We start from the raw sequence: 57,671 nt of genomic DNA on the forward strand, positions 1-57,671 counted from the left end.
GGCAATGGTTCCGTGATGAAAGTTTGGTCGAATTTAACCGTATCTATGAAAAACTAGATGTCCACTTCGACAGCTTCAACGGTGAAGCTTTCTATAACGATAAGATGGACGAGGGTATCCAAATCTTAGAAGAAAAAGGTCTTCTTCAAGAATCTAAAGGTGCTCAAATTGTTGACCTTGAAAGCTACAACCTTCCACCTGCTCTTATCAGAAAAACAGACGGTGCAACCCTCTACATCACGCGCGATATGGCAACAGCAATGTACCGCAAACGCACCTATGACTTTGTGAAAAGTATCTACGTCGTTGGTCAAGAGCAAATCAACCATTTCAAACAGTTGAAAGCTGTTCTAAAGGAAATGGGATTTGACTGGAGCGACGATATGACCCATATCACTTTCGGTCTTGTTACCAAGGACAAGAAAAAGCTCTCTACTCGTAAAGGGAACATCATCCTGCTCGAACCAACTTTGGACGAAGCAATTTCACGCGCCCTTTCACAAATTGAAGCCAAAAATCCTAATCTTGAGAACAAGGAAGAGGTGGCTCATGCAGTCGGTGTCGGTGCTGTTAAGTTCTTCGATCTAAAAACTGACCGTGACAACGGCTACGACTTCGATTTAGAGGCTATGGTTTCCTTTGAAGGTGAGACAGGTCCTTATGTACAATACGCATACGCCCGTATCCAGTCTATCTTGCGCAAAGCAAACTTTGTTCCAAGCGCAGAAAATGACTACAAACTAGCTGACGCAGAAAGCTGGGAAATTATCAAACATATCCAAAACTTCTCAACTGTTGTAGAACGTGCTGGTGATAAATTTGACCCATCTCTCATTGCTAAATATGCTATTAATCTAGCCCAAGCCTTCAATAAGTATTACGCACATACTCGTATCTTGGATGAAAGCCCAGAGCGTGATAGCCGTCTAGCACTGGCCTATGCAACTGGTGTAGTTCTTAAAGAAGCGCTTCGCCTCCTCGGTGTAAAAGCTCCAGAAAAAATGTAATCAAAGCCTTCGGCCACCAGCCGAGGCTTTTTTCTACCCCTCCGATACCAGCTTCAGTCCGAATTATTGGTTGGAGTTTAACCTGATTTCTATAAGTAAATACCTTTCGGCGTTACGAATAAATAGATATAGTCGTTTAGTTTTCTTTAAGTACAAAGCAACGAGCTGCAGGCTGAACTGAAGTAGGGCAATCAAAGATAAACTAAATGACTACAAGAGGGATCATTCGTACCTCAACATCTATTAGAAGGAGGGTTCATGAACAATCTTTTTAAAAAGAAAGGGACCATTTGTCGACTTGCGATAACGGCTTGTATCATCTATTTCAGTATACATTCGTCGTTTTTTGCTTCCGCCACTACTCTTGGGGATAATTATCCCTATACTGCCATCAACGCCGTAGACCCTTGGAGACTTTATACCAGACAGTGCACATCTTTCTCTGCCTTTCGACTCAGTACGGTCAACGGATTTACACTACCACCTGCCTATGGTGACGCCAATGTCTGGGGTCATCGCGCTAGACAAGAGGGATATAAGGTGGATATGATACCTGCTGTAGGAGCTATCGCTTGGTGGGAATCGCCCATGCATGTTGCTTGGGTGTCGGCAGTATATGGAGACATTGTAGAAATAGAAGAGTATAACTACGGTTATCAGTACAAGTACAATCGCAGAACCATTAATAGAAACTCCGTCAGTGGCTACATCCACTTCAAGGATTTGTCTTCTTCTGCCTTGCCAAAACTTCCATCCACTGGAGTCTATACATTTTCCAGTCGTCTTCCTATAAAATCTCAAGCTACCCAGACTAGTACGACCGTTGGGTACTATGAGAACGGTGAGAAAGTATATTATGATAAGGTTGTAGAAGCTGAAGGGCAATTTTGGATTAGTTATATCAGCTATTCAGGGGTTCGGCGCTATATCCCAGTTTATTCCTTGAGCCAATCTCACCAAACAAGTTCCTTGCCCCAACTCCCATCATCGGGTACCTATAGAGTAAAAATACGCTCCAGCGTTCGAAATGCCCCGAAATTGTCCAGTCCTGAAATCACCTACTACGATGCCGGCGCCACGGTGCACTACGACAAGCTTATAACTGCTGATGGTCGGCTGTGGATTAGCTATATTAGTTATTCAGGCATACGACGCTACATAGCTATTTCCTAACTCAAAAGCGCAATCTTTCGACTGCGCTTTTTTGAATTATATATCTGTTGAATTAACGGCTGTGCTTGGTTTTTCTTTTGGTTTACGCAAATGGAAGAAAATTGTTATCCCAAAATAGATAGCAAACAGCACTACTTGAAAAATATATCCAAGCATAGCTTGAGATTCTACCCCTTGACGCATGACTGCATCGGTATAAACCTGTGCCACCCCTTTCGAACCAATAAATGCATAGGTTGAAAATACCAGAGTTCCAAAAAGATAGCCCAAGTAAGTATAAGAAGCTTGTTCATTTCGTTTCAGAAACAGTAACACAATCGTTGCAATAACTGCGAGCAGAAGAACAACTACTAACGCCTTATTGATGATATTGGTTTGGAAAAGAAATGACTCTTTCATGTAATCAAAAATTGTCTCATCTAGTCCTGTCACGTTCAAATTTTGAAACATTTGTCGTGTCGATTCTTCATCATATTTTGCAAAAAAAGCTGAGTATCCTCTTAACAAACTTTGGATAACTGATAGAGTAACAAGAATATATAAATGAATTGGTTTTTTCATATGAACCTCCTTGTATTATTTTACTCTTATATCTTTGTTTTGTCAATCATATATTTCATTTGGCTACAAATATAAATTTGTCGTACTAAATTCAAAGGAGGAAAACTCATGAAGAAATTACCCACCTATATCGGAGTGATTATTTTTGTAGTTACTCTACTGATTAACTGGTTATTGCCAAGTCTTGCTAAAGTGCTGAATACATTTTTCATTTGGACTATCGTAGCCTGCCTACTCTACACCATCTACTACTGGATTCGCTACTGGCTCTATGCCCGACAACAGAGTTAACAAAGACTCCTCTAAGTTAGCTGCTTAGAGGAGTTCATTTTATTCTGATTTTTCATTAACTATGCGCACATTGACACGACGATAAGTCTCGGTCAAATCAAGCAGCTCTGCTTCTATTGCTGGGGTGAGTTGCTCTTCTGCCATTCTCCATGTCCAGTTGCCACCAAGTGTATTTGGCAAGTTCATGCGTGCAGAACCGTCTAAGCCAAGTAGGTCTTGCATGGTTACAACAGCCATGAAGGCTGGGGACCCAAAGAGAAGGCGGAAGAGGGCGTGATGGACCGTTTCATCATCGCGTCGATTGCTATACTTATCTAAGAATGCACGTGAAGCAGGAGTCGTTTCATTTTCGTACCAGCCAAGAATCGTATCATTGTCATGGGTTCCCGTATATGCCACCACATTATTCGGATGGTTATGGGGCATTTCAATGCTGTCTCCCTCAGGGTCAAAGGCAAACTGCAAAACTTTCATACCAGGGAAACCTGTCGTATCACGCAATTGGATAACCTTGTCCGTCACAGAACCGAGATCCTCAGCAATAATATTTAGATCACCAAGTTCACGTTTGATCGTATCAAATAATTCAAAACCTGGCGCTTCAACACGGTAACCGTTTACAGCAGTTTCTTCACCTGCTGGAATTTCCCAGAAAGAGGCAAAGCCGATAAAGTGGTCGATTCGAACCATATCGTAAATCTTGAAAGATTCTCGTAAACGTGCAACCCACCATGTGAAGCCGTCTTGTTTCATCGCTTCCCAGTCATAAATTGGATTGCCCCAAAGCTGACCAATTTCTGAAAATGCATCCGGTGGACAACCTGCAACCACACTCGGCTTGCCTTCTTCATCCGTTTTAAAGAAATGAGGGTTGGCCCACATATCAGCAGAATCTGCAGCAATGTAGATTGGCATATCCCCAACAAACTCAATACCTTTGGCATTGGCGTAAGCCTTTAAAGCCTTCCATTGTGAAAAGAATAAATATTGTGTAATGCGGTGATAATCAATTCGATCTGCCAACAAGTGACGATAGTGTTCCAAAGTGTCATGATGACGCAAACGAGCCCCTTGGTCTTCCCAATCAGTCCAGGGTTTGAGATCGAAATGCTCTTTAATGGCCATATATTCAGCAAATGTATGGATCCAAAAATCATTTTCCGTCAAGAAAATTCCGTACTCAGCTGGCAAACCTTGCGCTTTGATATTCGCAACTACTTTTTCTAATAATGGTCGACGAGCTTGAAAAATTGCTGCGTAATCTACTTCTACAGGATTCTGACCAAAATCAATACCTTGTAAATCTTCTGATTGTAGCCAACCTTTTTCGACTAATATATCGAAATCAATAAAATGCGTATTACCAGCAAATGCCGAAAATGACTGATATGGAGAATCTCCATAACTAGTCGTTCCCAACGGTAAAATTTGCCAATAGCGTTGCTTTGTGCGAACTAAAAAATCAACAAAATCATAAGCTGCTTGGCCCATTGAACCAATTCCATATTTTCCTGGTAATGATGAGACGTGCATGAGCACTCCACTTTGGCGTTGTTTCATTTATATCCCCTATTCTCGCACTATAATTGATAGTGCAAACGTTTTCTCGTTATATTATATACCCAAGGTCTAAACAAATCAAGCAATATTCATTATAATTCTTTAAAAGTTGGAGAAATATTTCACTTTCTTTCATTAAAATAATTAAAAAAATAATTGCTCGAAATTGCACTAAAAATTTTTTTGAAAAAATTTTTTAAAAACGCTTGCAAACGTGTGCGCGATGGTGTATAATAAAGGCACATTAGGAAAACGTTTGCACCTTGCAAGCGTATCATCACTATTTTTATTCTTGGAGGAAGAATATGAAACACACACTTCTTAAGAGCGTTGCTCTTCTAGCTGCATCAACTGCTGTTTTGGCTGCTTGCTCAAACTCAGATTCATCAACATCTTCATCTAGCGCTGCTAGCGAAAGCAAAGAGTTGACAATTTACATTGACCAAGGTTATGAAACTTACATCAATGATGTCAAAGCTGCTTTTGAAAAAGAAAACGATGTAACTGTTACAGTTAAAACTGGTGATGCATTGACTGGTTTGGATAACTTGTCATTGGATAACCAATCAGGTTCAGCTCCAGACGTTATGATGGCACCATACGACCGCGTAGGTAGCCTTGGTTCTGAAGGTCAATTGTCAGAATTGACACTTGCTGACAGCAGCAAAACTGATGATACAACAACTGCTCTTGTAACAAACGACGGTAAAGTTTATGGTTCACCTGCAGTTATCGAAACACTTGTTCTTTACTACAACAAAGATTTAGTTTCAGCGGCACCTAAAACATTTGCTGAATTAGAAGAATTGGCTAAAGATAGCAAATATGCTTTTGAAGGTGAAACTGGTAAAACAACTGCCTTCCTTGCTGACTGGACAAACTTCTACTACACTTACGGTCTTTTAGCAGGTTACGGTGGTTACGTATTCGGTGATAACGGTACTAACCCAGAAGACATCGGTCTTGCAAACGATGGTGCTGTTAAAGCGATTGAATACGCTAAAACTTGGTATGAAAAATGGCCTCAAGGTCTTCAGGATAGCACAGCTGCTAACAACTTGATCAACACTCAATTCACTGAAGGTAAAGCTGTTGCAGTCATCGAAGGTCCTTGGAAAGCAGCTTCATATAAAGAAGCTGGTGTGAACTACGGTGTAGCTACTATCCCAACTCTTCCAAATGGCGAAAACTACGCAGCATTTGGTGGTGGTAAAGCTTGGGTTGTTCCTACAGGTTCTAAAAACCCAGAATTGGCTCAAAAATTTGTTGACTACTTGACTTCTACAGATCAACAAAAAGCACTTTACGATGCTACAAACGAAATTCCTGCTAACACTGAAGCTCGTGAATACGCAGTAAGCAAAAACGATGAGTTGACAACTGCTGTTATCAACCAATTCGCTTCAGCTCAACCAATGCCAAACATCTCTGAAATGGGTTCAGTTTGGACACCAGCTGGTAACATGCTCTTCGAAGCAGCAAGTGGTGCTAAAGACGCTAAAACTGCTGCAACAGATGCTGTAAAAGCTATTGCAGATGAGATTGCTCAAAAACACAGCAACTAGTCAAGTTTAAAGTTGGACTGGGAATTCTTCCCAGTCTACTTTATTACTTAAATTTACTCAAGGGTGTTAGTAATAAAAATTAGGATAATATACTAACTCCTATTCTCAAAGGAGACTATGACTATGAAACAAAATCCAGGCAAGGCCCTCCTTTTGTCCCTGATTCCAGGTCTTGGGCAAATCTATAATAAACAAAAAGCAAAAGGATATATTTTTCTAGGGGTGTCGGTTGCTTTTCTAATCTACTTTATTACAATTGCTGCTGGTGAACTCGGAAATCTCGTCACTTTAGGTAGTCAACGTGGCCAAGATAACTCTCTTTTCATGTTGATTCGTGGTTCTTTCCATTTGATTATCACAGTTGTTTATTTGGCGTTTTATGCACTGAACCTAAAAGATGCTCACAGTACTGCTAAGCGATGGAATGCTGGTCATCCAGTTACTACTTCTTTGCAAGATATGATTAAAGGAGTCTATGAAAATGGCTTCCCTTACTTGTTGATTATTCCATCTTATATTGCGATGACGTTTGCTATCATCTTCCCTGTTGTAGTAACACTATTTATCGCTTTTACAAACTATGACTTTAAGCATTTACCTCCTGGTGCATTGCTAGACTGGGTTGGGTTTAGTAACTTTACAAATATTTGGAAATTGAGTACTTTCCGTACAGCATTTGGTTCTGTACTTGGCTGGACCATTATCTGGGCTCTTTGTGCTTCAACTGCCCAAATTGTTATCGGTATCTTGACAGCTATCATTGCAAACCAACCATTTATCAAAGGAAAACGTATTTTTGGTGTTATCTTCTTGCTTCCATGGGCGGTTCCAGCCTTCGTAACTATCTTGACATTCAGTAACATGTTTAACGATAGTGTAGGTGCCATTAATACACAAGTATTACCTTTCTTGAGTAAATTCTTACCATTTATTGATAATTTCTTAATCCCTTGGAAAACTGATCCATTTTGGACTAAAGTCGCCTTGATTATGATGCAGGCATGGCTCGGTTTCCCATATATCTACGTATTGACACTTGGTATTCTACAATCAATTCCAAATGACTTGTACGAAGCTGCTTATATTGATGGTGCTAATGCTATTCAAAAATTCAACAACATTACTTTCCCAATGATCTTGGCTGTGGCAGCACCAACTCTGATCAGTCAATATACATTCAACTTCAACAACTTCTCTATCATCTACCTCTTCAATAATGGTGGTCCTGGTAGTGTCGGTGGTGGCGCAGGGGCAACAGATATCCTGATTTCTTGGATTTACAAACTGACAACTGGTACATCACCTCAATACTCAATGGCCGCTGCCGTTACCTTGATTATTTCATTGATTGTTATCAGTATTTCAATGATTGCATTCAAGAAATTAAATGCATTTGAAATGGAGGACGTTTAAGATGAAACTATCTGTAAAATTTAGACGCAGGGTTAATCATATTTTAACTTATCTCTATTTGATTGCACTGTCTATCATTATTATCTATCCTCTTTTGATCACAATCATGTCTGCCTTCAAATCTGGTAACGTGGTTGCCTTCAAATTGGATGGTTCTACTAATTTTACGTTTGATAACTTCCTAGGTTTGTTTAATGAAACGCTGTATGGAACTTGGTACTTGAATACACTGATTATTGCTACCGTTACAATGATTGTTCAAACAAGTATCGTTGTCCTTGCAGGTTATGCATATAGTCGTTACAACTTTATGGCTCGTAAACAAAGTTTGGTGTTCTTCTTGATTATTCAAATGGTACCAACAATGGCTGCCTTGACCGCCTTCTTCGTTATGGCCCTCATGCTAAATGCATTAAACAAGAGCTGGTTCCTTATCTTCCTTTATATTGGCGGTGGTATTCCAATGAATGCTTGGCTCATGAAAGGATACTTTGATACAGTTCCAATTTCATTAGACGAATCTGCTAAGCTAGATGGTGCTGGTCACTTCAGACGTTTCTGGCAAATCGTTTTGCCTTTGGTTCGTCCAATGATTGCGGTACAAGCACTTTGGGCTTTCATGGGACCTTTCGGGGACTATATTTTATCAAAATTCTTGCTTCGTGAAAAAGAATTCTATACCGTTGCCGTTGGTCTACAAACCTTCATCAGCGATCCTAAGAATCTTAAGATATCATACTTTGCGGCAGGTGCGATTCTCATTGCCCTACCTATCAGTATTCTATTCTTCTTCCTACAAAAGAACTTTGTATCTGGTCTTACAAGTGGTGGCGACAAGGGTTAATCTTGTCCCACCCTTTTCCCTTTTTATGGGTGGGCTATGATATCTATGAAAGGACAAATTTATGCTACCATATCCATTTTCATATTTTTCCAGCATTGCCACACCTAGAAAAATGTTTGCCAATCGGAAACGAATGAACCTTTGGCAACGTCTATTTACAACAATCTTTTTAGTTGCTCTCCTTGTGATTCCTCCAACCTTACAAACCTTTTCATTGGAGACTTATCCACTTGATAATTTTGTTGAGGGAATTTACCAACCCTTATCTGATGACGTAGTAACCGACCTTCACGCCAATAGTCAATTAACTGGAGGAAAATTCGTTTACACTGGTACCAAACAATGGGAGCAAGTTACTTTCGGAGACACTGTTAGCACTAGTAAAGACTTCTCATTCCAATTCAAAGAGAGTAACCTGATTATTCGAAAGGGTCAAGATGTATTAGCAGAAATCACTTATGATGGAATGTCTACAGATGACTTTGCTAACAAAGAGCAGCTTCGTGCTGCGATCTCAAAAAACTGGTATCAAGCCAATAAAGCAGTTGTTGGGCTCGGTGTGACATTGGTATCTTCATTTATTCTGGCAGTCAACCTACTATTTATCCTATTAGGTGCTAGTTTCTTCCTTTACTTAACAAAAAAATCACGCCTTTTCCATTTTAGAACCTTCGCTGAATGTTACAATTTTTCTCTAAATTGTTTAGGTTTTCCGACGATTATTGCCTGCCTAATTGGTTTGTTTGGCCAGCCAATTACTACTATTTTGACTCTACAAAATATCCTTTTTGTGCTATGCTTATTATGGGTATTTTTCAAAACAAAATTCAGAGATGAGAACTAGGAGATTATTATGCGTGCAACAATCAAAGACGTCGCAAAATTAGCAGGGGTGTCTCCCTCTACTGTGACGCGTGTTATTCAAAATAGCTCTGCTATTAGCCAAAAAACTAAAGACCTCGTCCGCAAAGCGATGACTGAGCTCAACTATCATCCAAACTTAAATGCACGTAGTTTAGTAAGTAGCTACACCCAGGTAATTGGTCTAATTTTACCTGATGATTCAGATGTTTTCTATCAAAACCCCTTTTTCCCAACTGCATTGCGAGGGATTTCTCAAGTAGCTGCTGATCACAACTACGCCATCCAGATTTCTACTGGAAAGAATGAGGCGCAACGTTTAGAAGCGATTTCGCAGATGGTCTACGGTCAACGTGTTGATGGATTAATTTTCTTGTATTCTAAACCTGATGATCCTTTAGTGCAACTTGCCATCCAGCATAATTTTCCCTTCTTAATTTTGGGTAAAGCTGACTCTCCTTTTATTTCTCTCGTCGATAATGATAATATTCAGGCTGGTTTTGAGGCAACAAACTACTTTATCAATAAAGGTTACAAGAATATCGCGTTTGTGGCTGGTAACAAGGAGCTGGTCGTATCACAGGACCGATACTCAGGTTACAAAAATGCATTGAAATCACACAATATTCCACTGGATGAAAACAAAGTAAGATTCGTGTCTGGTTTCTTGCTTGAAGATAGTTCTTATAAAATCTCAAAAAAATTGCTCAAACAAGACTTGGATGCAATCGTCACAACCGATACTTCCGTGGCTGAAGGGGTTGTTAAATACCTCAACGAGGCAAATATTAAGTTGCCAATCATTTCCTTTGACTCTGTCAAACCAAAACTAGATATTGATGCCTACGTAGATGTCCATGCGATTAAGTTGGGACGTGTTGCTTTCAATACGCTACATCAAATCATCAATGACAACAAACAAGGTAAGCAAGTTTGCTACCGTCGTGTCATTCCACATACAATTACTGAACTTTAACTTAGAAAGGAGCCTTTTGGCTCATGGCTTTACGACAATTCCAAGCATTTCTTGATGATGAAGCTACTATTCGCTTGGTCATGGAGAAACGATTTGACTCTGAACATATGAGTTTCTCACTTGAATCAAATGATGCTACATCTCAACTCTTTATACACTCTTGTTTAGAAGTAGACAATCAAATCATCTACTATTTAACTAGCTTGCACGCTTTAACGTTGGATAAAGACTACACCGTCTATGATCAAGACCGCAATAACATTGAACTAGGTTACGGTCATATTGTCCGCTCTGCTATTTTTGAACAAACTTACACCTATAACGGGAACGATTTGGGTGCAAACTATCGTTCAGATGCGACTACATTCAAGCTGTGGGCTCCTATTTCTAAACAGGTATTTCTCGTTCTCGAGGATAATCCGTATGCGATGACTAGGGGATCAAAAGGTGTTTGGGAAGTCACAGTAGAGGGAGATTTGGAAACTAAAAGTTACCACTATCTCCACAAGGTAAATGGAGAATGGATCTCCGTTCATGATCCGTATGCCTTATCTTCTCAGGCAAATTCTGGCAATAGCTACGTGATTAATCCTGATAAACTTCATCGTATTCGACGCGCAAATACTCAGCTTCCAATTTCTCAAGCAGTTATCTACGAAATGAGCGTCCGTGACTTCTCATGGCAAAAAGAGGCTGGTTTTAACCATCGCAGTCAATACCTCGGCCTAACAGAATCTCCTATCATGGATGGAATGAAGCTGGGAATGGACTATGTCAAAGATTTAGGTGTTACCCATATCCAATTATTGCCTGTCTATGATTTTGGTAGTGTGGATGAAAACAAACCACAAGCTGTTTACAACTGGGGCTACGACCCTATGCAATACAATTTGCCTGAAGGTTCCTATTCTAGCCAACCGAACGATCCTTATGCTCGCATTTTAGAATTACAGGAAGCGATCCAAGCCTATCATGATACAGACATTTCCGTTATCATGGATGTTGTATACAACCACGTCTATCACGCGGAAAAGTATGCCTTCGAACTCATCGTTCCTGGTTATTTCTATCGTTATGATGAGCATGGTATGCGTACAGACGGAACATTCTGTGGCAATGATGTTGCCAGCGAACGAAGCATGGTCCGAAACTACATCAAACAGTCACTTCGTCAGTGGCTAGAAATCTATGGCTTTGATGGTTTCCGTTTCGATTTAATGGGTATTTTAGATAGTGAAACAATCAACCAGATTCAAACTGAATTAGTTGCTCTGCATCCGAATGTCTATCTCTATGGTGAAGGTTGGAAGATGGCTACTGGTCTAGAATATGACAAACTTGCTCACCAATACAATGCGGCACAATTACCAACTATCAGTTTCTTCAATGACGACTATCGTGATACTTTCAAGAAGCTCTTACTTAATCCGAACCGTTTGATTGACAAACAATTACATGAAAAGGTTCAGCATCTTTTGACAGGTAGCCGTCTCACTCATTTCTTAACACCGCAACAATCTCTCAACTATATTGAATGCCACGATAATGCTACTGCATTTGACTATTTCCATATTGAAAATCCAAACTGGACACCTCAGCAACAAAAACGTGCTGCTAGCTTTGGACTTCAACTGATTTTGATTTCTCAGGGTATGGCCTTTATTCATAGCGGACAAGAATTTTTCCGTACAAAAGATGAGATTGACAATACATACAATGTCTCTGATACAATTAACCGTTTAGATTGGACAAGAGCTGTTCATTACAAGGAACATATCGAGTTCATTCAGGAATTAATTGCTTTCCGTAAAAACAATCCAATTCTTAGCCAAGACAACTACGAAAGTATTCAACAAACATGTGATTTCTACTGGTTAACTGAGTTTGTCCTCCGATACCAGGTCATTAGCGAAGAAAAAACTATTCAGTTTATCATTAATTTTGCAGATAGTGACTTTACTTTTGAACGTGATCAAAACAAGACGGTTCTCTACAACTATCCTCCAGTTGAAGAACATGATCAACAAAAAATCACCATCGCAGGTCAAAGTATTTGTATTTTGGAAGATAAATAGGGCTTTAGACTGATGAAAGAACTCCTCACCTAGGGTATACTATAGTCAATCCTAAATATTTTTCATAATCTCCTTAAAACTCACTGGTCGCGCTAGTGAGTTTTTTTTTTGACAAAAAAACAGTCCCGTAATCTGTGATTGTTTTCATTTCATCAATTCAATGATTTTTCGACCGATTCGCTCTATATCATTTTGCATTCCACGGAGTTCAAAGGTATCTATGACAGGAAAATTAAATCGCTCAGAATACTGCTTGGCAGTCAGACAATATTGGTTGTTAAAATTGCGGTTGCCTGAGCCGACGACACCCAAACAGAGCTCTGCATTGGTCCCCAAGGCGATAAAATCTCCAAGAGGATTGGTCAGAATTTCCACATCTCCATTGTCTACTCCATTTCCACCTTCTAAGTAGGTTGGTAAAAAGGCGACAAAGGGTGCATCTAGCGGGTAGAAGGGAATATCTTGTTTGACCAAATCTTTGACATGGACCAATTCAATCTCCCAGTCTGTCTGAAATTGGAAAAAAGACTTTAGGCGTTTCACAAAACTTTCTGTATTGCCACTTAAGCTAATGTAAACTAAATAAATTTTTTTCTTCATACATTTCCTCTTTACACTAAAAAACACTACATATGGGATATAAATAATATTTTACTCCTATATGTAGTGTTTGTCAATTAGTCGCTTTCCACGAAGCGACCGATGATATTTACATTGTCTGCTACTGAAACGAAGGCAGATTTATCAGCTTTTTTCATGATATGTTTAAATTCATTAAATTCTGCACGTGTAATAATCGCAATTAGCACTGTCTTTTGCTCATGATTATACGCCCCTTCAGCACCATTGATAATGGTTACCCCTCGATGAAGCTTCTTGTGTATCATCTTAATCACGCGATCAGGATAACTGGTAATAATCATGGCCTGCATCCGTTTTTGTTTCACAAAAATCGCATCTGTCATTCGACTGGAGATAAACAATGCAACCATTGAATACAAGGCATATTGCCAACCAAAGGTCATTCCTGCTATCAACATAATCATAATGTTGACAATCAAGGAAATGGAACCAACTTGTCGTCCCGTCTTCTTGCGAATAATAATGGAAACAATATCAGTACCACCACTGGATACATTGTTCCTAAGCGCAAATCCAATCCCAGTTCCCAGCATGAGACCACCAAAAATAGCATTTACTAAAGGATCTGTCGTCAGAGTAACTGGTGGCATAAATTGGATAAAGAAAGAACTAAACGATACCGTAATAAAGGTAAAGATAGTAAATTTATAACCAATTTTATACCAAGCCAAGATAAGCAAGGGAATGTTAAGAGCGTAATAGACTACAGAAATAGGAATATTCCATCCTGCATAAGAGGCTGATAACGCAGAAACAATTTGTGCTAGACCGGTGACTCCAGACGAATAGACATTCCCGGGTCTAAAGAAAAAATTCACCGCGATACTAGATAGGAGTCCATAAATAATGGACCCCGATATCCGTTCTGCGTATTTTTCCCGAGAAATCCCCGAAATGACCGACCAAAATTTATTTTTTCTGGCCTTTCTTAAGAAGAGTACACGCTGTTTTCTGAAAAATTTATTCATTTTCAAGTTTAATATCTAAAGCCAATTCCTCTAATTGTGCTGAGGCAACCGTACTTGGTGCCTGGGTCATTGGATCAGAGGCCTTGTTGTTCTTCGGAAAGGCGATAACTTCACGAATGTTATCCTCACCAGCCAATAACATGACAAAGCGGTCCAAACCAATAGCCAAGCCCCCGTGTGGTGGGAAGCCGTAGTCCATAGCTTCAAGCAAGAAACCAAACTGCTCATGCGCATCTTCAGCAGAGAAACCAAGAGCCTTGAACATCCGTTCTTGCATGTCTTTTTGGTTGATACGAAGGCTACCGCCACCCAATTCATAACCATTCAAAACAATATCGTAGGCAACTGCACGCACCTGCGCCAAATCACCATCCAAGTGGTGAGCCGTATCTGCTGTTGGTAGAGTGAATGGGTGGTGGGCACTCATGTAGCGTCCTTCCTCTTCAGACCACTCAAACATTGGCCAGTCTACAATCCAGAGGAAGTTGAACTTGCTTTCGTCAATCAAGCCTTGTTCTTTTGCTAAGCGGTTACGCAAAGCCCCCAGGGTATTATTAGCTACTTCCAATTCATCAGCTACAAAGAGAACCAAGTCTTTGTCTTCAAGTTGTAAACTTGCTGTCAACTTATCTGTAATACCTGTCAAGAACTTAGCAACTGGGCCCGCTAATTCTCCCTTGTCTACTTTAACCCAAGCAAGTCCCTTGGCACCAAATTGTTTGGCGTATTCTGTTAATTTATCAATATCTTTACGAGAGTAGCTATCCGCCGCACCTTTCACCACTATGGCTTTGACAACTGGTGCTTCTGAGAAGACCTTGAAGTCAACTTCCTTGACAGCAGCTGTCAAGTCTTGCAAAAGCATTTCAAAACGAGTATCTGGTTTATCTGAACCGTAGAAGTTCATAGCATGGTCATAGGCCATACGAGGGAATGGCAAGGTCAACTCGATCCCTTTGGTATCTTTCAAGACCTTAGCAATCAATCCTTCTACGATGTCTTGGATTTCAACTTCATTCAAGAATGAGGTTTCCAAGTCCACCTGTGTAAACTCAGGTTGACGATCCCCACGCAAGTCCTCATCACGGAAACACTTAACGATTTGGTAGTAACGGTCGAAACCGGCATTCATCAAAAGCTGCTTTGTAATCTGTGGACTTTGTGGCAAAGCATAGAAATGACCTTTGGACACACGAGATGGCACCAAGTAGTCACGCGCACCTTCTGGTGTTGACTTAGTCAACATTGGCGTCTCCACATCAATAAATTCCAAGTCATCCAAGTAGTTGCGAATACTGTGGGTTACAGCTGCACGTAATTTGAAGTTGTTGAGCATTTCTGGACGGCGAAGATCCAAATAACGGTAACGAAGACGGGTATCATCACTAGCTTCAATGCCATCCTTGATTTCAAACGGAGTTGTCTTAGCCGTGTTCAACACTGTCAAGCTGGTTACTTGCAGTTCAACAGCTCCTGTCGGGATATTGTCATTAGCTTGCTCACGCTCCACAACCGTTCCTGTTACTTCGATAACAAACTCGGAACGAAGACTCTCCGCTTTTGCCATCACTTCAGCTTCAACTGACTCAGGGTTAATCACCAATTGCATAATGCCTTCACGGTCACGCAAGTCAATGAAAATCAGGCCACCTAAGTCACGACGGCGACCAACCCAACCTTTCAAAGTAATTTCCTGTCCGACATGTTCCTTACGAACACGTCCAGCGTACATAGAACGTTTCATTTTCTTCCTCTTTTACTGATTTTATACCTATTCATTCTACCATAAAATGGCTGATTTTTGGGGGAAATTGCCGAGAAAAATCCAAGAACCTGCATTCACCGTCCAGCACACCTATCTTAGGCTTTTTATTCAGCTACTCAGCCTTAGTTTTTCAAGATCTAGTCAGTATTCCTTCAAAAACTATCTCTTATATAACTTTACTCGTGGGTACAGGCTAAAAAAACCAGCCTTAAACGACTGGTTTAGTATAAAACATATCTAAATGAGGAATTTCGTCCTCTAGATAGACTTCTGAAACTGGCTCAAAACCTAGCGAACTATAGAACTTTTCTAAATGGGCTTGGGCACCGATTTTAATCTGACTTTCTTTCCATTCGTTTGTAATAAATTGAATTGCCTGCTCCATCATTGGTCGACCTAAACCTTTGCCACGATGACTTGACTTGATGACCACACGACCGATGGAAACTTCATCATAATTTAGACCAGCTGGCAAGATTCTCAAGTAAGCCACTAACTCTCCTTCATCAGTTCCCAAAAGATGAAGACAGTTTGGATCCTTACCGTCAACTTCAGGATAGGGACAGGCTTGTTCAACAACAAAGACATTGGTTCTCAGTATCAAGATAGCGTAAAGCTCCTGTAAACTTAATTGGTCAAATGCTTTTATTTCCCACTGCATAGTTGCCTCCTAGGGCAAGATGTTGCCTGCACTTTTATATATTTCGTACCATTCTGGTCGAGTCAAGGTAATCTGACTAGCTTGTGCAATCTTGGTCAGACGATCTGGATTCATGGACCCAACAATGGTTTGAATCTTTGCTGGATGACGCAAAATCCAAGCCACGACAATTGTTTCATGTGAAACATTGTATCGCTCTGCTATTTCCCCAATGGTCTGGTTTAAAAGAGCATAGTCAGGATGGTTGGCAAAAATACCTCGTTGCAAATCAATCAAGAAAGGAGACCAGGCTTGGATAGTGATTTTTTTAAGCTGGCAATAATCAATCAGCCCACCATCACGCATAGTCGCAGCATCATCTTTCATATTGACATGTAATCCAGCATCAATCAAAGGCGTGTGAGCAGGAGATAGCTGTAATTGATTAACTGCAAGCGGTTGATCGAGATAGGATTGCAATAACTCCATTTGGTAAATATTTTGGTTGCTGACGCCGAAATAATGAACCTTCCCTGCTTTTTTCAAGAGATAAAAGGCTTCTGCCACTTCCTCTGCTTCCATCAGAGCATCCGGACGGTGCAAGGCAAGAACATCCAAATATTCTGTATCCAAGCGCTTCAAAATCCCATCTACAGATTCTAAAATATAGTCTTTTGAGAAATCAAAATAGCCTTTACGAATGCCACATTTTGATTGGAGGAGCATGTCTTCACGTTTCAATCCTGCCAATTTTGCTCCCTGAGCAAAGCGAATTTCTGACTCACCACCACCATAAATATCCGCATGATCGAAAAAGTTGATTCCCTGTCCAACGACTGTATCTAACACTTTAGCAGTTTCCTGCTCTGTCAAACTAGCCATCCGCATACAGCCTAAAGCAATTCGAGAAACCTGTAAACCTGTCTGTCCTAATTCTTGCATGTATCTTCTCCTTGTAAGCGTTTTTCTTCTATTCATTATAACAGAAAAACTCAGCCGAAACTGAGTTTTAGTTAAAACCATAAATTCTTTTCGCGATTTTATAGACGGCATTGGAAATTTTTCGGCCTGGATAACCGTAAAGGTTAGTTAATTGACCAAGTAACCCTTTTCGAACGATCTTAAATAGAGATGGATTGTTATCCCGAATATAGTGCCATAATTCTTGCTTTTTCATCATATGCTCAGCTGTTCCCGCACGATTGAGAAGTGCACAGGAGATAATGGTAGTAATCTCTACGTGATTGAGTAAATAACTCCGTAAATCAGGATTATCAATTGCCTCTAAATCTAAATCATCCACTAAAATCCGATTGACTTTTAACTGCTGGTCAATTCGTTTAATCATGACGGACTCATTGACAGACTGGTCATTTCGCCCAATAAAGTAACGATAAAAATCTACTGGTAGATAGTACATGGTTTTCACAGCCTGCAAAGGGGTAAATACGAAAATATTATCCACATAGAAAGTATGCTCTGGTAGAACGAGACCGACCTCTCTTAACAACTCAGTCCTGTAAATCAAGGAATGCATCATCATGTACTGTCCCTTTGGAAAGGCACCAACATCTTCCCAGCCGAATATACGGTTCTCAGGTAGAGTGGATTGATAAGACATGGATTTTTTACGAGATTGTCCCTCTTTTTCATAAACAAAGTTGGAGATAAAGGCATCAACTGGCGTATTTTCATCTTCCAATGCCTGCAAACTCTCTAGGATCTTCAAATAGGCCCTGGTATCAACCCAGTCATCTGAATCCACGACTTTAAAGTACTTACCCTTGGCCTCACGTATCCCTGTATTTACAGCTCCGCCATGGCCCTTATTGTCCTGATAGATGGCACGTACGTTTGAAAATTGATTCTCTAGTCCCTCTGCGATTTCCTGAGTCCGATCGGTCGACCCATCGTTAATAATCAGAATTTCAACCTTGTCACCACCCATTACAAGGGAATGAACACAGTAATGAAGGTAAGCCTCCGAATTATAACTCGGAATGGCAATACTTAGTAAGGTCATCTTTCTCTCCATTTGACACAATTTGTTACTATTTTATCACATTTTCAGGAAAGTTGCTTTTGATATTTTCTTTTTGCTTGATAGGCTCTCCATAGTTGGCCTAAACCCTTGAAAAAATGGCCATTGACAATAGTTAGAATCCCTTCTACCATTGGTAAATCGAGCATGTCTCCTGTCATCTTTGCCATTGCCCTAAATGGCATATTATAAAGGAACAGCAGGTTCAAGTCAGGAGTCCCTTTTTGCTCTGCTTTTTTCAGTAAGCTAGCCAATAGTTTATGCACGCCACGTGCCAACCCACTCTTCGCAAATTGGAGTTTCAAAACTGGATCGTTTAGGCTCAATTCTTGACCAATTTTCCAGGTTTCTTCTGGAACTGGACGTCCAAGCAATTGTGCAAAATCCTGTGATGAGACAGCCTGCACTTGGGCTGTCAAATAAGTCGGAATCTGTTCTGTAGCAGGAAATTGGTCCACAGTGCCTTCTCGGGTAATCTCACCAACTAAGCGAATATCTTGACTATTTGCACCTACATACAAGAGATAATTTCCAGCCTCTACTTCAAATTGGCCTGTCTCTTTATTAAAATAACGGAACGTATAGCCCTCAAAAGGAATAAAAATCTGTTTGGACTCGCCTGCTTTTATAAATACTTTTTTGAAGCCTTTTAATTCCTTTACAGATCGGTATATCTGACTGTCTTCTTTGCCTACGTACAATTGGATAATCTCAGCCCCGTCTACCATTCCTGTATTAGTAATCGTGACGGAAATCCCTGATTCAGACACTTCTAATTGACTGTAAGAAAAATCTGTGTAAGACAATCCATAGCCAAAGGGATACTTGACAGCCTTGTCAACACTTGTAAAGTAACGGTAGCCTACATAGAGAGCTTCCTTATAGAGGGCGAAATCTCCCTCAGCAGGATAGCCCTCAGAAGACGGAACATCTGCCAACTCAACAGGATAGGTTTCGCTTAGTTTCCCTGACGGGTTGACACGACCTGTCAAGGTATCTAACATGGCTCTAGCGCCAGCTTCTCCTGATAGATAGCCGTGAAGAACTGCATCTACATCCACATCCCAATTCATATCCACAACCGAACCAGCTGATAGGACAACAACAATTTTTTTACCTGTCCCTACCAAGGCATTCAGTAAGGATAACTGGTTTTTGGGGAGACTTAGATGTTGACGATCCAAGCCCTCACTTTCACTCATTTCATCCAGCCCCATATAGTAAAGAATAAGTTCTGCTTGATTTGCAAGATTGACAGCCTTGTCGATTAGCCGCCCAAGGAAAAAAGAATTTATGACAGCTCTAACCAACTTCATCGGAGATAGCCTACTATGATCAATTTCCCTGATATTCCACGTTTCTATACTGCTCTAACAGAAAGCTTGGCCTGCCTACTGGTCTGTTCCTCACTTTTTTTGTCTGAAAAATGGTCACGCAAACAGTTCCGTATCCTCCTGATTTTCCTCATACAAATCTTACTTCAACTTGTGGCTGGCAAACTCCCTTTGCTTTTTTGGACTGTGGGAATGGGCATCAATATCGCTTGGATGTTTGTTTCCATTCGATTGCTTGGAGTTATCCACAAGAGGACTAGTCTCTATTTGACAGCAAAAGCCTTTATTATTGCCGAATTAGTAGCCTCCATTACTTGGCATCTCTACTGTTTGACGATTTATCAACAACCTGTGGATAACTTGTGGACACAAGGGTTATTTCTGTTGATAACTTCTCTACTTTCTTACTGGCTCATCTATCTACAAGATAAAAAGGTTCACTTAGAAGAATTGGATAAATTCATTGAGCAACGAGATGTGACGGTAGCTGTCTTTACAACCTTATCTATTTTTGTTCTTAGTAATATTGGTTTCATCCTCTCAGGCACGCGCCAATTTCAAGACTCGACCAGCATTTTCATCCTCCGGACAACCGTCAATCTCTCTGGTCTTCTGCTCCTATTCACCCAAGAATCTCAACAATACGATCGCTATTTACGGCAGGAGTTGACTTCTATCAATAATATGTTTCAACTTCAATACAAGCAATACCAAGCCTATCGTGAAAACAGTGAGATTCTTGACCGTAAGGTCCATGATTTAAAGCATCAACTGGCCATCATCAAGCAAGAATCGGATAAAACCAAAAAGGAACAATACCTAGAGGAAATGAGCGAGGTGATCCAGACACTTGATGCCAAGATTGAAACAGGAAATCCTGTTCTTGACACCATTTTGAGCCAAAAAAATTATTACTGTTTGCAAAATGGTATTAACTTTACCTGTATTGTTCAGGGAGAGCCCCTCCATTTTATGGATGTAATGGATATTTCAGCTCTATTTGGAAATGCCATTGACAATGCCATCGAGGCTGTGGAAAAAATAGATAACCCTGAACAACGCTTGATTACTTTAAAGGTTGCTAGCCATCAGCAATTTCTCATCATTCGATTAGATAACTACGATACTTCTTCCCTAGACCTATCCACAGGACAGCTCCCTGAAACCTCAAAAACAAATAAGGACTACCATGGATTCGGTCTTAAGAGTATGGAGTATGTTGCCAATAAATACGGTGGCAGTCTCACACTTAGCAAGGAAGATAATTGGGTGCAACTAAAAATCATTCTCCCTTTACAAGCATAGAAAAATCCCGTTTAAAGGCGGGATTTTCTTATATTCGTCATTTAGAAACCGTCACTTGCTCTACATCTCGATTTTGACTCCGTTTTATAATCACATCAAGATAGTCAGCTAAGAAACTTCTCGGTGACACTGCTTGCAAGCTCTGATAAGCCTGGCTTGGAAATACTGTCTCATCAAGCCAAGTCTGATCTAGTTTTTCACCTGAAAAATAAGCACGATTGGCTGGCACGATAAATTGTGAAATAGTCTCAGCTGTTTCTCCATCATACCATCGTTCATCGTTCAAAGCATTGTGCACCATAATATCACTGGTACTGTCAAAGACGGTTTGTAAGTAGCTTACGTGATCCTGCAAATTTGGATCACTAGGCTGGTGCTTTTCTGCCCACGAAGTCAAATCAAGTTGAGTTTTTTGATAGCGAATGCTTGTATCATCAAGGCTCAATTGGCCGATAACAGCTGGGTAAATAGAAAATGCACCATTGACCACTTCAGTATAGCTGACTTGCCCCAAGTCTTCTTTAACAATATTCTGAGAATGCGTGTGTCCAGAAAAACCAAATTGAATGCCATATTGATTGAACAAAGCCTTCAAATCGGCAGCATTATCCAAAGTATAGCCTTTTGAGAGCATGGCATGCTGCTGCAAGACATTGTGATGGACAATAGGTATCAGGCTCACTCCAGCTTCCTTGGCTGCCTGAAGTTGTACATCTATCCAATCCAAGGTCTCTTTTTTGATACGTCCATTAGTAGTCGGTGCGCCATCTCCTTGCCCACTAGCGTAGATGTTGCTATCTATCATCAGAAACCACGCATTGGAAAATGGCTTGGCCAGATAGCTCAATGAGGCTTGGTCACTACTGCTAGCTTGTTGGTAGCCGTTATCAGCAAAGAGATCTTCAAATTGCTGAGCGGTAACTTGATCCGTCACTTCCTGCTGATTTCCTTTAAAGCCTCTAGCCCATCCACTGGCAATATCATGGTTGCCAGGAATGACCAAAACCTCCGTTCCTTTTTCTTCAATCTGTGTAAAGTACTGGGCCAACTCAACCATGCTCTGTTTTTCACCGTTGAGAGACAAATCACCACTAACTAGTAGCAAAGAAGGATGCTCACGCTCTACTTGTTCAACCAGGGCCTCCATCCGCTCTTTTCCATAGCGCAAATCCTTGCCAGCAGCAGTTTTTTTAATATAGGAAAAAGCCTCTCCATTATCAAATAAATCTTGTGATAAATAATGCAAATCTGTGATAATCCAAATTTTATCTTGGTCTCTTAATTCAGCCTCGACATAGGATTGCTGACGCTGACCGGTCATAACTGACCAGACTACCATCAAACAAATTAAGGTCCCTGCCAGTAGTATTATTTTCTTCTTCATACCCTAAAAGTATACCATCTTAAAGAAAGAGCGACAAGAAAAAGGAGTTTGACAATTAATCTGTCTAACTCCTTTAGTCATTTATTATTTTTTTGCAAATCCTGCTGCTTGTTCACCAGCCTGACGACCAAATACGATGATGTCTGCTACAGCATTACCACCAATACGGTTTTGACCATGAACACCACCAGTTACTTCGCCAGCAGCATAAAGACCAGAGATTGCTGAACCATCTGTCTTCAATACTTGAGTATTGGTATTGATTTTCACACCACCCATCGTATGGTGGATACCTGGAGCAACCTTAATCGCATGATAAGAACCTGTATCCAAAGCATGATCCATACCAGATGTACGACCAAATGCCGCATCATTTTTATCCGCCACAGCCTTGTTCCAAGTATCAAGTGTTGTTTGAAGTGTTTCCGCAGGTACACCAATTTCTTTAGCCAAATCTGTAAGAGTAGCACCTGTTTTTACAAGTCCTTTTTCTTCGTATTGAGCAATCGCCTTCACACGATCTTTCAAGGCATCATCAAAGATAACATAAGCGTAGTTAGGATCTAAAGCATTAATCGCTGCTGAAACTTTATCACGAGTTTCCAACTCATTAACAAAGCGCTCCCCTTTAGAATTGACAAGGATAGCACCTTCACCACGAACTGCTTCTGTAATCAAGTAAGAGGTTTCTTGCTCTACGGTTGGGTGAATTTGGATTTGTTCCATATCAACAGTTGCTGCACCTTCTGATTCAGCAAGCGCAATACCGTCACCTGTTGAACCAGGTTGGTTAGTTGTTACATAGCCTTCAAGGGCAGGATTGAATTTTGCAACCATTTCCAAGTCTGCTCCAAAACCACCCGTAGCCAACACAACAGCTTTTGCTGAAATTTTCTTCGTTTCTCCAGCAATTTCTACCTCAACACCTGTTACGGCACCATCTTTGTCTTGCAGTTTTGTCACATCTGCATTTACAAAAATTGGTACTTCACGTTCAACAAGATTATGGTAAAGACCATTTACTAAGTAGCCACCAACAGCTGAACCATCTGCTGGGCGGTGGGTACGTTTCTCACTCATACCACCAGTTGTAGTAAGGTTGCTAAGAGTAATTCCCATTCCGTCCAACCAGTCAATTGCACTAGCAGAATGATCTACAAGGTAACGTAGTAATTCAGGATCGTTTGTACCCTTACCACCTTTAAGGGTTTCTTCATAGAATTTATCATTGGTATCAGCAATACCTTCCGCTTCTTGGAATTTAGTTTGTGAAGCGTTCATACCAGCTGATGATTTAGCTGTATTCCCACCAATTACAGGCATTTTTTCCAATAAAACAACACTAGCGCCAGCATCTTTAGCTGATATAGCAGCAGACATCCCTGCACCACCTGAACCAACGACTATAACATCATAGCTATCTTTCAACTCAGATGGATCAGTATAAACTTTCTCAGATGCACCTGATACAGCTTCTTCTGATGAAGAAGAGCTTGTTGACGATGATGATGTGGTAGTATTTTCAGTTTTACCTCCACATGCAACCAAAAATACTACAGCAAGTAGACTCATAAACAAGCCTAACAACGTTTTCTTTTTCATGATAAACCTCCAATTTTATCTGATACAACTATTATACTAGATTGTGAAATATTTTTCAATCTTATTTGAAATAATTTTCACAATGTTTATAGTTGTAAACAAAAAAATGTATGAAAAAATTGCATAATTTACTCGAAAAATTGTGCAATTTTATTTAGTTTATTCAGTTAGCAACTGCAGGAATTGCTTTATCTCATCTTGGGAAGCCTGACTTCCTTTTCTTAACAAGCCATTCAATTTTCCTGATTTAAAATGGGTTAGACTGGGTACTGTCTTCAAACCGCTTGCCTGACGAAATAAATCAATCTTCCCATCTGGATCGTTCTCACTATCAAGGTAGAAAACTGTCTTCCCCGTCTCTTCAACAGCTTGGGTCAGTTTAGGCACAAATGCTCTACAATAAGGACACGTTTCCCTCCCAATATACAGAATAAAATCATCTTGCCGATCCAATTTTTCTTCCAGTTCACTAATGGAAATAGTCTGATACGTTTTCACTGCCTGACGGTATTCCGATTCTGTTGAACTAGTGGATTGTCGGACAAGAAATACGGATGCCCCAATTCCAACAATACTAAGTAAAAGCAAAACAATATATTTACGCACGATAAATCTCCTAATCAATTGATTGTACATCCTATTTTTTAGCCACACGGTGGTAATAGGAAATACAATTCGAAAACCCTACTAATAAGTTAATTATATCAAAATTAAGTAAAAATCCTCTATCGTAGACTTGTAGTAAGGTAATGCAAAAAAATCTCATCCAATGAGCTAAAAGATTGGCTATTTTCCCTACAAACATCAATTTATACTCTGAGAAAATCAAACGTTGTTGACTTGATTTGATGAGTGTCAAGCTCCAGTGGAGCTTGACAGCCTGTTCCCTTGAAATATAAAAGGAACAGAGTTCTATCTGCATCTGAGCGAAATGAACTACGTTCGCCTTTTCCTAGCCTCCAAAGGTTCCCCGAACCTTTTTGTAGCGAACTTTGTTCGCCTTATTTCCAACCTCCAAAGGTTCCCCGAACCTTTGGAGCAAGTCAGATTTTGGTTTTCATTGAGTATTAACTCTTTTATCCAACACACACTTTTCTATCATATTCGTTGCTTTTGAAACGCTCCCTGCTTTTCGCTATGATATAATAGCTTTATAGCTACCAACAACTACTTATTGAGTAGAAATCGACTCAATTCCTTCAGCCTATACTGTGGAGAAGTTCTCCAACGTATTCGTATAGATTGTAAGGAGCATTTTCAATCAAGAGAGGAAATAAAGTGCTGCGTAGAAATGTAAAAGCCAGGATGGTCAAGTCGATTGGGTGGGAAAATGAAATAATGGAAGTAGAATATGTGTCTGGTCTGATTCATCAATACAAAGATGTATCTGAGGCGGACTACATTCGCTCTCTAATTGGTGCCATTGACAAAAAAGTGAGGCGGATAGGGAAAACCCATGCATTCATCCGAGTGAGTGAATAAACTCTTAGCTTTGGGACATTATGTGGACCTGGATACCAAAGACCTACAATATAGACTTGGCTATGTCAGTCCGGCCAGGATATTTAATACGAACAATTAATCTATTGGAGAAGGGAAAACTCCGTCTCGTTTTACGAAACAGCACTCCCCCCTCTCTAGGGAGAGCAAAAAGGTAAGCAAACCCAGAAATCAACGTTTTAAGAGAAAGCAAAAAGCCCACTGTTGTAGGCTTTCTGTAAGATATTTCTTAAAATTAAAGCATTTTGTTGTAGAATTCTACGACAAGGGCTTCGTTGATTTCTGGGTTGATTTCATCGCGTTCTGGCAAGCGAGTTAATGAACCTTCAAGTTTGTCAGCATCGAATGATACGAAAGCTGGACGACCAAGAGTTGCTTCAACTGCTTCGCGGATAGCTGGAACGTTCAATGATTTTTCACGAACTGAGATTACTTGACCAACTTCAACGCGGAATGATGGGATATCAACACGTTTACCATCAACAAGGATATGACCGTGGTTTACAAATTGACGAGCTTGACGACGAGTAGTTGCTAAACCAAGACGGTAAACAACGTTGTCCAAACGACGTTCCAAAAGGAGCATGAAGTTGAAACCAACTGTACCTTGTTTGATTTTAGTAGCTTGTACGAACAAGTTACGGAATTGTTTTTCGCCTAAACCGTAAGAGAAGCGCAATTTTTGTTTTTCAGCCAATTGCAAACCGTATTCTGACAATTTAGAACGGTTGTTTGGTCCGTGTTGACCTGGTACGTAGTTACGACGTGCCAATTCTTTACCTGTACCTGTCAATGACAAGCCAAGACGACGAGCTTGTTTCCAAGATGGTCCTGTATAACGTGACATGTGTTATGTCCTCCTAAAATAATTATTATTGTAGGAAATAACGTTTTAAGCAAACCTGATTCGTGCAGGAGGCCTTCATCGAAACAGCAACGATTACTCTTCTTGCTGACCTTCTGTTGACGAGCTTCATTTTGCCCTGCTGTTATTTCGCACAAAGATTAGTATAGCACAAAAAAAAGGCTCTGTAAAGCCTTATGACTATTCTTTTCTTCTATAAAATAAAAAACATCTGAAACTCTAAGGTTTCAGATGTTCCTAAATTTTAGTTTCTGAGTTTACCATGAGTGTCTTGCCAACCTTACGCAGAGCATTCCCTCGTTCCTATATTTTGAACTAGTCCTGAATAAAGGCGACAATCTCTTCTGAAGAAATACGTCCATGAATGTCAAGCTGCTCAATAATTTCTTTATCCTGAAAACGCAACAATTGAGGAATTGAATCCAATTTATATCTATCCACAAAAGCATATAAATCATCTGATTTTTCTTCTGTGTCCATATAATAAACAGATGATACATCAATTGACTGTAACTGACTTACAAAATCCCTACAATAAGGACAGCTTTCTCGACCAACATAAAGCACCACTGATGCATTCCTTTCCAGAACAAGGGCATACTCTTTTGGTGTCACCATTCTCATCTTATTTGTAATTATTTTATAAGTAGAAGTGTTTTCAGTTATCTGTGCCTGTTCCCTAATAAAATCTTGATTGACATATTGCTCCTCTTGACCCTTAAAGATATAAAACAAGAGTAAACCACTCAATATAGCTAAAATCGTATAGACACACCATTTTAGCTTTGTTCTTTGTATCAATGAGGTGCAGGCAATATAAATTAACGTGCTTAAAACAGCTAACGAAAGGAAAAAGTATACCGAACGTATTTGATTAAATAGTAAACTAACAAGGATACTAAAAATAGTAAACCACAAACAATTCAGCCATTCTGTTCTCATGCTTTGGACAAGTCTTCTCATAACAACCCCCACTAAAACATTTTAAATATTATGACAAGCATATACTGTATTCCATAATGCCAGGGGAATTGTGGCAGGTTTCGCTATTGTTAATGGTAGCGCATAGGCGTGGAGCAGGCAATTCCATTGCTTCATTGTTAGACTAACCTGAGCACCTCTTGGCCGCCCATTACCTGTGTTACTAGTGGGGCAATAATAATTAAAACCTAGACGAACCAATGTAGCACAGTCACCTCTATCAAAAGTCACGTAGTCACCAGTATCATCAACAAGAGTTAAATCAGCCAAGCTCTCATTAGTATGCCCACCAACCATTTCTATATTTTCAAATACATCGTTCTGCGTTATCATCACATCCGCAGATACAGTTGGTATTGTCAAAAAGAATCCAGCAACAAGAGTCAACAAAGTTATCAAAAACAATTGTTTTTTCATAATGACACCTCTTCTCCATATCGCAAAAAAGCAACAGACAACACTTATGCGATATGTACACTGGACTCACACCTTTCTTTATTGCTTTGTATTCGTTTTCATTTTATGTCTTTTTATACAATTTGTCAAATAAAAACATGTAAAAAAAGGGGGGGCAACTCTTTTAATCCAAATAATGAATCAATATCTTTTCTGTCAAAATGTCTGAATAAGTATAAGATTCTACGAAGGTATTGTTGGGATCTTCAAATTCAACGATAAAGAGAGACTGATAAACCTCTACAATACGTCCTTGTTTATTCTTTTCTCGCTTTCGACCATTTTCAAGGGTTAATTCAACAACTTGACCCTCATGCTCTTTGATATCTTGCTTGATTTGCTTCATCTTGGCAACATCTGTAAATGCATCACTCATTCTCTATCCATCCTCTCTCTTGGAAATACTTGCAAATTTATTATATTCTTTTTGGAACATTAGTTCCACAGTACCACGCGCACCGGAACGGTTTTTTTCTATGATAACTTCAACCGTATTGTTTGGAATGCCGCCATCTTCTTGCTCTCCGCGTTCATAATAATCATCACGATACAAGAAGGCAACGATATCCGCATCCTGCTCAATAGACCCTGACTCACGGATATCAGACAAGACAGGACGTTTATCTTGACGTTGCTCCACACCACGAGATAACTGACTGAGGGCAATAACTGGAACTTTTAATTCCTTGGCTAGAATTTTCAATTGTCGAGAAATCTCTGAAACTTCTTGTTGACGGTTTTCTCGACCGGTTCCTGTAATCAATTGGAGATAGTCAATCAAAATCAAACCTAAATTCCCTGTCTCCTGCGCCAATTTACGAGAACGCGAGCGAATTTCGGTAATCTTGATACCTGGAGTATCATCAATATAGATACTTGCTCGAGCCAAATTAGCTTGAGCCACCATGTACTTGTTCCATTCCTCTTGCGTTAGGTGACCCGTACGAATAGCCCTCGAATTGATAACTCCCTCAGAAGCGAGCATACGGTCAACCAAGCTTTCTGCACCCATCTCCAAAGAGAAGATAGCAACTGTCAAGCCCAGTTTTGTACCGATATTTTGTGCAATATTGAGAGCAAATGCCGTCTTACCAACCGCAGGACGAGCCGCAAGAATAATCAACTCTTCCTCATGCAAACCCGTTGTCATGGCATCGAGGGCAGGATAGCCAGTCGCGATACCTGTAATATCGGATGTCTGTTTGGCGCGTGTTTCTAAGTTATCAAAGTTGATATTTAGAACGTCGTCAATTCTCTTAAAGCCACTCCGACTTGCTCCCTCACTGACATCAATTAAAGCTTTTTCAGCATTAGCAATAATGTCATCTGAGCCATCTGCTCCTTCATAGGCTTGATTGACTGCATCCGTCAAACGGGCAATCAACTTGCGAAGATTCGATTTCTCCGCAACAATCTTGGCATAGAATTCCGCATTGGCTGCTGTCGGTACAGAACTGATGACTTCCGCCAAATAAGCCAAGCCACCAATATTTTCCAAATCACCATGGTTGACAAGATAGTTGCGCATGGTTGTCGCATCAATTGCCTCATTCCTGTCAGAAAGGGCAATCATCGCTTTAAAAATTAACTTGTGGGCATGTTTGAAAAAGTCTTCCGTCTCAATATACTCGCGGACAAAAACAAGCTTTCCTTCATCAAGAAAAATCGCGCCTAAAACGGACTGCTCCGCTAAAATATCCTGAGGTTGTACTCGTAATTCTTCTAACTCTGCCAAGACCTCACCTCCTCACTGGCTAAGTAGTGTCCTAGGCTTCTTTGATGCTCAATTGAATAAGACCTATTACATCTTGATAAATTTTAACAGGAACTTCAATCAAACCAATCGCACGAATAGGGTGATCTAATTGAATATGACGTTTGTCAATCTTGATTCCAAATTGTTTATCCAATTCTTCTGCAATCTTCTTGCTTGTAATAGAACCAAATGTACGTCCATCTGGACCAACTTTTTCAACAAAGGTCACCAAGGTCGTTTCTTCAGCCAATTTAGCTTTAATACTTTCAGCCTCTGCCATCATCTCCGCATGAGCTTTTTCTTTTGATTTTTCTTGGCCACGAAGTGCGCTAATTGCTTGATTTGTAGCTTCTTTTGCCAAGTTTTTTTTGATCAAGAAATTTTGAGCATAACCCGTTGGAACTTCCTTGATTTCGCCCTTTTTTCCTTGTCCTTTAACATCTGCTAAAAAGATTACTTTCATCTTCTAACTCCTTAACTGTCTTTTATTTCTTCCCGTACTATCGTAGTGAGTGTTTCACAAACCTCTTCTATCGTTTGATCATACACTTGGGCAGCAGCTAAATTAAAGTGACCGCCTCCGCCCATTTCTTCCATAATCCGTTGAACATTGACTTTGCTGTGACTTCTCGCAGAAATTGCCACATATCCTTTGATATTTTTTGTGAGTACAAATACTGCTTCAATCCCTGCCATATCTAAAATAGTATTGGCTGCTTTACTTGGGATTATATTGTCATAGTCTTTCGTCTCATCAGCACAAACAATAACCACATGTGGTTCAACTTTTTGCCCTCGTAAAATTAACTCATTAATCTGACGATATTCTTCAAAGTCTGTCGCAGAAATTTGTTGAATTTCCAAACTATCACTGCCACGTGTACGTAAATAACTAGCTACGTCAAATGTACGACTGGTCACGCGTGACGTGAAATTCTTGGTATCCAGCATAATACCCGCCATCAAAAGGCTTGATTGAAGTCTATTTAACTTATGGTGTTTATCATTCTGGAACTGAATGAGCTCCGTTACCAACTCACTTGCAGAGCTTGCTCCACTTTCGATATAGGTCAGAATCGCATTATCTGGAAAATCCGTATCCCTACGATGGTGATCCACAACAACCACTTGATTAAACTTCTCAAATAGTTTTTGTGACAAGGTCAATCCAATTTTAGAATGGTCTACCATAATGAGTAAGGACTCATAAGTGACTAATTTTAGTGCTTCATCAATCGTGAATAAATTAGAGCAATTTTCTTCCGACAATTTCTTCACAGCACGTTCAATATCTGGTGCCATTTCATCTGGATTATACACGGTATAGGCATTATTCATAATATTTTGTGCAAAATATTGCATCCCTACTGCTGATCCGAGTGCATCCATGTCTAAATTACGATGTCCTACAACAAAAACGGCATCAACTGATTTCAGTTTGTCGGATACAGCCGTCATCATGGCCCGTGTCCGTGTTCGTGTTCGTTTGACTGACGAAGCTGAACCGCCTCCAAAGAACAGCGGCTGCTTGCTTTCATCATTTTCCTTGACAACAACTTGGTCGCCACCACGAACTTCAGCCATATTTAAATTTTGAAGTGCTGCTTGTCCTATTTGATGGTGATTCTCATTACCAAAAGCAATCCCCATACTTAAAGTCAAACCCAACTCCAATTTTTTTGCTTCTTCTCGGAACTTATCAATAACTGAGAATTTATTCTCAATCAATTTCTCTAGAACTGCATAATCTGTAAAGAAATAAAATCGATCCATTGTTCCACGGCGGTAATAAATACCGTACTCGTGGCAAAAATCTGAAACAAATTGAGCTAAGAATGAATTTACTTGGCTAATCTGTGAGTCGGTCACTGAATTTTCTAACTCATCATAGTTGTCAACAGAAATAATGCCAATAACCGGTCTGCTGCCAATTAAGCTATTTGTTGCTGTGTATTCTGTGGACGCATCAAAAAAATAGAACAATCCTTGATCAAAGTCAACATTTACAGTGTACCTTTTGCCTGAAAAATTTGCATAGGTCCGCTCTTCATCCAATCCCACATCAATGATTTCTCGGAGTTTTTTTTCATCAAACTCCCCATTTTCTTTTGCAAATATTAGTTCTGCAAATGGATTAAACCATTCAACCTGATTGCTGTCAGTTTTTACTTTAATAACACCGATTGGCATTTTATCTAACAGCTTCATTAATCCAGAATTTGCCTGAGTATTTAAATACTCAATCTGCTCCAACTCACTAAATTCATATGAATACTTCTGGTATACAAATAAAGATACGAGTAAGACGAGACTTAAGAAGAGTGCAAAAACCGTAACGATGCCCATTGGAAACATTCGATGGAGAACTGCAACCAAACCAAATAATATCACACCTATCATGACAAAATGAATTGTCGAAAAACGAAACTTTTTCATCATTAACCTCTGCCTGCCATTTTACCATAAAATGCAAGAAAATTCTAGTTTTGGTACCACCTGCTTAAAAGAAAAAGATAAGCACTAAAGGCTATCTTTCTTCTTATTTTTCGCAATAGAGCGACTGCGTCCTTCTAAATATACCATTAGGATGGAAATATCTGCGGGATTGACGCCTGAAATCCGACTTGCCTGTCCAATTGTTTCTGGGGAAATCAGCTTAAATTTTTGACGAGCCTCGGTTGCAATCGAATCAATATCATCCCAGTCTATATCTGCTGGAATTCGTTTTTCTTCCATGCGTTTCATCTTATCAACTTGATCCATGGCCTTAGCAATGTATCCCTCATACTTGACTTCCGTTTCAATCAACTCAATTGTTTTTGCATCTAAGTCCTCTGCCGCAGGGCCAATAAATGCAACAACATCAGCATACGTTACATCAGGTCGACGCATAAATTCCTTTGCAGTCAGTGCATCAGTTAAAGGTTTAAAGCCCATTGCAACAACTTTTTCATTGGTTTCTTTGATTGGCTTGAGTTTGATAGACTCTAAACGTTTCATTTCGTTATCAAATTGATTTTTGTGGATTTGGAAGACCTGCCAGCGTTCATCGTCTACCAGTCCAACCTGACGACCAATTTCTGTCAAGCGCATATCGGCATTATCATGACGCAAAATCAAGCGGTATTCAGCCCGACTGGTCAAGAGACGATAAGGCTCAACAGTACCCTTAGTCACTAGGTCATCAATCATGACCCCAATATAGCCATCGCTTCGTTTCAAAATCAATTCTGGTTTATCCTGTACCTTGAGGGCCGCATTAATACCAGCAATAATCCCTTGGCCTGCTGCCTCTTCGTAGCCTGATGTTCCGTTTGTTTGTCCTGCTGTAAAAAGCCCTGAAATCTTTTTGGTTTCCAATGTAGCGCGCAACTGATGAGGCATAACCATGTCATACTCAATTGCATAACCTGTTCGCATCATTTGAGCATTTTCCAATCCTTTGATTGAATGAACCAACTCTCTTTGAACATCCTCAGGTAAACTAGTCGACAACCCTTGGACATAAATTTCATCTGTGTGACGACCTTCTGGCTCTAAGAAAAGCTGGTGGCGTTCCTTGTCGGCAAAACGTACAATCTTGTCCTCGATAGATGGACAATAACGTGGACCAATCCCCTTGACAATACCTGAAAACATGGGTGCTCGGTGAAGATTACTGTTGATAATCTCATGGCTGGTCGCATTGGTATAGGTCAACCAACAAGGAATTTGGTCTTGTAAGTAATCCTCATCCTTTGACAAGAATGAAAAGTGGTTTGGTTTTTCATCACCTGGTTGAATTTCTGTCTCCTCGTAGTTTATAGTACGAGCATTCACACGTGGTGGTGTCCCTGTCTTGAAACGACCAATTTCAAGTCCCAATTCTTTCAGATTATCCGCCAGCGTGATAGAAGCTAGGCTATTGTTAGGACCTGACGAATACTTGAGATCTCCAATGATGATTTCACCACGTAGGGCAGTACCAGTCGTTACCACGACTGCTGTTGCTGAATATTTCTGATTAGTAGCAGTACGAACACCTACAACCTTACCATCTTCGACCAAAATCTCATCAATCATGGTTTGACGCAGGGTCAAATTTTCTTGACGCTCCACCGTCCGCTTCATTTCCGCTGCATATTCTGCTTTATCAGCCTGAGCCCGTAAAGCACGAACAGCTGGTCCCTTTCCGGTATTGAGCATTTTCATCTGAATATAGGTTTTGTCAATGTTTCGGCCCATTTCACCACCCAAGGCATCAATTTCCCTTACCACAATCCCCTTGGCAGAGCCACCAATAGATGGATTGCAGGGCATAAATGCCACCATATCCAAGTTAATCGTCGCAAGCAAGGTCTTACAACCCATCCGACTAGCTGCCAAGCCCGCTTCTACACCAGCATGCCCCGCTCCAATTACGATGACATCATAGTTTTCTGTAAATGTGTGTGTCATATTTATTTCTCCTTTACATTCATGATATGTTCGACTTGTCCATCCCAGTTTGGCAATTCTCGAGCCAGAAAAGCTGGTACAACATCTAGGTTTACAAGGCTGTCAATTTCAATCCATTCACAAGGTTGCTTCAACTTCGCTTCTATCATTTCATCAGGTAGTGTCCCTATAGGATCAACGATGAAATGGAACTCTATATTGTGAAAAGCTATGCCCCCGTGTATAAATTGATTTTCAACGACAAAAGCCAGTTGGTTGACACGACTGTCAACCCCTAATTCTTCTTTGACTTCTCGAACAACCGCATCTTGCGCAGTTTCGTTGACTGCAATCGCACCGCCGATGGTATAGTAACACCCCTTAGCGTCCTTGGTGAGAAATATTTTCCCATCTTTTATTATCAATGCAGAGGCACGGACACCGAAAATTTGATTGTCAACTCTGGTTCTGAAATCCATCTTCTCTCCCCAATCACAAAAAATAGCCAAAACTCTCGAAAATTGCAGGACAAAAAGCCTACAATTCCCATGAGCTTTGACCATCATGATAATTGTTACTCTTATTCTATCAAAAGATTTGTAGAATTTCAAATCTGGTGTTACGTTAACGTTTCAATATATTCTAAGCCCCAAGCCTCAACAGCATCCAGCACCGAACGAAATTTTTCACCCATTTCAGTCAAGCTGTACTCTACACGAGGGGGGACTTCTGCATAGACCGTGCGACTAATAATGCGATCCTCCTCCAATTGTCTAAGGTGCCTTGTTAACATGGTTTGAGTAATACCTGGAATTAGTCGCTGTAATTCATTGAAGCGTTTCGTTCCTGTACTGAGTTGGTAGATAATCACCAATCCCCACTTACCAGTCAAGACTTTTTGCGTTGTTGCAAAAGGACAAATACCATATTCACTAACTTTTTTCAAAAAACTTCTCCTTTATTTATCACAATAGTATCACTTTTGATACCAACAAATGCAAAAGTACCTACTTGCATAATTGACTACTTCCACTATAATTGTACTATATCAAAAAAATTGGAGGACATCAAATGTCAACAAACTTGGAAATTTTTAATGCCTATAACAATGCTCTCATCGCTGGTGATTTTGCAGCTCTTTTTGAAACTATGGCAGATGACATTATCTGGCATCAACCCGGAAATCATTCAACATCTGGTGCTAAAATTGGTAAAGAAGTACTCGGAGCACATCTAGCAACTTTCGCCGAAAAAACAAATGGAACTTTCAAAGTAGTGACAAACTGGGTGTCAGATAATGATACTCTTGTTGCCGCTAACGTAACATTCCTCGGTACTAGAACAGATGGTGAAGAACTAAACATGAATGGCATCGATCTTTTCCGTATGGAAGATGGCAAAATCAAGGAAGTTTGGCTCTTCTCAGCCGACCAAAAAGCCGAAGATGCTTTCTGGGGATAAGATAAAAAGCTCAGCACGAGAGTGCTAAGCTTTTATTTTTGATTAAATATACTGACAAGCCTCTCCGTCTTTATAGGCCATATCAATCATACCACCGCCAAGACATTCTTGTCCGTCATAGAAAACAACGGCTTGTCCTGGTGTGATGGCTCGTTGTGGCTCTGCAAAGATAACTTCTGCCTTGTCACCTTTTACCTTGACAGTTACTTGACTGTCTGGTTGACGATAGCGGAACTTAGCTGTGCATTCCAGCGTGAATTCTTCCGGCATATCACGTGTAAAGTGAACTTGACTAGCCTGTAAAGAAGTTGACATCAAGGACTCATGATAGAAACCTTGTCCGACATAGAGGATATTTTTCGACAGGTCTTTTCCGACAACAAACCAAGGCTCATTGTCTCCACCGATTTGTCCGCCGATACCAAGCCCGCCCCGCTGACCAATGGTATAGTACATGAGGCCTGTATGCTCTCCCATATCACGACCGTCAACGGTCATCATCCGACCGGGTTGGGCTGGCAAATACTGCCCTAAGAATTCTTTGAAGTTCTTTTCACCGATAAAACAGATACCTGTCGAGTCTTTTTTCTTAGCTGTCGCCAAACCTGCTCGCTCTGCTATTTCCCTTACCTGAGGCTTTTGTAAATGGCCGAGCGGAAACATGGTTTTCTGCAGTTGTTCCTGTGATAGTTGGCTAAGGAAGTAGGTCTGATCCTTGCCATTGTCTGCCCCGCGCAGCATATGAACGGTACCGTCTTCATCACGTGTTACTTGAGCATAGTGCCCCGTCGCTACATAATCTGCTCCCAAATTCATGGCGTAATCCAAGAAAGCTTTAAACTTAATCTCCTTGTTACACATGACATCTGGATTGGGTGTACGACCTGCACGATATTCTGCAAGGAAATATTCAAACACACGGTCCCAATACTCTTTTTCAAAGTTGACAGAGTAATAAGGAATGCCGATTTGGTCTGCCACCGCAGCCACATCTTTGTAATCTTCTGTTGCTGTACAGAAGCCATTTTCGTCCGTGTCGTCCCAGTTTTTCATGAAGATGCCGATGACATCGTAGCCCTGCTCCTTGAGCAAGAGAGCCGTAACCGATGAATCCACACCACCACTCATACCGACAACAACACGGGTTTTAGAATTGTCTATTGACATAATCTTCTCCCATCAATTGTGATACTCAGACTCAATCCGAGTTCAATTTCAACTTAGACTTGAAGGGTCTAGTTTTATCCAAAACGATTGAAGGTCGATTTGAACAATTTGTATTATATCATATAAGATGGGACATAGATAGAATTTTGATATAAAAGCCCATGCATCTAAGCATATTCTCGTAAATGAATTTTTGATATAATAGAACCAAGAAAAACGTGAGGATTACTATGTCAAATTTAAAATTTCAATCGGTCTTTGATATTATTGGACCAGTCATGATTGGACCTTCTTCCAGTCACACAGCTGGGGCGGTCCGTATCGGCAAGATTGTCTCATCTATCTTTGGAGAGCAACCCACCGAAGTTGAATTCCAACTCTACAACTCCTTCGCTAAAACATACCGAGGGCATGGTACTGACGTAGCCTTGGTCGCAGGTATTTTAGGTATGGATACAGATGATCCACGGATTCCTGACTCTTTAGATATTGCGAGGGAACGTGGTATCAAAGTTTACTGGCGTGTCAACAAAGAGAGTAATACACCCCATCCCAATACAACGCGAATCATAATAAAAAATGAGAAAAAATCTATTTCTGCAACAGGTGTATCCATTGGAGGAGGAAATATTCAGGTAACGGAACTAAATGGATTTTCTGTCAATCTGAATATGAACACCCCAACTATCATTATCGTTCATCAAGATGTCCCAGGCATGATTGCTAAAGTTACTGATATTTTATCTAAATACAATATTAATATTGCTCAAATGAATGTCACCCGTGAAAAAGCAGGGGAAAAAGCCATCATGATTATTGAGGTAGACTCCCGCCAGTGTGAACATGCTATCCCAGAAATTGAAAAAATCCCGCACTTGCACAATATTACCTTCTTTAACTAGAAAGAGAGAGCCATGTTTTATACAATTGAAGAATTGGTTTCACAGGCAGAACAGTTTTCTGGTAGCGTCTCAGAACTAATGATTGCTACTGAAATGGAGCTAACTGGGCGGAACCGAGATGAAATATTGACAATTATGTCAAGAAACTTGACAGTAATGAAAAATTCCATTATTGATGGCCTCTCCGAAAGTAAATCTGTTTCAGGATTGACAGGTGGGGACGCAGCAAAACTTGACGCATATATAAAAAGTGGAATGACACTGTCCGACACCTCCATACTGTCAGTAGCTAGAAATGCCATGGCTGTCAATGAACTAAACGCTAAGATGGGTCTTGTTTGTGCCACTCCGACTGCTGGATCCGCTGGATGTTTACCAGCTGTTTTAGGAGTTGCCATTGACAAGTTGAAGTTGACAGAAGAGCAACAACTTGACTTTCTCTTTACGGCTGGTGCCTTTGGTCTTGTCATTGCCAACAATGCTTCTATTTCTGGAGCAGAGGGTGGGTGTCAAGCTGAAGTTGGTTCAGCTTCTGCTATGTCTGCTGCCGCACTAACACTAGCTGCGGGCGGGACAGCGTATCAAGCTAGTCAAGCTATCTGCTTTGTTATCAAAAATATGCTTGGTCTCATCTGTGATCCTGTCGCTGGCCTAGTAGAAGTGCCTTGTGTCAAGAGAAACGCGATGGGCGCTAGCTATGCTATGGTAGCTGCTGATATGGCATTAGCTGGGATTGAATCAAAGATTCCTGCTGATGAGGTAATAAATGCTATGTATCAAGTAGGTGCTGCTTTACCAACAGCCTTTCGTGAAACAGCCGAAGGCGGGCTTGCTGCTACACCGACTGGTCGCCGACTAGCACAGGAAATTTTTGGGGAAGGTTGACAGTTTTGTAAACAATAAAAGGACCTGACGGTCCTTTCAGAACGTAGACAAACTCCTAAAAATATAAAAAATTGAAGAAGTTTGTAAAAGATAGCAAGTCATTAAACTCTTAGAAACATTGATATTTCGGCGTTTCTGAGAGTTTTTTATTTTCAACATAAAGAAAAAAGATTGAAGAACATTGTCCAAAATGGACTTTTTCTTCAATCTGAAAGGACCTGACGGTCCTTTTATTATTGCTTTGTAAAAATCAGCTTATCTAATGTAGTTTCATTTGCATCAATTTCTGTCAAAGTAAGAGTTGGACCATTCAAGGTATAACTATCTGCTTCGCCATCAATGTAGGCAAGTTTTTTATCTAAATCAAAGATAACTTGTTCAATATCTTGATCTCCGTCTTTGTCAACTTCTGTCAAGGTTGCTTGATTCCCTTTTACAGTCAACGTGTAGGTGTTATTTCCAGATGTTGCTGCATAAGTACCATCTAGCTCAGAGGTGTCAACTAACTTTACACCGTAACTTGTTGCTAGTTGACTTGCAGAAGTTGTATTTACTGATGAGGCTGATGATGCATTAGCTTGTGCTATTACCTGTTGATTGTCATCATCATCTGCAATTCCAACTTGTCGCTCAATTTGATCTCCTAATGCCTCTAGTTTATTTTCATAGACTTCTGCCGCGATAAAACCAGCCGTCACAAGTGCCAAGGCACCTACTGACAATAAGATAATCGATTTCTTACTCATGCCTGTAACCTTCTGTTTGACTGATTCCCAGATACCTGTTTTCTTATTTTCTGCCACTTCAATAATTTCTTGTTGTTGATTGTTATTTTCCATTTTGTCCTCTTTTTAACTTGTTTTCTTCAGCTCTTGCTGATAAGTCTATTATAGAGGATAGGTTTTAACACTTTAGAGAAACTTTCTAAACAAATTCTAAACACTAATAAATTAATCATTAAGACGATATCCTGCTCCCCAGACGGTCTCAATCAAATCCGATCCCAATTTATCTCGGAGCCGATTGACATGAACAGCAACTGTTGCACTATCTCCAACATAGTCATATCCCCAAATGGTTTCAAACAAGTGATCTTTAGAGAATACTCGGTTAGGGTGTTTTGCTAAATAAACAAGCAATTCAAATTCACGATTGGGCAATTTGATTTCCTGACCATCCAAAGTCACCTTCCAATTATCCAAGAAAATAGTCATATTCCCAACTGTTAATTCATTCTGATTATTATCCTTTTGAAAACGCTGGTAGCGAGCCAAATGAGCCTTTACACGCGCCACCAACTCCATAGGATCAAAAGGTTTGCTAATGTAATCATCCGCTCCCAAACCGAGTCCTCTCACCACGTCCATGGTTTCTTGCTTGGATGTAACCATCAAAATAGGGAAGTCCACCTTATCCCGTAAATCACGGCAAAGATCATAGCCTGTTTTGTTTGGAAGCATGACATCTAACATGAGAAGCGCGTAATCTTCTTTGTTCAATTGTTCTTCAACTAAACCTCCATCATGTACCAAATCTACTTGGTAGCCCTGCATTTCCAAATAATCTCGCTCCAAATATGCAATCTCTACATCATCTTCTGCGATTAAAATCCGTGTCATTTCATATCCTTTCTAGGTAATCTAAAGATAAATCGAAGACCTGGAGTTGCCTCAACAGACATTCGACCTCCCAAGCGTTCGATAATATTTTTTACAATCGCTAACCCCAGACCATGGCCTTCTACTTGCTGTCTGGTACCGTCTGCCCTGTAAAATTCTTCAAAAATTAAGTCAAGTCTATTCTTTTCTACACCTTTTCCGTTATCTGTAAAAGTCCAAACAACTTCTTGCTCCTGCATTTGTCCAGTAATACTGATTATCAGGGGCTTTACAGCGGCATATTTTCGTGCATTGTCCACCAAATTATCTAGAATTCTACGAAATTGAATTGGATCAATCTCAACTGGCAATCCATCCGATACTTCCAAACTAAACCGAATGTCCTCATCTACTAATTCCTCAGTTTTCTCTCTTACATAGGACTGTAAAAAGATGGCCAAATCAAGCTGGACTTTATCAAATGGCATTTTATCTGTCTGCAATTGTGAAAAAGCAAATAATTTTTCCAGCAAGTTTTCCATAAGCTGAGATTTTTGATAGATAACAGTCAAATACTGATTATGTTTTTCATCCGTATTGGCAATTCCATCCAAAATTCCCTTGGCATAACCTTTGATAGAAGTCAAAGGAGTCCGCAAATCGTGCGAAATATCTGCGACCATCTGGGTTCGATTTTGTTCATACAACTGATTTTTCTCACGAGCATCTAACAAAGAAGTCTGCATTTGATTGAACCCTTGGGTCAATTCTTCAAATTCCTTATCACCTTGATAAGTCAGAGGTGCTGTATAATCTCCCTGCTGAATACGTTTTACACCGCTATGCAATTCATTCAAAGGACGCATGACAACACCTAATAGACGGCGAGTAAAGAGGAAATTAAGCACGACTATGATGACAATACCTGCCCCACCAACCAAGAAAAGTTGCAAAAGAAAGGCTTGAAAATCCTGGCTTTCCTGTTGTTCTTCCAAGTCCTCTAACCAAGCATATAAATAGTAAATTTGGCCATTTGTTGCAATCTTTCGACTAATAATAACCTCACCATCAACATAAGAGGTATGAGTTGTAGTTGACACCGTTACTTCTGAAAGCTCATCTGCATCATCAGAAAGATTTGAAAACAAAATCTCTCCATTACTTTCTACATAGAGTTGAGCCCCATTCACAGATAAAGCGTCAGCTAAACTTGCAAAATCTGTGCCTGCAAAATTCTCTATACTCTGCTGACTTGCTGCTGTCTTCTGACTGGTGGATTGCCAAGTCCCTTGGTTACGATAAATGCTATTAACCACATAGATACTCACCCCTAACATAGCTATTAAAGATAAGACGAGCATTGTCATATTCACGCGAAAAATTCGTTTCTGTAAATTCATTCTTTTTCTCTTCTTGTCAATTTTTTTCACATTATAAGCAAATTTGCACAATTTGTAAAGCATAGAAAACTACAAAACTAAAAAGCCTAGTGAAACTAGACTTTTTTATAGATATTTTAATACCAACCATTTGCCAACCAGAATGCTTTGGCTGCTGACCATGAACCGTAACGACCGGCAACGTAAGCATCAGCTACGCGCTCTTGGTTTTCAACAGAGTAGTCTCCATTTAGGTACGTATTTGTCAATTGGTAACGACCAATATAGATACCATTTTGAGCATCATAGCTACCACCTGACTCTTTTTGTGCAATCCACTCTTTAGCTGCAGCATCTTCAGCACTCAAGTTTGAAGAATAAGAGCTAGTTGTAGTTGTTTCTGGTGTCGTAGCTGTTTCAGTCTCCTGAGTTGGTTGCGTTGAAGTAGCCACTTTTGTCACTTCACCCAACTCAATAGCTTGACCAACATGAATAAAATCAGGGTTAGTGATTTTGTTTTGCTCTGCTAATTTTTCGACGGTAGTGTTATATGTCAAAGCAATCTCTGACAATGTGTCCCCTGATTTTACAGTATAAGTGTCAGCGCTAACCACACCAGCACTTAAAATTGCGATGCCCGCAACCAAACCTAAAATAGTTGTTTTAATGTTCTGTTTAAATGTAATATTCATTATGTAAATACATTCCTTTCTGTTATGTTATCTATCATACACTTCAACTATTACTCTGAGTTTGAAAAAATATTACAAATATTACAGTGACATTGAGTTTACACTATAAAAGCGCTATTTACTGGCGTTTTCTACATATATTTACACGATTCTTTACATAAATATATTTGTTTTTTAAAAAAAGAAAATGCCTAGAAAAAACTAGGCATTATTTATTTTCTTAATACCATCCATTTGCTAACCAAAACTGGTAGGCTGCTGACCATGAACCATAGCGTTGCAAAACATAGGCATCTGCTACACGATCCTGATTTTCTGGTGAATGGTCTCCATTTAAATAAGCGCTATGTAGCTGATATCTTCCAATATATACTCCATTAGAAACCGTATAGCTACCTCCAGATTCTTTTTGTGCAATCCATTCTTTAGCAGAAACATCGTCAATAGTTGAACCAGCAGATGACTGATTAGCAGTGTTCATTGGATTTGAAACAGGTTGAATCACTTCTGAATGAGGAGTTACTTGTGAGATTACTTGTTCTGACTCAATAGCTGTTGGCTCCAAACTAGTTTCGCTTACATACATATCACTTTGAAGGTCCCCTGTTGTAGCGATAGTTCCATCATCTCCTAATCCTGTATCAGTCGAACTTTCATCTCGCAAATCACTTGATTCAACAATTTGCGGTTCTTCAAACGTTATTTCTAAAGCTTCCACCTGAAGTGGTTGAGAATCAGTCTTCAACTTTAATATGGTTTCATAGCCCAATTCAAAAATAGGACTTGCTGAAATATATTCAGTTGTATGTGGAACACCATTACGAATCTTATTTACTGTATTCTTAATAGTATATGGGGCATCAGATACTGCTCTCACAATTTGGGTATGAGATATCTTCCCTGTTAGAATGAAACCAACTAACACCAAAGAAAGAATAGTGAATAGTCCAGCAACACCTTTTAATGCTTTATAAATCAAACTCTTTTTCATTAAAAAGAATAGTCCTCTACTTATTGTTATAACTATTCCTATCATACTATCATAATATTACTTTCCATTTAAAAATCTATTACAAATATTTCAATAAAGTTGTTTTATGGTGAAAAGGATAATATTTTAAGCACTTTTTAGTACATAGAGTGTTACACCAAGTAATACCATGACAATAACAGCACAGGTATCTGGCAGTTTCCATTCTAAAACTCGGTATTTGGTTCTTCCTTCGCCTCCTTGATAACCACGCGCTTCCATCGCTGTAGCAAGGGCATCAGCTCTCTTGAAACTTGAAGCAAATAGTGGAATCAAAATAGGAATAACCGATTTAACTTTTTGAATCAGATTTCCTTCATTAAAATCCACACCACGCGCTCTTTGTGCATTCATAATGCGTGTGGTATCATCCATAAGGGTTGGTACAAAACGTAAACTCATCGAGAGCATTAGACCAATTTCATGAACAGGAACTTTCAACCGTTTCAGAGGGGCTAAACCAGATTCAATACCGTCAGCCAGACTCAAAGGTGTCGTTGTTAATGTTAACAAGGTTGAAAAGAAAATAATGAGTACAAATCGGATGAAGATAATCAGCGCCTGCTGCAAGCCTTCAATCGAAACCTTAAAAATCCAAAATTCCCACAAAACACTTGCTCCAGGTGTGAAGAAAACTTGGAAGAAGGTTGTAAACAGAATAATCCCTATCATTGGTTTTAAACCATTGATAAAAAAAGATAGGCGTATTTGTGATAAAAGGACCATTGCAAACACAAAGGCAATAATTAGAACATTTGTTATCAAATTATTTGCCCAGAAAATAAGCAAAAGAAAGGCAAACATGGCCAACAATTTACTACGTGGATCTAAACGATGAATCATCGAATTCCCAGGAATATACCGACCTAAAATCAATTTATCCATGACTCATCACCTCGGCAAATTCTTTTATCGTAACTGGCAAGCGTTCAAATACAAAGCCTCTTCTCTCCAGATTCGCAGCAAATTTTGTTATTTTTGGAACACCTAATTGAATAGTTTCCAAAAATTCAACCTCTTGAAAAACATCTCTCGGTTTTCCTGAACGGATTAACTTCCCTTTCTCCATCACATAGACCCAATCTGCATAATTAGCAACATCATCCATTAAATGAGTTACCAGAACGATGGTCATGCCATTAGCGTGTAACTGTTTAAAGATGTCCATTAATTCCTGACGTCCAGCAGGATCTAGTCCTGCTGTAGGTTCATCCAATACTAGAACATTTGGTTCCATGGCTAATATTCCTGCAATCGCAACTCGGCGCATTTGACCTCCAGATAACTCGAAAGGACTTCTTTCAAATAGCTCTTCCGAAATACCAACGAGTGCAAGTTTTTCACGAGCAATCTTTTCAGCTTCTTCTTGGGAAATACCAAAATTTTGTGGACCAAATGCCACATCTTTTAAGACTGTCTCATCAAAAACTTGACTTTCTGGGAACTGAAAAACCAAGCCAACTTTTTTTCTTACTTGCTTAATACCTTTTTTATCTGAAGTCGCGTTGATAACCATATCATCAACAATCACACTACCAGATGTGGGGATGTTTAATCCATTTAAAAGTTGCAAAATAGTTGATTTCCCAGAACCAGTATGCCCAATCAGTGCAGTATAGGAACCGTCAACAATTTCCAAATCTACACCGAAAAGCGCACGCCCCTCAAAAGGTGTGCCAGCTTGATAGGTATAGCTTACTTCTTGGAGATGAATTCCCATAAAGTTTCCTCTAATTCTTCCTCTGTAAAATAGCGTAGCGGAATAGCGATTCCCGCCTGGCGCAATGATTCAGCTAAATTTGCTGTAAATGGCTGTTCTAAATCAAGCTCAATCAAATCGTCCCTCATAAATAATTCTGCTGGGGTACTGGTTGATTCAATTTGCCCATTCTTCATCACAATCACACGATCACTTAGTGCAACTTCGTCTAAATCATGCGTAATAGAAATAACCGTCATATTATGTTGATCTTTAATTTCCTTCACAATACGAATTAATTCCAAACGCCCTTCAGGATCTAACATAGACGTTGCTTCATCCAAAATAACAATATTGGGACGCAAAGCCACGATACCTGCTATTGCAACACGCTGTTTTTGTCCACCAGAGAGTCTAGCAGGTTCTCTCTTCTTAAAATTAGCCATGCCAACCAATTCCAAAGCTTCTTGAACACGAACACGCATTTCTTCAAGAGGAACCCCTTGGTTTTCCAAACCAAAAGCAACATCATCCTCTACTGTAGCCCCAACGAATTGATTATCTGGATTTTGAAAGACCATTCCAATTAGACGGCGTTTTTCCCAGACATTATCAGCTGTCAATTTATCGCCGGATATGTAAATGTCCCCAGATTCAGCTTCCAATAAGCCATCAATTAAACGGACAGTTGTTGATTTCCCTGATCCATTATGGCCAATGATGGACAACCACTCTCCTTGTTTCACGTGAAACGAAACGTCGTTTAAAGTATATTTTTCGTCTTCTTGATCGTACTTATACTTAAGATTTTTAACTTCGATAATATTTTCCATTATTTGAATGTATCTTTGAAAAGAAATGAAGCACCCTTGAAATAATCATAACCTGAATACAGGGTGAAGAAAAGTGCGATATACAATGTTATGTGACCAAGCAGGTTCCAATGCAAGAGTAGGAAAATGACCGCAAACATTTGAGAAAAGGTTTTAATTTTCCCTGGCATTGCTGCGGCTAGGACTGTCCCACCATTTTCAACTAAAAGTAAACGCAAACCAGTTACAGCAAGCTCCCTACAAATGATAATCGCAACAACCCAAGCAGGGGCAAATCCCAATTCAACTAGCATAATAAAAGCTGTCATTACCAGTATTTTATCCGCCATTGGATCTGCAAACTTTCCGAAATTTGTAACAACTTTCCATTTTCTAGCTAAATAACCATCTAAATAGTCTGTAATACTAGCTAAAGCAAAGATAATTGCAGCCAGTGTATGGCTGATTGCATTGTTCCAAAGCGTTAATAATAAAATAAAGATGGGGATAACGAGAATCCGACCAATTGTTAATGCATTGGGAATATTTTCTTTTTTCATCTTTTCGTCCTTTATTGTTCAAAGTACAGGGTAATACTTCCTGTCTGAGTAGTTAAAGCCGATGTATCCAACTTTTGACCACCGATTGTAATAGTAACCCCTTTTACAACACCTAAAACGAGAGTAGCTGAAGATACTCCTTCCTCTATTTTTGTTGTTGCTGATGGGTTATCAGGGGTCAGTGTTACGCCACCTGAAAGTGTTGTATCAGATAAACTAATCCAACTAGTTGTATTGTCTGCAGTTACAGTAATATCAATTGGATAGGTAATCTTTGATACGGTAGCACTAATACTTTCTCCAGATCCAGTTACCTGAATCATTTCAGAAGCGCTAGTTGTTGAACTGCTAGTAGAACTAGAACTATTTGAAGAAGACTCCTCTATGACATTTCCTGATGTTGATGTACTTGCTATTGAGCTTGTTGAATTTGTCACTTGCCTAGACACACTATAAGATGTACTTTGATTTGAGAATAGTGAAATTTGCTTCATACGACTATGAATCACAAATGTCACAAAAATAATCATCAAACCAGCTGCTAGTAACAAGTAAAACAAAGGAAGAAAAGAATCTTTTTTATTCTTTTTTCTTAACTTATAACGTCTTTTTAACTCCGTAGAAAGTTCTTCCTCTTCTCCTTCTTCATAGTAGATTACTAGACTGTTCTTTTTATAAGCATCTAGTAATACAGCAGAATCTAATTCAAGCGCATCCGCATACGTTACCAAAAAACTTTCTATGTAGTTACTGTCTGGTATATATTCGAAATCATTATATTCTAATGCTTGTAAATATTTAGCCTGAATTTTCGTCATTCTCTGCACATCAATTAGGTTCCAGCCCCTACTTTCTCGAGCTGATCGAAGAACTTCACCGATACTTTTTTGCCTCATAAATCCCTTCTCTCATTCATTCATTGTATACAATACTCTATTTTAACAAAAAACTACGGAAATTTCGATGCTTTACAACATTCTATCGGGGAAAAATCGTAAAATCTGTCATATCACAGTTGTAAATAAACTGCCTCCCAACCTCAAAAACATCCTCCAGTGTAATAGATTGAATAATCTCTGGAAAATCAAAAATAGTCTGCTCATCAGTGACTTGAGTCACAAAGTGACTGGCAGTAAATTCAAGTGAATTTAAACTTCGAATAAAATCACCATACATTTCATTTTTTAATAATGCAAGTTGTTGATGATTGATATCTTTATCATTTTCAAATTGGTGAATGGCTTTCATAATTAAACTAGATAATCGAATTGGTGACTCAGTATCTGTCGTAATGACTACGAAGTGATAGTCTGGGCTTACCTCAATTTGAAATTGAAACGAAGAATCAATTATTCCATCCTCATATAAGGCTTGATAGCGTTTTGAAGTCCAACCAAATAACATTGCAAATAATAATTGTAAACATACTTGGTATCTTGGAATTTCCTGCCTTGAAATAACATCATTCCCTCTTAACCCTATTGCTAATTTTGAAGTAGCTACCTCAAATTGCTCTGTTTGATGTTCTAAAATTGGTAAATGTGTCAAGGCAAGTTTTTCAAACGACCTACTATCTTGCACAGAGTTCTCTTGGGTTTGAATAATTTCTTCCCATACCTCTTCTATAATAAAATTTCCAACAATAAACATATGCATATTACTTGGACGATAGAAGGCTAAATAATTTTCATACAAAGCATCAGCTGTAATTTGTGAAATTGATTCAACAGTACCAGCAATATCATAAGCTAATGGAGTTCCCGGATAGAGTGAAGCTAAAATTCCCATATAAAGACGATAATCTGCATCGTCTTGGTACATTTCGATTTCTTGTTCAATAATTCCTTGCTCACGCTCTACATTTTCTTTTGTAAAATGAGGCTTAGTAACAAATGATTGCAGTAAATTCAAACAAGATAACACTTCTTGGGTAGTTGAAAAAAGATAGCTTGTTTGACGAAATCCAGTATAGGCATTTGCACTAGCACCTAATTTGGCAAATTGATTCATCACATCGCCATCTTCTTCTGATTCAAATAGTTTATGCTCCAAAAAATGGGCAATCCCTGCGGGATAGTGAACAATTTCTTTACCATCTGCTTTAAATTGAGTATGTAGAGCCCCAAATTCTGTCGTTAATACTCCATAGGCCTCATTAAAATCAGTTTTTGGAAGTAAAGTTACTGTCAACCCATTGTCAAGTTTAGCATAATAAAGACTCTCCTTCATATACGGATAGCATTTTTCAATTAGTTTCATTGAGCAACTCCTTCCATAAAGTAAATAGCCTGTAAACGAATAACTTTTCCAACTTTTACAACATCGTCTATCGATACCGCATGAATACCATCAATCCACTGTTGCCAAGTTAGATTTCGTTCTCCTAAGCAGACTTCATTATAGGCCTGTTCAATTAGATTATTTTGCCTATCTTGAGCCAGCGTTGCAGAATGAGTTAGTGATTTTTTTGTTAATTCCAAGTCATCCTCTGTAATTTGACCACGTTTTATTGCAAGAAATTCACGATTTATGAGCTTCATTGTCCTCAATCGATCTTCTCGATTAATTCCAGCATATACTTTCAACATACCTGAAAAAATATTCACTTGACTCCCAATCGTATAGGCCAGACTTTCTTTTTCCCGAACATTCATAAATAATTTAGAATGAGAAAAGGCACCTAACAGACCATTAAAAACCAACAATGCAGGATAGTTTACATCGTTGTAAATAACTTGTAAATGATATGCTAATTCTAAAATAGATTGTTGAGCAACTTTTCGTTCCACTTTTTCATGAACGATATTGGAATAATCTTGTGAGTACTCTAACTCCAATTTTGGATTTCGATATGTAAATTCAAAGTTTTTAAATTTATTTTGAACCTCTAATTGATTGACTTCTCCAGCAACAAAAATATCAATTCTGTCCATTTTTAGCATTTTTTTGTATGCTTCATAAACAGATTCAGCTGTCTCCTTTTGTACTAAATCAATTCGAGCAACTCGTGGCACCTGTATATCTTCATCATTAAAATAGAGACGACTCATTTCAACATCCGCATGATAAAAATTATCTTCTACCTCAGATTCTAAAAAACTTAATAAATTTCTTTTCTCCACTTCGAACATTTTTTTATTGAAAGCTTTTCCTTCTGTCAACGGTCGAAATAGACAGGCATATAGAAAATCAATTATTTCTATGGTTATATCTTCTTTATTGAGCAAAAACGATGATTTCACATACGAGATGTTCACATCAACAAAATGAACTCGTCCCCTCTTAGAAACAGAGGTTGAAAAATGTGCTCCGTATAAAGCAGCTAATTTCATTCGAAGTTGACGCGCTGTTGGATAATCTTGATTTCCCATTTCTAGTAAATTGGCTAGTAGCACACGACCTGCCACTGTTTTTTCACTCATTGTTGCAGCAAAACGCACACGAATTCTATTGGTCGTAAACTTACTTGATTCTATAAAATGAAGATTAACTCCTTCTTGTAATTGCATTCTCTTCCTCTTTCAAACATTGTACCTTTCATTATACCATTTTGTGTTATAATATTCTGTAACGAGGTGACATATGGAATTTAAACTATTTGATGACTACATTACTTTGCAGGCTCTTTTAAAAACAACTGGTATTCTTCACTCAGGAGGTGCTATCAAAGTTTTTTTAGAAGAAAACACCATCCTTTTTAATGGAGAAGATGAAAAAAGAAGAGGGAAAAAAATCCGTATTGGTGACACAGTCGCACTACCAGAACATGGTATTACTATAACTGTTATTGCTCCAAGTACAGAAGAAATTCAGCAATACCAAGAAGATCAGGCTGAAAAAGAGCGGGTAGCTGCCATTGTTAAAAAATTGAATCAAGAGAATAAAAAAAATAAGAAACAGGTCCCTCCTTCAAAAAAAACAGCTCAAAAAGCTGACAGAAAACCTGTTCGTTTCCCTGGTACATAAACATGTGGTTGGAACGATTAGCATTAAAACATTTTCGGAATTACAACCATTTAGATATTGAGTTTCACAAAGGACTCAATGTCTTTTTAGGTGAAAATGCCCAAGGTAAAACCAATGTGCTAGAATCTATCTATTTTTTAGCCCTGACACGGAGTCATCGAACCCGAACAGATAAAGACCTTCTACAATTTCAGGAAAAAGAATTATCTATTTCCGGAATACTTCATCGTACAAATGGTAAGATTCCGCTTGACATTCACTTGACAGATAAAGGGCGAGTAACAAAAGTCAATCATCTCAAACAAGCAAAGCTTTCAAACTACATTGGACACATGAACGTTGTTCTTTTTGCACCGGAAGACTTGCAATTAATCAAAGGTGCCCCTGCCTTAAGGAGAAAGTTCATTGATGTCGAATTAGGACAAATCAAACCAATATATCTCTCAGACTTGTCAAGCTATAACCATGTTTTAAAACAAAGAAATGCCTATCTTAAATCTACAGAAAAGGTAGACAATACCTTTTTATCTGTATTGGATCATCAACTAGCAGAGTATGGTAGTCGTGTTATCCAACACCGGATTGACTTTCTAAAAAAATTAGAATTGCATGGCAACAGCAAAGTTCAAGAAATCTCAAATCAAAAAGAAACCTTAAACATTCAATATCTATCTTCAGTTAACTTGACTAACTCTGTCAATTTAATTGACGCTTTCTTGACAGAGTTAGAAAATAGTCGTAAACGTGATTTATTCAAAAAAAATACAGGTGTAGGACCACACCGTGATGATATTGCCTTCTTTCTAAATGATATGAACGCCCATTTTGGTAGCCAAGGACAACACCGTAGTCTTGTCCTTTCTCTCAAACTCGCTGAAATAGAATTAATGAAAGAAATGACAAGAGAGTATCCGATTCTATTGTTAGACGATGTCATGAGCGAACTTGATAACAATCGACAATTGAAATTGCTTGAAACAATTACCGATACGATTCAAACATTTATAACTACGACATCTTTAGACCATTTACATAAGCTGCCTGAAAATCTTAAAATTTTCCATATTCAAAAGGGAAACATTACCGAAGACTGAAAAGGTGCTTTACAGTATTTGTCAACTACATTTACATAAAAAGAAAGACCCTGTCAACTAGGGTCTTGTTTTTGTTTACTGTACTGAATAGTTTGGAGCTTCGTTTGTAATTTGAACATCGTGTGGATGGCTTTCTTTCAAACCAGCGCCTGACATTTCGATAAACTGAGCATTTTCATGCAATTCGGTCAAGTTGCCAGCACCTACATAGCCCATACCTGAGCGAAGTCCACCAACCATTTGGAATATCATATCTGCAACAGATCCTTTATAGGCTACACGTCCCTCAATTCCTTCTGGAACAAGTTTGTTAGCTTCATTTACAGATGCTTGGAAGTAACGGTCTTTCGAACCTTGTTTCATGGCAGCGATAGAGCCCATACCACGGTAAGTCTTAAATTTACGACCTTGGAAGATTTCTGTTTCACCTGGTGCTTCATCCGTTCCTGCAAACATAGAACCCAGCATAACGGCATGACCACCTGCTGCAAGTGCCTTCACAATGTCACCTGAATACTTGATACCACCATCAGCAATAATGGTTTTTCCATATTCACGCGCAACACCAGCTGCATCATAGATAGCAGTCACTTGTGGTACCCCAACACCTGCGATGACACGTGTTGTACAGATTGAACCTGGTCCAATACCGACCTTCACAACATCAACACCAGCTTCATAAAGAGCACGAGCTCCCTCAGCTGTGGCAATATTGCCGGCAATTAAGGTACGAGTTGGGAAGTGTTCACGGATTTCTTTAATCTTACGAAGAACACCAGCTGAGTGACCATGAGCAGTATCGATAACAATCGCATCAGCACCCGCTTCAAAGAGAGCCTCAGCACGTTCAAAAGTATCAGATGTAACACCAACAGCACCCGCAACCAAGAGACGACCAAATTCATCCTTCGCTGCATTTGGGAACTCAATGACTTTCTCAATGTCTTTGATAGTAATCAAGCCTGACAAACGACCATTTTCATCAACCAATGGCAATTTTTCAATACGATGCTTGTGAAGAATAGCCTCAGCAGTTGCAAGGTCTGTTCCAACTGGCGCTGTTACCAAAGCATCGCTTGTCATGTTGGTCGAAATTGGCTGTGAATAGTCAGAAATGAAACGCATATCACGGTTGGTAATAATGCCAACCAATTTACGATTTTCCAATGTTTCAACGATTGGCACACCTGAAATACGATAAGTTGCCATTAATTTCTCAGCCTCAGCAATGGTGTGCTCTGGTGTTAGGAAGAATGGATCGATAATGACACCATTTTCAGAACGTTTTACCTTACGCACCTCATCAGCCTGCTCCGCGATAGACATATTCTTATGGATGACACCCAAACCACCTGCACGTGCCATAGCGATAGCCATTTTGCTATCTGTTACAGTGTCCATGGCAGCAGAAATAATCGGAAGATTAAGGGTCAAATTTGGTGCTAATTGTGTTTTTAAATCAATATCATGTGGTAAAACATGACTTTCAGCCGGAATAAGTAATACGTCATCAAAAGTAAAGCCTTTTTTCAAAAATTTAGTGTCCCAGTTTGACATTTTCTTCCTCTTTTCTTATTTATGTGTAGCTTGATTGCTATTTGTATTTTAATTATGATAACATTTTGAAATCATTTGTCAATCATTATTCGCTTTAATATTGTTAATCCTAAAAATTCAGAAAATTCTATTCAGTTTTATCTATAAAAATCGAACGTTTGTTTTTTACTTCTCTGTGATTTAAATGAAAAAAGCAACATTTTTTCAACATTGCTCTTTCATTGTTAACCTTATTTAAAATAGTTGATTCCCATAGCTGATTTCACTTGATCAAGAGTTGTCGCAGCAACTTGACGAGCTTTTTGGCTCCCTGCTTCCAACATTGCATAGACCTGACCCATATCCTGTGCAAACTCCAGACGGCGTTCACGAATTGGTCCTAATTCTCTCTCTAAAATGTCCAGTAAATAACGTTTGGTCTTCACATCACCCAAACCACCACGTTGATAGTGCTCCTTCATAGCCTCAATCTCAGCCTTATCTTCTTCGCGCCCAAAAACGTCAAGATAGTGGAAAACCATGTTTCCTTCAATCTTACCTGGGTCTTCAACACGGATGTGGTTGGGATCAGTGTACATGGACATGACTTTCTTTTTGAGTGTAGCCATGTCATCTGCCAGATAGATACCATTTCCAAGTGACTTAGACATCTTGGCATTGCCGTCCAAACCTGGCAAACGACCTGCTGCCTCATTTTCAGGATAAATGCCTTCTGGCTCTACCAAAACATCTGTTTGGTAAGCATGATTAAAACTACGAACAAGTTCACGAGTCTGCTCAATCATAGGTTTCTGGTCATTTCCTACTGGAACAAAGTTTGCCTTGAAGGCTGTGATGTCAGCTGCTTGAGACACAGGATAGACCAAGAAGCCAGCAGGAATTCCTTCACCAAAACCTTTTTGAGCAATTTCTGTTTTAACTGTTGGGTTACGCTCTAAACGCGCAACAGATACCAAGTTCATGTAGTACATGGTTAATTCTGCCAATTCAGGGATTTGACTCTGAATGAAAATCGTTGTCTTAGCTGGATCAAGTCCTGCCGCTAGATAATCTAGCGCTACGTTTCCAACGGATTCAACAATCTTTTCCGGTTCCTTTGCATGGTCTGTCAAAGCCTGTTGATCAGCTAAAAAGACAAAAAGTTCATGTTGACCTGCATCCTGTAATAAAACACGATTTTTCAACGAACCTACATAATGTCCAATATGTAATTTGCCTGTCGGACGGTCTCCCGTTAGGATAATCGGTTTACTCATAAAATATTCTCCTTTTACATAATAAAAGCCCACGCACAGAAAACTGTGCGAGGGCGTCAAGGACACGGTGCCACCTCACTTATAAGCATTAAATAAGCTTATGTCTTTTCGCACATAAGGCCTGCTAGCCGAATCCTTATTTGTTCAAATTCTATTCACTCAGTCCATTCATAAGCGACTCTTGTTTGTTTACACCAACCACAAACTCTCTAAAAATTATCCACTTACTACTCTTCTGATTGATTCCTATTATAACCGCAAAAAATTAGAAAGTCAAGGTCAGTAAAGCCTTGACGCTACCAAGAGAATGATGGATAATAGTATAGAATTATTTTTTGTGGAGCTTATTATGCAACGATTTAAAGAGTTTTTTCTAGTTACCATTGGTACCTTTATCATGGCTGTTGGCTTTAACAGCCTCTTTTTAGCGAATAACATCGCTTCCGGGGGTATAAGTGGTCTGGCTATTAGTATTAACAAATTATTTGAAATAAATCCAGCCACTTTTGTATTTATCGTTAACATTCCCCTACTTATTGCATGTTACGTTTTTCTAGGTAGAAGAACCTTTTTGAAGACCGTATATGGTTCTAATATTTACCCATTTTTTCTTAAACTCACAGACTCACTTCCAACACTCACTAAAGATCCGCTATTAGCAGCACTATTTGGTGGTATAATTGTTGGAATAGGGATTGGTCTTGTTTTTCTTGGAAATTCTTCAACTGGCGGTACTGGAATTATTACTCAATTACTCAATAAATTAACCCCGATTCCTATTGGTATTTTAATGGGAATAATTGATGGAATAATCGTTATTATAGGTTTTATTGCTTTTGATCCTGATTCTGTGATGTACTCCATCCTCGCACTGATGACCATCACTTATATTGTCAACTTGATGATGTCCGGTGCTGATTCCTCTAGAAATGTAATGATTATATCGAGATATCATGAAGAAATAAAAGAATACATTACAACAGTTGTTGATCGAGGTGTTACTGAATTTCCTGTTGTTGGTGGGTTTACAGGTAAAGAACAACGAATGCTGATGACAACCGTTTCACGTCCAGAAATTCAAAAACTTGAAACAAATATTCTTGCAATAGACGATACAGCATTTCTAATTGTCATGCCAGCAACTCAAGTTAAAGGACGTGGATTCAGTCTTCAAAAAGACCACAAACAGTATAATGAAGATATTTTGATTCCAATGTAATTCATTGAAAATTCAAGTTCTTTCTAGTACAATAAAACTAATAGACAGAAAAATAGGAGAAACTATGCTTACAGTATCAGATGTGTCGCTACGTTTCAGCGATCGTAAATTATTCGATGATGTCAACATTAAGTTTACAGCAGGAAATACCTATGGATTGATTGGTGCTAATGGTGCCGGAAAATCTACATTTTTAAAAATCTTAGCAGGAGATATCGAACCAACAACTGGCCATATTTCCCTTGGTCCAGATGAACGACTTTCTGTCCTTCGTCAGAACCATTTCGACTACGAAGATGAACGTGTGATTGACGTCGTTATCATGGGAAATGACCAACTTTATAGCATCATGAAAGAGAAAGATGCCATTTACATGAAGGAAGATTTTTCTGATGAAGATGGTGTCCGAGCTGCCGAGTTAGAAGGAGAATTTGCTGAACTTGGTGGCTGGGAAGCTGAAAGTGAAGCTTCTCAATTGCTCCAAAACCTCAACATTTCAGAAGACCTCCACTACCAAAACATGAGCGAATTGACCAATGGAGAAAAGGTCAAAGTTCTCTTAGCCAAGGCGCTTTTTGGTAAACCTGATGTTCTTCTTTTAGACGAGCCAACCAACGGTTTAGACATCCAATCCATCAACTGGTTGGAAGACTTCCTCATTGATTTTGAAAATACCGTCATTGTCGTATCCCATGACCGTCACTTCTTAAATAAAGTATGTACACATATGGCTGATCTTGACTTCGGTAAAATCAAGATTTTTGTTGGTAACTACGACTTCTGGAAACAATCAAGTGAGTTGGCTGCCCGTTTACAAGCAGATCGAAATGCAAAGGCAGAAGAAAAAATCAAAGAATTACAAGAATTCGTTGCTCGTTTCTCTGCTAATGCTTCTAAGTCTAAGCAAGCTACTTCACGTAAAAAGATGCTGGATAAAATCGAGTTGGAGGAAATTATTCCTTCAAGCCGTAAGTATCCATTCATCAACTTCAAATCTGAACGTGAAATCGGTAATGACCTCTTGACAGTTGAGAACTTAAAAGTTGTCATCGATGGTGAAACGATTCTTGACAATATCAACTTTATCTTACGTCCAGGTGATAAGACTGCCCTTATTGGTCAAAACGATATCCAAACAACAGCATTGATTCGTGCACTTATGGGAGATATCGAATACGAAGGAACTGTCAAGTGGGGTGTCACTACTAGTCAATCCTATTTACCAAAAGACAATACACGAGACTTTGATACCAATGAATCAATCCTTGATTGGCTTCGTAATTTTGCTAGCAAGGAAGAAGATGACAATACCTTCTTACGTGGTTTCTTAGGGCGTATGCTCTTCTCAGGAGATGAGGTTAACAAACCTGTAAATGTCTTGTCAGGGGGAGAAAAAGTGCGCGTGATGTTGTCAAAACTCATGCTCCTCAAGTCAAATGTCTTGGTATTAGATGATCCAACCAACCACTTGGACCTGGAGTCAATTTCTAGTCTGAACGATGGTTTGAAAGCTTTTAAAGAGTCCATCATTTTTGCCAGCCATGACCACGAATTTATTCAAACTTTAGCAAACCATATCATCGTCATTTCTAAAAACGGTGTTATCGACCGAATCGACGAAACTTATGATGAATTTTTGGAAAATGCTGAAGTACAAGCTAAAGTACAAGAACTTTGGAAAGCATAATAAAAAGGCGATTTATTCGCCTTTTCTTTTAAATCTATGAAAAAAATATTTACAAAAACATCCATTTATTACCTCTTATCTTTCCTTATCCCGCTAACTATTATTTCTATTGTCTTGGCATTTCAAGGAATCTGGTGGGGAAGTGACACAACTATATTAGCAAGTGATGGCTTCCATCAGTATGTTATATTTAATCAAACATTGCGAAATGCTTTACATGGAGATGGCTCAATATTTTACACATTTACTAGCGGTTTGGGCCTGAATTTCTACGCATTGTCTTCGTATTATTTAGGTTCTTTCCTATCTCCCATCGTTTTTTTCTTCAATTTACAGTCTATGCCAGATGCACTCTATCTTGTCACTATTGTCAAGTTTAGCTTGATAGGTTTGTCAACTTTTGTCAGTTTAAAAGGCATTCACCAAAATTTAAAAGAAGAGTGGGCATTGCTGCTTTCTACTAGTTTTTCCCTAATGAGTTTCAGTACTAGTCAATTAGAAATTAATAACTGGCTGGACGTTTTTATTCTTCTTCCAATCATTCTACTTGGTTTACATCGATTATTAACGGGAAAAGGACAAATCATTTACTATGTAGCTCTGACATGCTTATTTGTACAAAACTATTACTTCGGTTACATGACTGCTATTTTTCTAATCATCTGGACACTCGTACAATTGTCTTGGTTAGAGGGGCAGAAATTGAAGAGATTTGTAAACTTTACA

General features: G+C 39.2%; 56 protein-coding genes and 1 other annotated feature (2 of these 57 cut by a window edge). Of the genes, 19 read left to right on the forward strand and 37 right to left on the reverse strand.

Annotation, left to right across the window (positions count from 1 at the left end; all coding sequences use genetic code 11):
• Together argS and L6410_RS10685 are read left to right on the forward strand one after the other, a co-directional pair.
• Nucleotides 1-1,007: the 3' portion of an arginine--tRNA ligase gene (gene argS / locus L6410_RS10680; protein ID WP_237395500.1), read on the forward strand. Its footprint begins 682 nt before the window's first position; 1,007 of the gene's 1,689 nt are visible here — the last part of the coding sequence; its start codon lies beyond the left edge, outside the window; the stop codon is at nt 1,005-1,007.
• 258 nt (nt 1,008-1,265) lie between these two features.
• Complete coding sequence (locus tag L6410_RS10685; protein WP_172025354.1) at nt 1,266-2,180, forward strand: SH3 domain-containing protein; 915 nt, start codon at nt 1,266-1,268, stop codon at nt 2,178-2,180.
• 36 nt (nt 2,181-2,216) lie between these two features.
• On the opposite strand, the gene L6410_RS10690 is transcribed toward L6410_RS10685, so the two are convergent.
• A complete protein-coding gene (locus L6410_RS10690; protein WP_024391299.1) occupies nt 2,217-2,741 on the reverse strand; it encodes an ABC transporter permease in 525 nt (174 codons plus the stop codon).
• Between the two features lie 108 nt (nt 2,742-2,849).
• On the opposite strand from L6410_RS10690, the gene L6410_RS10695 reads away from it, so the two are divergent.
• Nucleotides 2,850-3,032 (forward strand): hypothetical protein, encoded by a 183-nt coding sequence (locus tag L6410_RS10695; protein WP_237395501.1) that lies wholly within the window; start codon nt 2,850-2,852, stop codon nt 3,030-3,032.
• A gap of 39 nt (nt 3,033-3,071) precedes the next feature.
• Here L6410_RS10695 and malQ read toward each other — a convergent pair whose 3' ends face one another.
• Complete coding sequence (gene malQ / locus L6410_RS10700) at nt 3,072-4,592, reverse strand: 4-alpha-glucanotransferase (protein WP_237395503.1); 1,521 nt, start codon at nt 4,590-4,592, stop codon at nt 3,072-3,074.
• A 305-nt stretch (nt 4,593-4,897) separates the two neighbouring features.
• On the opposite strand from malQ, the gene L6410_RS10705 reads away from it, so the two are divergent.
• The 6 genes from L6410_RS10705 to pulA all read left to right on the forward strand — a co-directional run bounded on the left by L6410_RS10705 (nt 4,898) and on the right by pulA (nt 12,326).
• Entirely contained in the window at nt 4,898-6,157 is a 1,260-nt protein-coding gene (locus L6410_RS10705; protein WP_024391303.1) for an extracellular solute-binding protein, read from the forward strand.
• A 117-nt stretch (nt 6,158-6,274) separates the two neighbouring features.
• The gene (locus tag L6410_RS10710) at nt 6,275-7,570 is read left to right on the forward strand and encodes a sugar ABC transporter permease (RefSeq protein ID WP_024391304.1); all 1,296 of its coding nucleotides are present in this window, start codon (nt 6,275-6,277) and stop codon (nt 7,568-7,570) included.
• A 1-nt stretch (nt 7,571) separates the two neighbouring features.
• Nucleotides 7,572-8,414 carry a sugar ABC transporter permease gene (locus tag L6410_RS10715; RefSeq protein ID WP_105126507.1) on the forward strand — a complete coding sequence of 281 codons (843 nt, stop codon included), beginning with the start codon at nt 7,572-7,574 and terminating at the stop codon, nt 8,412-8,414.
• Between the two features lie 61 nt (nt 8,415-8,475).
• Nucleotides 8,476-9,258 carry a DUF1189 family protein gene (locus tag L6410_RS10720; RefSeq protein WP_024396322.1) on the forward strand — a complete coding sequence of 261 codons (783 nt, stop codon included), beginning with the start codon at nt 8,476-8,478 and terminating at the stop codon, nt 9,256-9,258.
• Between the two features lie 9 nt (nt 9,259-9,267).
• Nucleotides 9,268-10,251: a LacI family DNA-binding transcriptional regulator gene (locus L6410_RS10725; protein WP_024391307.1), complete on the forward strand. Its 984-nt coding sequence runs from the start codon at nt 9,268-9,270 to the stop codon at nt 10,249-10,251.
• A 23-nt stretch (nt 10,252-10,274) separates the two neighbouring features.
• A complete protein-coding gene (pulA, locus tag L6410_RS10730) occupies nt 10,275-12,326 on the forward strand; it encodes a type I pullulanase (RefSeq protein WP_237395505.1) in 2,052 nt (683 codons plus the stop codon).
• A gap of 144 nt (nt 12,327-12,470) precedes the next feature.
• Here pulA and nrdI read toward each other — a convergent pair whose 3' ends face one another.
• From nrdI to L6410_RS10765, 7 genes are all read right to left on the reverse strand, one after another.
• Nucleotides 12,471-12,926 carry a class Ib ribonucleoside-diphosphate reductase assembly flavoprotein NrdI gene (gene nrdI / locus L6410_RS10735; protein WP_024396321.1) on the reverse strand — a complete coding sequence of 152 codons (456 nt, stop codon included), beginning with the start codon at nt 12,924-12,926 and terminating at the stop codon, nt 12,471-12,473.
• A 77-nt stretch (nt 12,927-13,003) separates the two neighbouring features.
• Complete coding sequence (locus L6410_RS10740; protein ID WP_415860170.1) at nt 13,004-13,942, reverse strand: YitT family protein; 939 nt, start codon at nt 13,940-13,942, stop codon at nt 13,004-13,006.
• The gene (gene aspS, locus L6410_RS10745; protein ID WP_237395507.1) at nt 13,929-15,680 is read right to left on the reverse strand and encodes an aspartate--tRNA ligase; all 1,752 of its coding nucleotides are present in this window, start codon (nt 15,678-15,680) and stop codon (nt 13,929-13,931) included. The genes L6410_RS10740 and aspS overlap by 14 nt, the downstream gene beginning before the upstream one ends.
• A gap of 229 nt (nt 15,681-15,909) precedes the next feature.
• Nucleotides 15,910-16,362 carry a GNAT family N-acetyltransferase gene (locus L6410_RS10750; protein ID WP_237395508.1) on the reverse strand — a complete coding sequence of 151 codons (453 nt, stop codon included), beginning with the start codon at nt 16,360-16,362 and terminating at the stop codon, nt 15,910-15,912.
• A gap of 9 nt (nt 16,363-16,371) precedes the next feature.
• Nucleotides 16,372-17,283: an aldo/keto reductase gene (locus L6410_RS10755; protein ID WP_024391313.1), complete on the reverse strand. Its 912-nt coding sequence runs from the start codon at nt 17,281-17,283 to the stop codon at nt 16,372-16,374.
• A 67-nt stretch (nt 17,284-17,350) separates the two neighbouring features.
• Nucleotides 17,351-18,364, reverse strand: a complete 1,014-nt coding sequence (locus L6410_RS10760) for a glycosyltransferase family 2 protein (RefSeq protein WP_160864094.1) — start codon at nt 18,362-18,364, stop codon at nt 17,351-17,353.
• Between the two features lie 44 nt (nt 18,365-18,408).
• A complete protein-coding gene (locus L6410_RS10765) occupies nt 18,409-19,698 on the reverse strand; it encodes a glycoside hydrolase family 3 C-terminal domain-containing protein (protein WP_237395510.1) in 1,290 nt (429 codons plus the stop codon).
• Nucleotides 19,699-19,713: 15 nt separating this feature from the next.
• Between L6410_RS10765 and L6410_RS10770 the strand changes: the two genes are divergently transcribed.
• Nucleotides 19,714-21,021, forward strand: coding sequence for a sensor histidine kinase (locus L6410_RS10770; protein ID WP_336512754.1), 1,308 nt, complete (start codon nt 19,714-19,716; stop codon nt 21,019-21,021).
• Nucleotides 21,022-21,058: 37 nt separating this feature from the next.
• On the opposite strand, the gene L6410_RS10775 is transcribed toward L6410_RS10770, so the two are convergent.
• From L6410_RS10775 to L6410_RS10785, 3 genes are all read right to left on the reverse strand, one after another.
• Complete coding sequence (locus L6410_RS10775; protein ID WP_237395515.1) at nt 21,059-22,405, reverse strand: metallophosphoesterase; 1,347 nt, start codon at nt 22,403-22,405, stop codon at nt 21,059-21,061.
• 84 nt (nt 22,406-22,489) lie between these two features.
• Nucleotides 22,490-24,007 (reverse strand): flavocytochrome c, encoded by a 1,518-nt coding sequence (locus L6410_RS10780; protein ID WP_024391322.1) that lies wholly within the window; start codon nt 24,005-24,007, stop codon nt 22,490-22,492.
• Nucleotides 24,008-24,166: 159 nt separating this feature from the next.
• On the reverse strand, nt 24,167-24,613 hold the full coding sequence (locus L6410_RS10785; protein ID WP_237395516.1) for a DUF6568 family protein: 447 nt from the start codon (nt 24,611-24,613) through the stop codon (nt 24,167-24,169).
• Nucleotides 24,614-25,345: 732 nt separating this feature from the next.
• On the opposite strand from L6410_RS10785, the gene L6410_RS10790 reads away from it, so the two are divergent.
• Nucleotides 25,346-25,489: a hypothetical protein gene (locus tag L6410_RS10790; protein ID WP_172085040.1), complete on the forward strand. Its 144-nt coding sequence runs from the start codon at nt 25,346-25,348 to the stop codon at nt 25,487-25,489.
• A 253-nt stretch (nt 25,490-25,742) separates the two neighbouring features.
• Here L6410_RS10790 and rpsD read toward each other — a convergent pair whose 3' ends face one another.
• From rpsD to L6410_RS10840, 10 genes are all read right to left on the reverse strand, one after another.
• The gene (gene rpsD / locus L6410_RS10795) at nt 25,743-26,354 is read right to left on the reverse strand and encodes a 30S ribosomal protein S4 (protein ID WP_024391326.1); all 612 of its coding nucleotides are present in this window, start codon (nt 26,352-26,354) and stop codon (nt 25,743-25,745) included.
• A 333-nt stretch (nt 26,355-26,687) separates the two neighbouring features.
• Nucleotides 26,688-27,335, reverse strand: coding sequence for a thioredoxin family protein (locus tag L6410_RS10800; RefSeq protein ID WP_172019382.1), 648 nt, complete (start codon nt 27,333-27,335; stop codon nt 26,688-26,690).
• A gap of 21 nt (nt 27,336-27,356) precedes the next feature.
• Nucleotides 27,357-27,770, reverse strand: coding sequence for a hypothetical protein (locus L6410_RS10805; protein ID WP_172019381.1), 414 nt, complete (start codon nt 27,768-27,770; stop codon nt 27,357-27,359).
• Nucleotides 27,771-27,933: 163 nt separating this feature from the next.
• A complete protein-coding gene (locus L6410_RS10810; RefSeq protein WP_024391327.1) occupies nt 27,934-28,185 on the reverse strand; it encodes a Veg family protein in 252 nt (83 codons plus the stop codon).
• Nucleotides 28,186-28,188: 3 nt separating this feature from the next.
• The gene (dnaB, locus tag L6410_RS10815) at nt 28,189-29,544 is read right to left on the reverse strand and encodes a replicative DNA helicase (protein WP_237395517.1); all 1,356 of its coding nucleotides are present in this window, start codon (nt 29,542-29,544) and stop codon (nt 28,189-28,191) included.
• A 31-nt stretch (nt 29,545-29,575) separates the two neighbouring features.
• Complete coding sequence (gene rplI, locus L6410_RS10820) at nt 29,576-30,028, reverse strand: 50S ribosomal protein L9 (protein ID WP_024397257.1); 453 nt, start codon at nt 30,026-30,028, stop codon at nt 29,576-29,578.
• An 11-nt stretch (nt 30,029-30,039) separates the two neighbouring features.
• Nucleotides 30,040-32,001, reverse strand: coding sequence for a GGDEF domain-containing protein (locus tag L6410_RS10825; protein WP_237396798.1), 1,962 nt, complete (start codon nt 31,999-32,001; stop codon nt 30,040-30,042).
• 84 nt (nt 32,002-32,085) lie between these two features.
• Nucleotides 32,086-34,002 carry a tRNA uridine-5-carboxymethylaminomethyl(34) synthesis enzyme MnmG gene (gene mnmG / locus L6410_RS10830; protein ID WP_237395519.1) on the reverse strand — a complete coding sequence of 639 codons (1,917 nt, stop codon included), beginning with the start codon at nt 34,000-34,002 and terminating at the stop codon, nt 32,086-32,088.
• A gap of 2 nt (nt 34,003-34,004) precedes the next feature.
• Nucleotides 34,005-34,460 (reverse strand): NUDIX hydrolase, encoded by a 456-nt coding sequence (locus L6410_RS10835; protein ID WP_237395521.1) that lies wholly within the window; start codon nt 34,458-34,460, stop codon nt 34,005-34,007.
• A gap of 140 nt (nt 34,461-34,600) precedes the next feature.
• Nucleotides 34,601-34,927: a winged helix-turn-helix transcriptional regulator gene (locus L6410_RS10840; protein WP_002938209.1), complete on the reverse strand. Its 327-nt coding sequence runs from the start codon at nt 34,925-34,927 to the stop codon at nt 34,601-34,603.
• A gap of 125 nt (nt 34,928-35,052) precedes the next feature.
• Between L6410_RS10840 and L6410_RS10845 the strand changes: the two genes are divergently transcribed.
• Nucleotides 35,053-35,442, forward strand: a complete 390-nt coding sequence (locus L6410_RS10845) for a nuclear transport factor 2 family protein (RefSeq protein WP_002941856.1) — start codon at nt 35,053-35,055, stop codon at nt 35,440-35,442.
• A gap of 42 nt (nt 35,443-35,484) precedes the next feature.
• On the opposite strand, the gene mnmA is transcribed toward L6410_RS10845, so the two are convergent.
• Complete coding sequence (gene mnmA / locus L6410_RS10850; RefSeq protein ID WP_012028041.1) at nt 35,485-36,609, reverse strand: tRNA 2-thiouridine(34) synthase MnmA; 1,125 nt, start codon at nt 36,607-36,609, stop codon at nt 35,485-35,487.
• Nucleotides 36,610-36,839: 230 nt separating this feature from the next.
• Here mnmA and sdaAB point away from each other — a divergent pair, with 230 nt between their 5' ends.
• Nucleotides 36,840-37,511 carry an L-serine ammonia-lyase, iron-sulfur-dependent subunit beta gene (gene sdaAB / locus L6410_RS10855; protein WP_172085008.1) on the forward strand — a complete coding sequence of 224 codons (672 nt, stop codon included), beginning with the start codon at nt 36,840-36,842 and terminating at the stop codon, nt 37,509-37,511.
• A gap of 12 nt (nt 37,512-37,523) precedes the next feature.
• Nucleotides 37,524-38,396, forward strand: a complete 873-nt coding sequence (sdaAA, locus tag L6410_RS10860; protein ID WP_172085006.1) for an L-serine ammonia-lyase, iron-sulfur-dependent, subunit alpha — start codon at nt 37,524-37,526, stop codon at nt 38,394-38,396.
• 233 nt (nt 38,397-38,629) lie between these two features.
• Here the strand turns inward: sdaAA and L6410_RS10865 are convergent, their stop codons facing one another.
• The 12 genes from L6410_RS10865 to yfmF all read right to left on the reverse strand — a co-directional run bounded on the left by L6410_RS10865 (nt 38,630) and on the right by yfmF (nt 49,675).
• A complete protein-coding gene (locus tag L6410_RS10865; RefSeq protein ID WP_237395523.1) occupies nt 38,630-39,235 on the reverse strand; it encodes a DUF3642 domain-containing protein in 606 nt (201 codons plus the stop codon).
• Nucleotides 39,236-39,346: 111 nt separating this feature from the next.
• Nucleotides 39,347-40,015 carry a response regulator transcription factor gene (locus L6410_RS10870; RefSeq protein WP_237395525.1) on the reverse strand — a complete coding sequence of 223 codons (669 nt, stop codon included), beginning with the start codon at nt 40,013-40,015 and terminating at the stop codon, nt 39,347-39,349.
• Nucleotides 40,012-41,394, reverse strand: coding sequence for a HAMP domain-containing sensor histidine kinase (locus L6410_RS10875; protein WP_237395527.1), 1,383 nt, complete (start codon nt 41,392-41,394; stop codon nt 40,012-40,014). The genes L6410_RS10870 and L6410_RS10875 overlap by 4 nt, the downstream gene beginning before the upstream one ends.
• 116 nt (nt 41,395-41,510) lie before the next feature.
• Complete coding sequence (gene apf / locus L6410_RS10880) at nt 41,511-42,065, reverse strand: aggregation-promoting factor (RefSeq protein ID WP_172085002.1); 555 nt, start codon at nt 42,063-42,065, stop codon at nt 41,511-41,513.
• Between the two features lie 220 nt (nt 42,066-42,285).
• The gene (locus tag L6410_RS10885) at nt 42,286-43,056 is read right to left on the reverse strand and encodes an aggregation-promoting factor C-terminal-like domain-containing protein (RefSeq protein WP_237395529.1); all 771 of its coding nucleotides are present in this window, start codon (nt 43,054-43,056) and stop codon (nt 42,286-42,288) included.
• A gap of 126 nt (nt 43,057-43,182) precedes the next feature.
• Entirely contained in the window at nt 43,183-43,980 is a 798-nt protein-coding gene (locus L6410_RS10890) for an energy-coupling factor transporter transmembrane component T family protein (protein WP_172055313.1), read from the reverse strand.
• Nucleotides 43,973-44,815, reverse strand: a complete 843-nt coding sequence (locus L6410_RS10895; protein WP_024391340.1) for an energy-coupling factor transporter ATPase — start codon at nt 44,813-44,815, stop codon at nt 43,973-43,975. The genes L6410_RS10890 and L6410_RS10895 overlap by 8 nt, the downstream gene beginning before the upstream one ends.
• A complete protein-coding gene (locus L6410_RS10900; protein ID WP_105126890.1) occupies nt 44,791-45,627 on the reverse strand; it encodes an energy-coupling factor ABC transporter ATP-binding protein in 837 nt (278 codons plus the stop codon). The genes L6410_RS10895 and L6410_RS10900 overlap by 25 nt, the downstream gene beginning before the upstream one ends.
• Nucleotides 45,627-46,166: a CDP-diacylglycerol--glycerol-3-phosphate 3-phosphatidyltransferase gene (pgsA, locus tag L6410_RS10905; RefSeq protein ID WP_024391342.1), complete on the reverse strand. Its 540-nt coding sequence runs from the start codon at nt 46,164-46,166 to the stop codon at nt 45,627-45,629. Before pgsA ends, L6410_RS10900 begins: the two co-directional genes overlap by 1 nt.
• Nucleotides 46,167-46,177: 11 nt before the next feature.
• Nucleotides 46,178-47,062: a cytoskeleton protein RodZ gene (gene rodZ, locus L6410_RS10910; protein WP_172039383.1), complete on the reverse strand. Its 885-nt coding sequence runs from the start codon at nt 47,060-47,062 to the stop codon at nt 46,178-46,180.
• An 82-nt stretch (nt 47,063-47,144) separates the two neighbouring features.
• The gene (gene yfmH, locus L6410_RS10915) at nt 47,145-48,425 is read right to left on the reverse strand and encodes an EF-P 5-aminopentanol modification-associated protein YfmH (protein WP_237395530.1); all 1,281 of its coding nucleotides are present in this window, start codon (nt 48,423-48,425) and stop codon (nt 47,145-47,147) included.
• On the reverse strand, nt 48,422-49,675 hold the full coding sequence (gene yfmF, locus L6410_RS10920; RefSeq protein WP_237395531.1) for an EF-P 5-aminopentanol modification-associated protein YfmF: 1,254 nt from the start codon (nt 49,673-49,675) through the stop codon (nt 48,422-48,424). Before yfmF ends, yfmH begins: the two co-directional genes overlap by 4 nt.
• A gap of 73 nt (nt 49,676-49,748) precedes the next feature.
• Between yfmF and yaaA the strand changes: the two genes are divergently transcribed.
• Both yaaA and recF read left to right on the forward strand, forming a co-directional pair.
• A complete protein-coding gene (gene yaaA / locus L6410_RS10925) occupies nt 49,749-50,132 on the forward strand; it encodes a S4 domain-containing protein YaaA (protein WP_172055306.1) in 384 nt (127 codons plus the stop codon).
• Between the two features lie 2 nt (nt 50,133-50,134).
• Entirely contained in the window at nt 50,135-51,226 is a 1,092-nt protein-coding gene (recF, locus tag L6410_RS10930; protein ID WP_172055304.1) for a DNA replication/repair protein RecF, read from the forward strand.
• Nucleotides 51,227-51,301: 75 nt separating this feature from the next.
• Here the strand turns inward: recF and guaB are convergent, their stop codons facing one another.
• Nucleotides 51,302-52,783: an IMP dehydrogenase gene (guaB, locus tag L6410_RS10935; protein ID WP_014637236.1), complete on the reverse strand. Its 1,482-nt coding sequence runs from the start codon at nt 52,781-52,783 to the stop codon at nt 51,302-51,304.
• A gap of 230 nt (nt 52,784-53,013) precedes the next feature.
• Nucleotides 53,014-54,039: a tryptophan--tRNA ligase gene (gene trpS / locus L6410_RS10940; protein ID WP_172055302.1), complete on the reverse strand. Its 1,026-nt coding sequence runs from the start codon at nt 54,037-54,039 to the stop codon at nt 53,014-53,016.
• A gap of 46 nt (nt 54,040-54,085) precedes the next feature.
• Nucleotides 54,086-54,292: a binding site (T-box leader), on the reverse strand.
• 93 nt (nt 54,293-54,385) lie between these two features.
• Between trpS and L6410_RS10945 the strand changes: the two genes are divergently transcribed.
• The 3 genes from L6410_RS10945 to L6410_RS10955 form a co-directional block, all read left to right on the forward strand.
• Nucleotides 54,386-55,258, forward strand: coding sequence for a YitT family protein (locus L6410_RS10945; protein WP_024404121.1), 873 nt, complete (start codon nt 54,386-54,388; stop codon nt 55,256-55,258).
• 64 nt (nt 55,259-55,322) lie between these two features.
• Nucleotides 55,323-56,945 (forward strand): ABC-F family ATP-binding cassette domain-containing protein, encoded by a 1,623-nt coding sequence (locus L6410_RS10950; RefSeq protein WP_024391642.1) that lies wholly within the window; start codon nt 55,323-55,325, stop codon nt 56,943-56,945.
• A gap of 36 nt (nt 56,946-56,981) precedes the next feature.
• On the forward strand, nt 56,982-57,671 hold the start of the coding sequence (locus tag L6410_RS10955) for a YfhO family protein (protein ID WP_237395532.1). Its footprint extends 1,890 nt past the window's final position; 690 of the gene's 2,580 nt are visible here — the first part of the coding sequence; it begins with the start codon at nt 56,982-56,984; its stop codon lies beyond the right edge, outside the window.

This window comes from Streptococcus parasuis (assembly GCF_021654455.1).
Classification (GTDB): Bacteria; Bacillota; Bacilli; order Lactobacillales; family Streptococcaceae; genus Streptococcus; species Streptococcus parasuis.

Bases quoted from the DNA above. Each gene is read 5' to 3' on its own strand.
- L6410_RS10835 (WP_237395521.1), bottom strand. From the start codon at position 34,460: ATGGATTTCAGAACCAGAGTTGACAATCAAATTTTCGGTGTCCGTGCC.
- yaaA (WP_172055306.1), top strand. From the start codon at position 49,749: ATGGAATTTAAACTATTTGATGACTACATTACTTTGCAGGCTCTTTTA.
- rodZ (WP_172039383.1), bottom strand. From the start codon at position 47,062: ATGAGGCAAAAAAGTATCGGTGAAGTTCTTCGATCAGCTCGAGAAAGT.
- L6410_RS10845 (WP_002941856.1), top strand. From the start codon at position 35,053: ATGTCAACAAACTTGGAAATTTTTAATGCCTATAACAATGCTCTCATC.
- sdaAB (WP_172085008.1), top strand. From the start codon at position 36,840: ATGTCAAATTTAAAATTTCAATCGGTCTTTGATATTATTGGACCAGTC.
- malQ (WP_237395503.1), bottom strand. From the start codon at position 4,592: ATGAAACAACGCCAAAGTGGAGTGCTCATGCACGTCTCATCATTACCA.
- pgsA (WP_024391342.1), bottom strand. From the start codon at position 46,166: ATGAAAAAAGAAAATATTCCCAATGCATTAACAATTGGTCGGATTCTC.
- L6410_RS10895 (WP_024391340.1), bottom strand. From the start codon at position 44,815: ATGGGAATTCATCTCCAAGAAGTAAGCTATACCTATCAAGCTGGCACA.
- L6410_RS10770 (WP_336512754.1), top strand. From the start codon at position 19,714: ATGATCAATTTCCCTGATATTCCACGTTTCTATACTGCTCTAACAGAA.
- L6410_RS10695 (WP_237395501.1), top strand. From the start codon at position 2,850: ATGAAGAAATTACCCACCTATATCGGAGTGATTATTTTTGTAGTTACT.
- rpsD (WP_024391326.1), bottom strand. From the start codon at position 26,354: ATGTCACGTTATACAGGACCATCTTGGAAACAAGCTCGTCGTCTTGGC.
- apf (WP_172085002.1), bottom strand. From the start codon at position 42,065: ATGAATATTACATTTAAACAGAACATTAAAACAACTATTTTAGGTTTG.
- L6410_RS10725 (WP_024391307.1), top strand. From the start codon at position 9,268: ATGCGTGCAACAATCAAAGACGTCGCAAAATTAGCAGGGGTGTCTCCC.
- L6410_RS10825 (WP_237396798.1), bottom strand. From the start codon at position 32,001: ATGAAAAAGTTTCGTTTTTCGACAATTCATTTTGTCATGATAGGTGTG.
- L6410_RS10890 (WP_172055313.1), bottom strand. From the start codon at position 43,980: ATGGATAAATTGATTTTAGGTCGGTATATTCCTGGGAATTCGATGATT.
- L6410_RS10950 (WP_024391642.1), top strand. From the start codon at position 55,323: ATGCTTACAGTATCAGATGTGTCGCTACGTTTCAGCGATCGTAAATTA.
- L6410_RS10765 (WP_237395510.1), bottom strand. From the start codon at position 19,698: ATGAAGTTGGTTAGAGCTGTCATAAATTCTTTTTTCCTTGGGCGGCTA.
- yfmH (WP_237395530.1), bottom strand. From the start codon at position 48,425: ATGAAACTAATTGAAAAATGCTATCCGTATATGAAGGAGAGTCTTTAT.
- L6410_RS10720 (WP_024396322.1), top strand. From the start codon at position 8,476: ATGCTACCATATCCATTTTCATATTTTTCCAGCATTGCCACACCTAGA.
- L6410_RS10800 (WP_172019382.1), bottom strand. From the start codon at position 27,335: ATGAGAAGACTTGTCCAAAGCATGAGAACAGAATGGCTGAATTGTTTG.
- L6410_RS10775 (WP_237395515.1), bottom strand. From the start codon at position 22,405: ATGAAGAAGAAAATAATACTACTGGCAGGGACCTTAATTTGTTTGATG.
- L6410_RS10750 (WP_237395508.1), bottom strand. From the start codon at position 16,362: ATGCAGTGGGAAATAAAAGCATTTGACCAATTAAGTTTACAGGAGCTT.
- nrdI (WP_024396321.1), bottom strand. From the start codon at position 12,926: ATGAAGAAAAAAATTTATTTAGTTTACATTAGCTTAAGTGGCAATACA.
- L6410_RS10690 (WP_024391299.1), bottom strand. From the start codon at position 2,741: ATGAAAAAACCAATTCATTTATATATTCTTGTTACTCTATCAGTTATC.
- yfmF (WP_237395531.1), bottom strand. From the start codon at position 49,675: ATGCAATTACAAGAAGGAGTTAATCTTCATTTTATAGAATCAAGTAAG.
- L6410_RS10755 (WP_024391313.1), bottom strand. From the start codon at position 17,283: ATGCAAGAATTAGGACAGACAGGTTTACAGGTTTCTCGAATTGCTTTA.
- L6410_RS10705 (WP_024391303.1), top strand. From the start codon at position 4,898: ATGAAACACACACTTCTTAAGAGCGTTGCTCTTCTAGCTGCATCAACT.
- L6410_RS10870 (WP_237395525.1), bottom strand. From the start codon at position 40,015: ATGACACGGATTTTAATCGCAGAAGATGATGTAGAGATTGCATATTTG.
- L6410_RS10780 (WP_024391322.1), bottom strand. From the start codon at position 24,007: ATGAAAAAGAAAACGTTGTTAGGCTTGTTTATGAGTCTACTTGCTGTA.
- sdaAA (WP_172085006.1), top strand. From the start codon at position 37,524: ATGTTTTATACAATTGAAGAATTGGTTTCACAGGCAGAACAGTTTTCT.
- mnmA (WP_012028041.1), bottom strand. From the start codon at position 36,609: ATGTCAATAGACAATTCTAAAACCCGTGTTGTTGTCGGTATGAGTGGT.
- rplI (WP_024397257.1), bottom strand. From the start codon at position 30,028: ATGAAAGTAATCTTTTTAGCAGATGTTAAAGGACAAGGAAAAAAGGGC.
- mnmG (WP_237395519.1), bottom strand. From the start codon at position 34,002: ATGACACACACATTTACAGAAAACTATGATGTCATCGTAATTGGAGCG.
- L6410_RS10865 (WP_237395523.1), bottom strand. From the start codon at position 39,235: ATGGAAAATAACAATCAACAACAAGAAATTATTGAAGTGGCAGAAAAT.
- aspS (WP_237395507.1), bottom strand. From the start codon at position 15,680: ATGAAACGTTCTATGTACGCTGGACGTGTTCGTAAGGAACATGTCGGA.
- L6410_RS10715 (WP_105126507.1), top strand. From the start codon at position 7,572: ATGAAACTATCTGTAAAATTTAGACGCAGGGTTAATCATATTTTAACT.
- L6410_RS10805 (WP_172019381.1), bottom strand. From the start codon at position 27,770: ATGAAAAAACAATTGTTTTTGATAACTTTGTTGACTCTTGTTGCTGGA.
- pulA (WP_237395505.1), top strand. From the start codon at position 10,275: ATGGCTTTACGACAATTCCAAGCATTTCTTGATGATGAAGCTACTATT.
- guaB (WP_014637236.1), bottom strand. From the start codon at position 52,783: ATGTCAAACTGGGACACTAAATTTTTGAAAAAAGGCTTTACTTTTGAT.
- trpS (WP_172055302.1), bottom strand. From the start codon at position 54,039: ATGAGTAAACCGATTATCCTAACGGGAGACCGTCCGACAGGCAAATTA.
- L6410_RS10710 (WP_024391304.1), top strand. From the start codon at position 6,275: ATGACTATGAAACAAAATCCAGGCAAGGCCCTCCTTTTGTCCCTGATT.
- L6410_RS10875 (WP_237395527.1), bottom strand. From the start codon at position 41,394: ATGAATTTACAGAAACGAATTTTTCGCGTGAATATGACAATGCTCGTC.
- L6410_RS10760 (WP_160864094.1), bottom strand. From the start codon at position 18,364: ATGACCTTACTAAGTATTGCCATTCCGAGTTATAATTCGGAGGCTTAC.
- L6410_RS10790 (WP_172085040.1), top strand. From the start codon at position 25,346: ATGGAAGTAGAATATGTGTCTGGTCTGATTCATCAATACAAAGATGTA.
- L6410_RS10885 (WP_237395529.1), bottom strand. From the start codon at position 43,056: ATGAAAAAGAGTTTGATTTATAAAGCATTAAAAGGTGTTGCTGGACTA.
- L6410_RS10900 (WP_105126890.1), bottom strand. From the start codon at position 45,627: ATGGAAAATATTATCGAAGTTAAAAATCTTAAGTATAAGTACGATCAA.
- recF (WP_172055304.1), top strand. From the start codon at position 50,135: ATGTGGTTGGAACGATTAGCATTAAAACATTTTCGGAATTACAACCAT.
- L6410_RS10810 (WP_024391327.1), bottom strand. From the start codon at position 28,185: ATGAGTGATGCATTTACAGATGTTGCCAAGATGAAGCAAATCAAGCAA.
- L6410_RS10685 (WP_172025354.1), top strand. From the start codon at position 1,266: ATGAACAATCTTTTTAAAAAGAAAGGGACCATTTGTCGACTTGCGATA.